This window comes from Proteocatella sphenisci DSM 23131, assembly GCF_000423525.1.
In the GTDB taxonomy this organism is placed as follows: domain Bacteria; phylum Bacillota; class Clostridia; order Peptostreptococcales; family Filifactoraceae; genus Proteocatella; species Proteocatella sphenisci.
In genome coordinates this window covers 57,672-113,852 of the sequence record NZ_AUID01000008.1, presented here as the reverse complement: position 1 = coordinate 113,852, position 56,181 = coordinate 57,672, and the positions used below count along the sequence as shown (strand labels likewise).

The window sequence follows — 56,181 nt, the reverse complement described above, 5'->3', positions numbered from 1 at the left end:
ATACTGCAAATAACATAATAGGGTTATAGCCTTTTCTTCCCTTGTTTGAGTATCTAGCCAGAAGACTAGAGAAATCAAAATCCTCCAATACATTTATTAGGGTATAGACTGGATCGTCAGCAGGTAAACCTATTGTGTAAAAATTAAAATTAATAACCTGTTGTCCTTTTTCAAAAAATTGGTTATAATATTGTTTCATGGGTAGTTATATTATAAAATATAACGGGAAAAGATGGCAATATATTTTGTCATTTTTTTTTGCTTTTTTTTGCATTAAAAAAAGCGAACTAGTCGCTTTTTTCTTTGGGGGCTATTTCCCGACAGCCCCTTTTTTTATGTCTTATTTAGTTGATACGACTTTAACTGTTTCAATGTTTTCTGGAGCTAAAGGCGCTTCAGGCATAGCAGCTTCCATATATTTCTCCATGCTTATTGCATTTTTGATTTCAGGAATCACTATCTCTTGTTTTTCTATTTTCTTAGCTTTTTGTATCATGGTAAGGTTCATATCCATCATATCTCTCAATGTGAATTTCATGCCTATTTCTGATTGGTATGTGCTGTCAGTAAATGTTTCTTTTGTTGTTATTTCAGATCCTTTTATCATTTCTTTCGCTACTGTCATTCCCTGGAAAACCTGGGTCTTGCCGGTCTCATCATATTGCTTTTTAAACTCAGCTATTTCTTCTTTGGTCATTTTGAATTCCGGCCCAAGATCCATTATTTTAAGTATCTGATCTGTATTTGCAAACACCTTATCTATTGACTTGATTGACATATCTATCATCTGATCAGATTTTATATTAATAGTGTATGTTCTTCCTGATTTATTCACCGGGATATTAAATTCTAACAGATCCATTATCTTGCTTGCTTTTACAAGAACTTTTTCTCTTTTTTCAGAAGAAGTCATGCTCTTGATGTATTCATTCATAGCCTGGTACTGAGTATTCGCTGCCATTTCTTCTTCAGTCATTCCAGCAGTATCTAAACTACTATTTAATACAATGTATTCCTGAGTTATCTTTTTAAGTCCTTCAGGGAGTGGTTGTCCTGAAGCCTTTATTATAGCATCAAAGTAATTTTTGCTGATGTATATATTCTGATTATCTACAAATATCTTTATATCTTTTATGTCTATGAGATCTTTATCTGAATTTAGATCCATCTTTACATATGCCTTAGTGGAATTTCCACCATCTTCGCTCAGAGTATATCCCTCTGCAACAATATCAAAATTTATAGTTTCAAATTTCAATTCCTGCGTCTGGTATTCTCCTTCTCTCAATACTGGGGTTATTGGAACCTTCATAACCATATTGCCCGTGATTTCTGATTTAGTAGACTCCCATTTTGCCATCTTTTCTGTTTCATCAAAATATGCCTTCTGTTGCGTACTGCATCCTGTGATACTTGAAAACATAACTAAGATGGACATAAGTACTGCTATTTTCTTTTTCATGCCTGTCTCCTTTACAATAAAAAATAATTATCCAATTGATTCACCTCTTATTTTACCATAAATCCAGCCTTTTATTCATTAAGTTTGTTATATTTTTTACCACCACTTTATAAAAAAACTCTGATAAAGGAAATTACACTTCATCAGAGTTTTTAAATTTTATATTAAATGAATAGATTTACATTGGAATCTTCTGCTTCTCCAAGATAGTATCCTACCCCGCCAAGATTTACTCCATCAATCAATTCTTCTTCTTTAATGCCCATTACATCCATTGACATGGTACATGCTACTATATTTGCACCATTTTCTATTGCCAATTTTATTAGATCTTCAAGTGACTCTACATTTTTATCTTTCATCACCATTCTTATCATTTTTGCTCCCATGCCTGCCATATTCATTTTTGAAAGCTGTAGCTTTTTACTTCCCCTTGGCATCATCATACCAAAAGCTTTCTCTATAAAGTTCTTTGGAACATCAACCTTTTCATTTTTTCTTAGAACATTAAGTCCCCAGAATGTGAAGAACATGGTTACTGGTTTACCCATGGCAAGCGCACCGTTTGCTATTATAAATGATGCTATGGCTTTATCCAAGTCTCCACTGAACACAATTATTGTTTTTCCATCTTTAGGGTTGGCTAATGGTCCTCCATTTACAGGTGTTACAGCACTTTGTGAGGATACAGGTGGTGATTGCAGTCCTTTTCTAACTGTAGCATAGACGAACCCACCTTCTTTATGGGCTTCAACGAGCTCATTGCCTGTTCTTTTTGCAAAAGCTTTGATATCTTCGTAGAATCCTGGATCCGAAGCTTTTATCTTCATTATATCCCCGATTTCTATCTCATCAATAGTCTTTTTTGCCTTCATGAGTGGTCCTGGGCAGCATATTCCACATGCGTCAACTTCTACAGTATTTCCTTCACCAGAGTATTGTGGCTGAAATTCATCAAGTCCAATCTTACAATCCAGACACTCTTCCCCCATTTCATCATCATTAAGTCGTCTGGCCTGGTACTTTCCCATGTCATACATCTTAGTTCCTCCAACAAGATTTCTTACTTTATATCCTTTTTGTATAAGCATTCTGGCTGCTATATAACCCCTTAATCCTACTGCACAAAATACTATTATTTCTTTATTTTTATCAAGCTCAGCAAATCTTGACCTAAGGAAGTCCAAAGGAATATTTATTGCTCCTGGAACAGAACCACCTTCAATTTCTATCTCATCTCTTACATCAAGACGTATTTGAGTCTCAGGGTCAAAGTTTTCAAATTCTTTTGGCGTAATTAGTTGGCATTTGCCATTAAGATCATTATCTGCTACAAAACCGGCCATGTTGGCAGGAGATTTTGCAGAAAGATATGGCGGCGCATATGCAAGTTCAAGTTCTTCAAGATCTTCTATTGTTGCTCCAAACTTCATAGATGTGGCAATTACGTCTATAAATTTATCCACTCCGTCATAACCTATTGCCTGAGCTCCAAGCACTTTACCCTCTGGGGAGTATATTACCTTTATAGTGAGCTGCATTGCCCCAGGATAATAGCTTGCATGAGACATTGGGTGAATGTAGAGAATTTTATATTCCTTGCCCATTCTCTGCAGATTACGCTCATTATTACCAGTTGATGCTGCTGCCATGTCAAATATTTTGAGAATTGAAGTTCCAAGACTGCCTTTGTAAATTCTTCCAAGGCCCGCTATATTGTCTGCCGCTATTCTTCCCTGCCTGTTAGCAGGACCAGCCAGTGGTATTGCAACATCAGTCTTGTGAAGATAGTCTTTAACCATTATCGCATCACCTACGGCATAAACACCCTCTACACTTGTCTGCATTGAGTCATTAACGAGTATGTGACCTCTCTCACCAAGATTGATTCCAGATTCTTTCAAAAATCCAGTATCTGGCAATACACCTATAGAAAGTATAACCATATCAGTTTCAAGATTTTGTCCGTCATTTAGTTCTACACTTATCTTGTTTTCTGTTTCAACGAATCCTTTTACACCATTTCCAAGAATCAATGACACTCCATTATCATTTAGTTCTTTTTCAGCTATAACTGCCATCTCTGTATCAAATGGAGCAAGTATATGAGGAGCTGCTTCTACAAGGGTTACTTTTACTCCTCTTTCTCTAAGATTTTCGGCCGTCTCTATGCCTATAAATCCACCACCTATAACAACTGCACTCGATACCTTTTTACTGTCTACAACAGCCTTAATTTGGTCAGTATCTGGTACGTTTCTCAGTTTATATATTCTGCTGCTGTCAATTCCCTTTATAGGTGGTGCTATAGGTTTTGCTCCTGGAGACAGGATTACATAATCGTAAGACTCCTCGTAGGTCCCTCTTTCAGATGAATTAACTTTTAAGGTTTTCTTCTCTGTATCAATTCCTATTACATCACTGTTTACTCTAACATCGATATTGAATTTAGAATTCATAGCTTCAGGGGTCTGAACCAAAAGCGCTTCTCTTTCTTTTATAGTTTCACCTATATAATAAGGAAGACCACAGTTTGCAAACGAAATGTACTCTCCTCTTTCAAACATAATAATCTCTGCACTCTCATCAAGTCTTCTCATTCTTGCTGCTGCAGTGGCCCCGCCGGCAACTCCGCCTACAATTAATATTTTCTTGCTCATCATAACCTCCAAAGTTTAATATAAATAAGATCCTCTTAAATATTACATCGATTCAATAATAGCCTTAATAAGTTTTTTTGCTCTCTCATTTTTTACTTGGTAATTAATTTCCAGCCCTGATCTGTCTCCTTCGATTATTCCTGCCGCCTTCAATTTTTGAATATGCTGCGATACTGTAGACTGGGGTATATCAAGGCATGTCTGCATATGCGAAACATTGCATCTTCCATTTTCCATAAGACCCTTGGCTATACATAGTCTGACCGGATGAGCCAGCACTTTAAGCAAGTCTGACATTTCTTCAAGTTCTTTATAATTCATTTCCATAAATTCGCCTCTTTATCTCAAACTAACTTTAACACTTAATACAATGTGAATCACTATATTGTAATATTACAATATAGTGATTCACATTGTCAAGTATAAATTGATATTTTTTTAATTTAATACAATAGACTGGCCATGAATACTTTGTATCAATATTGGCTATACATATGTATAGGGCTTTTCCTTAACACTGGAGGTGATATTTTGGATTTAATAATTGTAAGACACGGCAGGGCTGAAGATATTTCACAAAAACCCGAGGGCGGTGATTTTAGCCGGGCTTTGACAGATGAAGGTGTAATTCAGGTAAGGACAATGGCTATAATCCTTAATGACATTTTAAAATACCAAAACTACAAACTCATAAGCATTGTTGCCAGTTCAAGTGAAAGAACAATGCAAACTGCATACAATATTGCCGACATATTAAAGACAGATGAGGTTATTTCTTACGACAATCTTTATCATGGAGATTATTTCAACTTAATACCAGATATTGTTTCAAGCAACTCCGACTCTGACTGCATAATTCTGGTAGGTCACAATCCTAATGTATATTTTCTTACATCCAGCCTTTGTGATACAAATCTTGAATTCAAAAAAGGGAGTCTTGCATGTATAAGACTCAACGAAGACTGTACTTCAGGTACACTTAAATATTTTATCAGTTCTGACATGATAGACAAGAAAATAAAGTTAGAAGGCAACATTTCAGACTTTAAAAGAAAAGCAAACCCGGGCATTGATATCTCCGACATAAAATTTGAAATAGATGAATTTGCAGACAATTTTTATGAATCATGTGAAGACTTTAAAACGGATCCATCAGAGCCCGAAAATATTCATAAGATGAGATTGAGTATAAGAAAAATCCTTACACTTGTTGATTTTTCAAAAAACGATCTCTCTGATTACTCATTTAAGCATGTATGTAAGAGTTTACGTTCACTCAATTCCGAGCTATCTATCATACGAGATCTGGACCAATTTATATTCTATGTACATCAAATTGCTAATAGCAGTCATTTTGAAAAAATGGCTATATCTCAGAGAAAAGAACACGAAAACGATATACTTTATAAACTCAATACAAGCACATTTCACGATGTATATGATATCTTGTCTTCACTGGTATGGATAAACAAAAATGAAACATTAAAAGATGTAAATGCATATATTTTCAATCTGATGTGTAAAATTAAAAAACGAAGAAAAAAACTGTGCCTGGATAATTTTGAAAAGCTCCATAACACAAGATTAATGGGGAAAAAAATTAAAAATATGATTGAAATATTTCCTGATGGTGTAAAAGACAGGACACTTTTAATTGAAAAAGATATTAAAAAAATTGTTAACATCCTGGGAAATATAAATGATCATAATAATTCCTTGAAAATTCTCGAAATATTAAAAAAACTAAGTACTGAACCAGATTTGAAAATCAACGAAGAGATTTCCATTGAATATCAGTTATTAGAATCTCATTTTAAAAAACTCAGGAAAGATGAGTTCCGAAAAAATAAAAAAACATAACAAAAAAAAGGCAGAATAATATTCTGCCTTTAAATTTTTTGATAATTATGCTCTAACTACGTTTTCTGCCTGAGCTCCACGTGGTCCTTTAGTTATATCAAATGTAACTCTCTGTCCTTCGTCAAGAGATTTGAATCCCTCTCCTTGGATAGCTGAGAAATGTACAAATACATCTTCTCCATCTTCTCTTTGAATAAATCCGAATCCTTTTTCTGCGTTAAACCATTTTACTGTACCTGTCATGTTTAGGTACCTCCTGTTTTCTTTTATTTTTTTTTATAATTGTTACGAAATAAAAAGTTCACATATTATTACAAACCACTAGATGCAATGATTTCTAATAACATGTGAAATCTATACGCTAACTACTATATTCTTATAATACACTACCTTTAAGAAAAAGTAAAGCTTTTTTTATAATTTAAGATAATTTAATGCTTAAAGGTAAAAAGAGAAAAGCATTATGCTTCTCTCACAGCACTTTCAATAAATTTAATTATATAACTTAAAGTATGGAAGTCTCTGTCAGCCCCATCGGAAATAAGCTTTAGTCCTTGTATTATCTCCTGCTCAGAATAAATTTCCAAAAGAAGCATTATACTGATTGTATTTATCCCACCGTCTCGGGTGTCTAAAACTCTTGATTTCTTTATATACTCATTGCTCATTGCATTTATTATTGCAACTGTAAATTCTTCACTTATTTCAATTTGAGGCATATCTTCAAAAATCTTTACTCCACTGTTTTCAAGATCTATATCTTTAACATTGTTCATTTCCGTATTAAAGAAAATTGTATTTTTAAATGTTGCTCCTTTAAAACTTACTCCATCGAGTTTGGATGAATTAAAAACCGTATTCTCAAATTTTGCAGATTTCATTGAGCTGTTTTTGAGGTTTGCACCTGTAAATTCTGCCCATTTGAAACTACACCCATTAAAACTGCTGGATTTAAAATGAGCACCTCTAAAACTCGCAAAATCGAAGTTAGATTCTCCAAAATCACACTTGTAGCAATCGCTTTTTTCAAGGTCAGCATACATGAAATTTTTACCACGTTTTTCTGCATTATTATAATTCATGCCTTTTTTTTCTACCTTCTTACCAGGTCTTGCCGGTTTTTTAGGTTTGTTATCGGACTTTGGTGCCTTATCAATTTTAATCATGGTCGCCTCCGTTCAATTTTCTTCTAGGTATCTTAAACTTAATACTTTCCTCTATAGCCTTTAGTTGTTTTAAATCCTTTGGGTCTGTAAATAAGCAAGTATAGCCTTCTTCTCCTGCTCTTCCAGTCCTTCCTATGCGATGTATATAGCTTTCTGCACTTTCAGGTATGTCATAATTATAAATATGACTGACTCCCCCTATATCAAGTCCTCTGGATGCCACATCAGTTGCTATAAGATACTGAAAATCTCCATTTCTAAAAGATTTCATTATTCTTTCTCTTTTAGCCTGCACTACGTCACTGTGTAGCTTCTGGCAATCGTAACCTCTCTTGTGAAGCACAACTTCAAGGTCATCTGCTCTTCTTTTAGTTCTGCAAAATATTATTGCCATGAAGGGGTTGTCTTCATCAAGCACCCTGCAAAGATCTCCTGATTTGTTCCTATCTGTAGATTCAACTACATTTTGCCTTATGCTCTTTAAAGTTATCTCTTTTGCATTTACAGTTACAGTTATTGGATTATCCATATATCTGTAAGCCATTCGTTTTACATGAGAGTCAAGTGTGGCCGAAAAACAAAGGATTTGCCTGCTTTTTGGAATCTTTGTCAGTATATCTTCTATTTCGTTTCTGAAACCCATGAGAAGCATCTGATCTGCCTCATCAAGTACAAATGTTTTCACACTTCCAAGATCAACTGTTTTTCTCAGTATATGGTCTATTAGTCTTCCTGGCGTGGCTATTACCATGTGTACGCTTTTTTTCAGTTTTTTAAGCTGAGCTCCAATATCTTTTCCGCCATAAGCTGCCAGAATTTTAACATCTTTATATTCTCTGAGTTTTTCTGCCTCATTGGTTATTTGTATTGCCAGTTCTCTTGTAGGTGTCATTATAAGCACCTGAACCTGATCTTTGGTTGTATCTATATCTTCAAACAAGGGAAGCAAAAACGCAAGTGTTTTTCCTGTTCCAGTCTGCGCCTGGGCCATTAGATCTCGTCCAGAGCTTATATAACCTATACTCTGCTGCTGAACTGGTGTTGGCGTAACTATCCCATTCCTCTTAAGAAGCTTTGTCAAATCTTCACTGATGCCTAATTCTTTAAAATCCACTATCATATACTCCTCTGTAATCTGTTTTTAATAACACTTTGTATATTATAAGCTTTATTCATTCAAAATGCCACAATTTATTTAAAAAACTCTGTTTATAGCATTTATTAGTATCTACCCATTTTGAAGGTAAAATAATTCATTTTCTTCTCCTATTATCTCAAATCCCAATTTTGTATACATATTTTGTGGAGTATCATCTTTATCAGCTATAAGATATATATTTTTTATTCCCTGTTTTAATGCATCTTCAATCATGGATTTTAACATAGTCGTACCTATTCCCTGCCTTTGATATTTACTAAGAACATCAAAATCTTCAATTTTCGCATAATCATTATGGATAAACAGCTCGCATTTCCCTGCCGGACATCCGTCAAAGTATGATACGTAAGCTTCTAGATTATTCTCTTTTGACTCATACATAGCTCTTTTTCTGATTGATTTTTCTATTGCGAAATCTTGTGGAATTCCAGATTCAGTGCTTGATTCTATATCCAGCTCTGATATATTTTTAAATTCTTTATCTGAATCAGCTATTTTAACTGTGCATCTATCATTTACTTTGAACACTGCATCATTTTCAACATTAAACCTCATATAAAGATTGGTCCTTATTTCAAAACCTTTACTTGCAATTTCTGATTTCAGTTCTTCTTTTATATTTATTCCAGGATGAATTAATACTTTTAAAAAATTTTTCTTTCTTATTTTCAATCCATAAATTTCATTTTGTAAAAGTTCAGTAATACTGGATTTACAAGAAGGCTTGATCATAATGCAGTTAAAAGCATACATCCCTGGTAACTCATCATCAAAAAACCTTACATAATCCCCATATTCTTCCTTTAGTGAAAAATTTTGAATATATCTATTTTCTATTTCACGATAATCGTTTATCACTTCAGCTCTCCTTGTTTTTCAATAAAATAATATCTGCCTCGGTTTCTCGTACTTGATCCATACTGGATTGCTTTTTGAGGGCATCTGTTTATGCACGCAAGACACATCACGCATTTACTTCCCCACACGGGCTTACCATCTATTAAAGTGATATTATCTGTTGGACATATCTTTTCACACAGGCCGCATGAGATACATGTGTCATCTACAGAAAAAGGCTTTGTGTTTTTTGCAAACTTGTTAAACAGAAAAGACACCAGATTGGATTTCAAAAATGCATTCGAACCAATTGAAACATCCCATTCGTCTTTTCTTTCTCTCACTTTATTGCTTATTATTTCTATTTTTTGCTTTCCCCTATAAATTTTTTTTGCTATTTCTTCTTCTGTATCTACATCGTATCCTATTATGTAGTTATTGGGCATAACTATTGAATATGCACAGTTGAGCTTTATTTCCTTAGAAAGTTTTTTCATAGATAGCCCTGCCTCGTCCCCGCACGTGCATACCGCGAAACTAAATGCACCCTCTTCTATATTAATATTTTTTATAAAATCCATCAAAAATTCAGGAACAGACCATGCGTAGACAGGGAATACAATACCTATTACTTCTCCCGCACTTATATTTATAGAAATATCTTTTTTGTTGATGTAGTCTGCTATGTTTAGCGTCTGTTCTCCCGTGTTTTTTGCTATATTCTCTGCAACCCATTTTGAATTTCCTGTGCCTGAAAAATAATAAATCATATTTACCTCCATTATTTTTAATATATGTTTAAGTCTTGAATATATAGGGTAAAAAATTAACAAATGTACTTGCACTATAACTGAGAGGAGTATTTATGAGAGTGATAATGGGTATTCAAATAGAAGACCGCGATTCCGATGCCATAAGTGTTCAAGAACTACTAACCAAACATGGCTGCATAATTAAAACCAGACTGGGCCTACATGAAGCTGCCGGAACCATGTGTAGTAGCAAAGGCCTACTTATTCTTGAATTTATCAGTGGCTCTGAAAATGAAGTTTCCCAACTCGAAACAGAGCTTTTGAAACTTAAAAATGTACTTGTTCGAAAAATGGAATTCTAATATCGATTTGCCTTCTTTCCGTTCCTTTTATGTTTACAACGCACATCTTTGTAATCATGAAAGGAATTTTTTTATTATTTTTTAAATAAAGGCTCTGCTATCACAACAGTTTTTTCATCAAAATCGACTTCCGCCTCAAGCCCGTAAGGAATTATGCATCTGGGATAGGCATGTCCAAAGTTCAAATTATACATTACAGGCAAGTTTATATTATCGATTACTTCCCTTATTACATCCTTATATTCTTCATAGTAAGTTTCATCTGCTGGTTTTCCCACCAAAACTGCGCTTATTACTTCAAATATACCGGTGTCTTTGAGTGCAATCAGCTCTTTTTCAAAAACCTCTGGAGATGGTTTTTCTTCACTGGTTTCGAAAAAAAGTATTTTACCTCTCCACTGCTCTAAATCTGGAAAAATCTCGTATTTTTCACAGAGATGTTTTTGATCTTGGTATCTGTTTTTTGTAAGTATATCATAAAAACTCTCCAGGCAGCCCCCAAGCAGCCTTCCATTTACTTTTCCCGATCCTTGTATTATTTCATGGCCTCTTTTTTCAAGATGAGCATGCCTTTTTATTCCTATAGATTTTCCCGAAAAGTCCGTACGTTCTTCATACCAGATATCACTGGATTCTATACTGTATTTTTCTTCATCAGTAAAGTACTTAGAAAAAAAACTTTTTGTATAAGGAAGCATTTCTTCATCAAGTTCTGCAAGATCGCACACAAAGTTTGGCCCATAATACGTAGTTATTCCCATTTTATAAAACATAAGGTGGTTGATCGTCGTATCAGAAAAACCTGTAAAAAGTTTAGGATTTTTCTTTGCATAAGAAATAAACTCAGCATCTTCCATAATATATGGCAAAAGCTTGAAAGTATCATCTCCTCCAATCGCACATATTATACCCTTAATTCGTTCATCATAATAAGCAGCTTTGAGATCTTCGGCCCTTAATTCAGGATGTTCTTTGAGGTACTTCATGCCTTTCAAGGCGTTTGGCATTACTACTGGCTCAAGCCCAAACTCTCTTATCCTTTTGAGCCCAATCTCCAGCTCATGTTTTGCAAACTCTTCTCCAAGCATTCCACTTGAAAGACTTACTATAGCGACAAAATCTCCTTTTTTCAGTGCAGACGGTTTAATCATTAGTTTCCTCCTCGGAATATTCTTCTAAATACTTTGCTTCTTGCTATGATATATACATGTGCGAAGTATTACTAATTAATATAACATATTTATTTGGATAATTATGTTCTGGGTATAATATATATGAGGTGATAGAAATGAAAATAATCGAAAGAGATGAACTGCTCTCTATTATAAGAGCTCCACGAAGCAAAGAAGACCATGCGGCTCTAAGTTTGAGTGATTATTGCATCGAAAATATGCTCCTTGAGGAAATGGATCTTTCTAATATAGATTTTTCGTGGTCAGATATAAAAAATGTCAGTTTTGCAAATTCTACACTTAGAAACTGTAAATTTGACAACGTTCTATTTATTAATACCGATTTTTCCTATTCAGACCTTAGAGGCACTAGCTTTTCGGGTGCAAATCTTCGAAAATGCAGTCTTTATTCATCAGATGCAAGGGGTGTCAACTTTTTTACATCACTTTTAGAGGGTGCAGACCTAAAAGATATAATAACTGATGAAAGTACTCGTTATTTTAGACTTAGATGCCCTGAATCAGGATATTTTATTGGATACAAAAAGTGTTTTAATCAAAGAATGGTAACTCTTCTTATTCCAAAAGACGCAAAACGTTCATCAGCTACTTCTGATACGTGCAGATGCAGTGAAGCCAAAGTTCTAGAAATATCCAATTTGGACAAAACTCAATTTTATAAAGAGGCCTATTCCTACGTGGAAACTGATTTTGTATACAGGCTTGGTGAAATCTCGACAGCAAATAACTACAATGATGACAGATGGTCTGATTCAACTGGTGGGATCCACTTTTATATGACTTGGGAAGAAGCCGCCGGATACATGTAAAGAAATTTTTATTTTTTGTATATCAAAAAAGAATATATAACTGGGATTAGAGATATTACTGTAATAATAATCAATAAAATCCAGGTAGACTGAAAATACGTATTTATAAGGACACATACTCCACCTGCAACCCATAGTTTCCCAGAAAACTTGCTGGTCTTGTCCCAATTTTCTTCACTGTTTAGAGTCCACGGAAGTTTTATACCCACAGTATAATTTTGCTTAATCGACGGCAGATAAATACCTATTATTATAAACAACACTCCTACAAGAACGTTTATCATAAGGCCTATATTTATGTTCAAACCAAGTGCTATTGCGTAAACCGAAAGACACGTTATGATAGATGTTACAGGTATTACAAAGAACACCATAGTCAGCATTTTACTTCCTATGTTTTTCTTTTTGGGATCGTTGAGTGTAACAAATACTGTAAAAATATGAATAGCAAAAAGCATCAGTGGAATTCCAAAAACAGCAAATGCCTTGCTGCTCCAGCCATTAGCGATATTGTTAAATCCCCAGTGCGTTGCGACCTGATCAGGCATTTTATCCCACATAATGATTCCTGCAATCATAGGAATGAGCGCGAGTATACTTGTAATTATTATTATCTTTTTATGTTGTTTCATTCGCCGCCCCTCATCATCAATATAAACAAGCGATAATGAATTGATTATTCTTTATCGCTTGTTCATATAAGTTTTTCGTAAAGTTTAAACCATTTCAAATTATAGGTTTCACCAATTCCAAGGTCAACTGTACCCACATAACGAAAACCATTTTTTTCATAAAGATTTATAGCAGGTATATTACTTTCATATACATCTAGCCTTATAGCTTTCATGTTTTTTTTAATCGCCAAATTATTGATATAGTCCAGTAATCCTTTTCCTAAACCTTGTTTAAAATATTGCGGATGTACTACAAAAGTTTTCAAAACAAATACTTTTTCATAATCAATCTCTATTCCCCACCTGGCTTCTGCATAAGCAGCTTCAGGCTTATGATTTAATATGACCGAACCAACAATTCTGCCTTCTTTTCTTGCCACATAAAGATTTTCTTCAAGTATAGCACTAACAGCCGTTTGGCGTACAGGATAAACCCCCTTCTTCCAGCCCGGATAATTGGTATTATCTGCAAGGTAATCATTTAATTCATCATACATCTTTTCAATTTCATCTATATCTTCTTTTCTGCCTTTTTCTATTTTCACTTTTTCCTCCAAAAAACCTTAAATCAAACCCCTTACTTTTTGCTTATAGCATTAAAAATCCAAAGGAGTGCACAAGCTCCTATAACTGCAACTCCAAAGCTGCGAAGATTAAACCCCGTAACCCCCGGTGCTCCAAGAAAACTCATAATAAAACCGCCGACCCAACTTCCCACTATACCGACTATGATATTTTTCATCATACCCATGTTTTCGTTTTTCTTGCTTATTATGCTTGCAATCCATCCAGCCAGACCACCAAATATAATCCACGATAACCAGTTCATATAATCTCCTTTCTCTTTATATAGCATCATGAAGTAAGTAAATGCTTGTAATATGTCTCTTTCCCTATTACATTATACCCAAAATTTCAATTATTATTGCAAGCTGAATAAAAGATAAAAATAGAAAAACCGTACAACTCCGTTTTATAATGGTCTGTACGGTTTTTCTATTTCTATTCTTCATCTAACTAATCATTTTATCCTAAAGCGACATCTAAAATCATCATTACAGCAAAACCTATCATAGCTCCAATTGTAGCGATATCTGTTTTCGATCCACCTTCTTCTCTTTGAGCTTCTGGAATAAGTTCTTCTATTACTACATATATCATAGCTCCTGCAGCAAAAGAAAGGGCATATGGAAGTATATTTTGCATAGATATGACAGCATAAGCTCCAATAACTCCGGCTATCGGTTCTACAAGCCCCGAAGCCTGGCCATATATAAACGACTTGGTTCGGCTCATTCCCTCTCTTCTAAGAGGAATAGATACAGCAGCACCTTCTGGAAAGTTTTGCAAACCAATACCTATTGTAAGCGCTATTGCTCCAGCGAGCGTTGCCCCGCTCATGCTTCCCGTTGCTGCTGCTCCAAAAGCAACTCCTACAGCCAAACCTTCTGGTATGTTGTGTAGTGTTATGGCTAAAACTAAAAGTACGCTTCTTTGCCATGAAGTTTTGATACCTTCTGCCTGACTAGTATCCAGACCCATGTGGAGATGAGGCAAAAGTTTATCTATCAAATATAAAAATCCACCACCTGCCAAGAAACCCAAACTCGCACTGATCCAAGGGGTTTGTCCAAGCTCTTCTGCCATGGCTATACCTGGCGCAAGAAGAGACCAAAAACTTGCAGCAATCATTACTCCGGCCGCAAAACCAAGCATTCCGTTTAGTACAGTTTTCTTTATACTTTTAAAGAAAAATACCAGTCCTGCACCTAGTGCAGTAACTCCATAAGTGAATAAAGTTCCCATAAGTGCTTGTTGTACTGGCGAAAATTGTGAAAAGAAATTAATCATATGTTTTGTCTCCTTCTTCATTTTATTCTTAATTATATAATACCGCATTATAAATCAAATTGATATATTTTATTCACATAAAAATATGCCCCCTGTTTAGTAAGCAGTTTGATTGTTTAACTGTATACTATAGAGGGAAGCATATTATTGACAATTTTATTTATCTTTCTTATTGTCTTCCTTTTCATCAATGACGTCGTTTATCTTTTTAGCGATTTTTTCTTTGGCATCATCAACTTTTTCCTTTACATCATCAATTTTTTCCTTGACATCCGATTTAGAAGATTGAATTTTACCCTTCAATTCCAGCTCCTCATTATCTGTAACTTTCCCTAATGCTTCTTTAGCTTCACCAACGACCTTATCTTTAGCATTTTCAAGTTTTTCTTTGGCATTTTTTAACATGTCTTTTGAATCTTTCATGATTGCTCCTCCATTCTAATAATATAAAGATTAAACAACCCATACTTATATTATAAGAGCCACGGATCATCTTCGGGTTCTATATAATCACTTTTATTCGTATCTATTTCCACACCAGGGTTTACTGGTTGGGTCGGTGTGTTTAATTCTGGATGCAGATTATTAGCTATCTTCAGATTTTCATGCGAATCTTTTTTAGGCAAATTTAAGTCTACATCGTCAATTGAAATTTTCATTGAATTTGCTACACCTTTACCATATTCAGGATCTGCCTGGTAACAATTATATATATGTCTGTGTTTTATTTGAAGAGTCGAATCTCCCATATTTCTTGCAGTATTATCAAATAAAACTTGCTTTTGATCATCTGTCATAGCCCTAAAAAGAAGCCCTGGTTGTGTATAGTAATCAGAATCATCTTCTCTAAAGTCATATCTATAAACGTCTCCACCTTTTTCTGGCGGGGGATTATTTTCTGGATTGTCTTTCCAGTTTCCATAGCTATTAGGTTCATAATGTATTTCGCTCCCCAAGTTTCCATCTACACGCATTTGACCATCACGATGGAAGCTATGAGGGTTTTCAACTCCCTTAGGCATATTAACGGGTATTTGGCCATGATTGACCCCTAAACGATACCTTTGTGCATCCCCATAAGAAAACAACCGACCTTGCAGCATACGGTCAGGAGAAAAGCTAATCCCAGGAACCACATTTGCAGGGTTAAACGCAGCTTGCTCAATTTGTGCAAAATAATTGTCTGGGTTTTTATTTAATTCAAATTCTCCAACTGGCATAAGAGGAAAATCTTTTTTGAACCACATTTTAGTCAGGTCAAAAGGGTTGTTTTTCATGGCATCTGCTTGCTCTTGAGTCATAACTTGTATATACATCTTCCATTTTGGACACATTTCTTGTTCAATAGCTTGGTAAAGATCCCTTTGGTGAGATTCTCTATCCATACCGACTACCTTTTCCGCTTCTTGATCAGTCAGGTTTTGTATACCCTGCTGAGATCTAAAGTGAAATTTTACCCACACTCGTTCATTTTCACTGCTAATGAGGCTGTAGGCATGAGAACTGAATCCATGCATATGTCTATAAGAAGATGGAATGCCCCTGTCTCCCATTATGATGGTCACTTGTAAAAGTGCCTCTGGTAAAGAAGTCCAAAAATCCCAATTAGTATTTGGGCTCCTCATATTAGTGCGGGGATCTCTCTTAACTGCGTGATTTAAATCTATAAATTTCATAGGATCCCTAAAGAAAAATACAGGTGTATTGTTACCTACCAGATCCCAATTGCCTTCTTCAGTATAAAACTTTAAAGCAAATCCGCGGATATCTCTTTCCGCATCTGCCGCTCCTCTTTCACCAGCAACTGTTGAAAAACGAGCTAACATTTCCGTTTTTTTACCAATTTCAGAAAATATATTAGCTTTCGTGTATTTTGTAATATCATGAGTCACTGTAAAAGTTCCAAATGCTCCTGAACCCTTAGCGTGCATTCTACGCTCTGGTATAACTTCACGATCAAAATGAGCCATCTTTTCCAAAAACCACACGTCTTGTAAGGAAACAGGTCCTCGTTTTCCAGCCGTCATAGTATCTTGATTATCTGTCACTGGGGCTCCTGCTGCTGTCTTTATCTCAGGAGTGTCACCAATATTTTGATTTCTGCTGGGAATAGAATCCCCCAATCCATTTTTTGCCATAGGGTTTTTATTATGACTTTCTTCATGTTGATTTTTCTTTTTATCCATCTTTATTCCTCCATTTAGATTCCTGTAAAAAGATTAAAACAATTCATCAACTTTTTATCATCATACACTAACTATATACCCCTATTTGCTGATTTAATAGATACAGTATTTATTTTTTCCAGTATGTAAAAAAGCGCCATCGTATTTACGATAAGCACTTTAAAATTATAATTTCAATCCTATCGACCCAAACTACTACAAGCTTGTTCATCTACTATAATGGTTAAATCTTTGTGCAATTTCAATATTGATACTGGAAATTCTGTAGTTATAGTCTTTTCACTTAGAAATTTTTCTACAACCTTACTTTTGCCCTTCCCATTTGCAATCCAAATTATTTTTTCAGCTTGCATTATAGTCCCCATCCCCATTGTAATAGCTTTTTTGGGTACATCCTCTATTGAGTCAAAAAATCTCGAGTTTATTTCAATAGTATTTTCGGCTAATTCTACTATTGTTGTTCCAAAACTCAATTGATTTGCAGGTTCATTAAATGCTATATGTCCATTTTGTCCAACTCCTACTATTTGCAAATCAATACCACCAGAATCTTCAATCATCTTATCATAATTTCTACAAAATTCTTCGATATTTTTTCCATCACAATTTGGTATATGAATATTCTTTTTATCTATATTTATATGGTCGAATAACTTGTCATTCATAAAATAGTTAAACGAATTTATATTCTCTTTTGATAACCCTATATATTCATCCAAATTAAAAGTCTTAACCTGTGAAAAATCAATCTCTCCATTTTTATAATATTTTATTAACTCCTTATATACCCCTTCCGGAGTGCTTCCTGTGGCCAAACCCAATGTAGTATCTTTCTTGTGATCCAGCTGTTCTTTAATGGTCTTAGCTGCCTCGGCGCACATTTCCTCATAATCTTTTTTTATAATTAATTTCATTTAACTATTCTCCCCTGTCTATTTCAAAAACATTTTGTAAGGCCTTATTTTTACAATTATACAGTAGCAAAGATGCATCGTCAAATGAATAAAATTCCCTAAAATATGAAGCCAGCAATTAAAGTCACAATCACGATTAATGGTGCTGGAATTTTCTTTGTTAACAATATTATAACCGTAAAAAATGTAATCAAAATATTATCTATTGAAAGCCCACTCTTTTGCATCAAAATTATTGAAGCTACCGCTATTAATCCGCTGGCCACTGCAGTAATTCCTTTTAAAGAAACCCTTATCCCTTTTATTTCCCTTAACCGTTCCCATATTGGATATACAAAGTAAATTAAAAGAAGCCCTGGCAAAAATATTCCAATACCACTTACCATAGCGCCTAAAACTTGAATCAGGGGGCCGCCCTGACGAGCTGCCATTCCACCTGCATAGGCGCTAAAGCTAAACATAGGTCCTGGCAGTCCTTGTACAAGTCCGAATCCAGTCAAAAACTCTTGATTTGTCATGTAGTGATTTACTTCTACTAATTCACTATACATAAGTGGCACTACTACTTGCCCTCCCCCAATAACTAAGTAGCCATAACGATAAAAGCTCTCAAATAGATTAAGAATTCGATTGTCCCATATAAAACTCATGAGTAGGCTAGCTATTGCAAGTACTGAAAATACAATCAAATATATCCAGGGAGGATTTATTTTTATGCTATGCCATAAATTATTTTCCTTAGAGGTTTTAACACTGACTATTCCACCGGTAAGCAGCACTAATGGATAAATCCAAGGCGCCCTGATAAAGTAAGTGATTATTCCTCCAAAAAGGAATAATGCCAAAGCAATTTTACCAGTTACTACTTTTTTTCCTATACGATATGCTGCTACAATAATAAATCCTACTGCCATCGGCCCAATGTAACGGAGCCCATCTTGGGATATGTTCATTTCAACTAAAAATCCACTTAAAAATGAAAGAAGGGTCATCAATATGAGCACAGGTATAGCCCACACTAACATAGTAAGAAATGCTAAAGCTGGTCCTCCAATTTTATACCCAATGGATACAATTGTCTGTGTACTACTTGGTCCAGGCAAAATGGAAGTCAAAGCAATAAGTTCTACAAGATCTTCTTCAGTTAAATATTTTTTCTTTATAACCATTTGATCCGTAAAGACACCGTAGTGAGCTTCTGGTCCCCCATAAGCTCCCAAAGAACAAATAAATACATCTTTTAAAAAAGTTATCCACCCAGCTCTATCCTGATTTTCTAACTTGTTTTTTATTTTCATCATGAAATATCCTTTCTGTTAATTATCTGTTGAAATGAAATATATTTAATGATATACTACTAATTGAAACCGATATCGAGTTTCGTTATGTAGATTGTATATGAGGAGTGATTTAAATGCAAGACAAAATTTTAAGAAAATTATTCTTAGGTTTTATACAAATTCATATTCTCCATCATGCAAAACAAGAACCTTTCTATGGTGCATGGATAATAGAAGAACTTAGCGAACATGGATATGATATGAGTCCAGGAACACTATATCCTATTCTTCATAATATGGAGTCTAGTAAACTTTTGGAAAGTACAGAAAAAACTGTTGAAGGAAGAGTTAGAAAGTATTATTCTATAACAATACCTGGTATTGAGATTTTAAATAAAGCTAGAGAAAAGGCTTATGAGCTATTCAAAGAAATTAAAGACTAATTGTAGTATGAACGCTTGAAATATTAGGCGGTAGACCTTTAACTATAATTCTTTTTATATGGTATGGAGTGTGAAAAATGTGGATGAATATCGATGTAATACTGTTAAAATTATTTTTAGCTCTGGTTTTTTCGGGTCTGATCGGATATGAAAGAGAAATAAATGAAAGTAACGCGGGCCTTAAGACACATATTCTTGTTGCTATTGGTGCAACTTTAGTAGCTTTAATGCAAGTAGAAATCACAGACTATGTAAGAGATCTTGCTTTAGCCAATCCCTCGCGGCCTATTGGTGTTACTTCTGATGCTTCCAGGCTAATAGCTCAGGTTGTCAGTGGTATTGGTTTCTTAGGTGCTGGAACTATAATTGTTACTAAAAGCACTATATCTGGCCTTACTACCGCCGCATCCATTTGGACTGTTGCAAATATTGGACTAGCTATAGGTATGGGGTTTTATTCTATTGGGATACTTGGATTTCTATTTGTAATCTCAACTTTATTTATATTTAAGCGTTTTTTCAATGTTCACAGATCTTATAGTCTTGTCATTAAGTATACAGGAGGATCTTCTACTCTGACCGAAATAACAAATACTTTAAAAGAGTTTTCTTTTAAATATGAAATTTCATCTTATCATAGTGTTTTTTTTGCTGATCATATAATTCAAGAAAATGTCTTTAGAATAAAAAATACTGATAACGACTTTCAAGGTATCCTTTTGAAATTATCAACTACAGAAAATATTGTTAGCGTAGAAAAAAATAACGTGCATAAGTAATTTAAGTTATAATATTATTCTTATTATTGCCACGCTATAATGCAAGTTGCTAATAAGTTTCTATTCCCCTTTCCATGCTTTGAAATATAAGACAAGAAAGACATTGCCATAATTAGTAAGTTTTCTATGTTACAGTATATTCAACTTACTAACTACATTGTACAAGGAGGTAGTAAGTTGAGTTTTATAGACATTACGATAGATAATATAGAAAAAGAGCATATTTGTTGTGCAATTGCTGATAAAAAACATCAGGCTGGTGTAGATGTGAAAAAAGAATGGCTTAAAGAGCGGATTATCCAAGGGCATGTTTTTAGAAAACTAGATGCAAGAGGTAAGGTATTTATTGAATATTCTCCTCTTGAAACAGCTTGGACACCAGTATCAGGAGTTAATTATATGTACATTTATTGTCTATGGGTTTCAGGTAATTTTAAGAAAAATGGACATGGCAAAGAACTTTTAGAATACTGTATAAATGATGCTAAAAGACAAAATAAGTCAGGAATCTGTGTAATAAGCTCCAAGAAAAAGAAACCATTTCTCAGCGATAAGAAATTTATGATTAAACAAGGTTTTAAAACAGTAGATACTATTAATGAAGAATATGAGCTCTTAGCAATGTCCTTTGATGGCACTCATCCTCATTTTACTGATTCCGCAAAAAATCAAAAGATAGAAAACAAAGACCTAACAATATATTATGGATTACAATGTCCTTATATCCCAAACTGTATCAAAGAAATTGAAACATATTGCAAAGCTAATGAAGTCAAACTCAATTTAGTAAAAGTAGATACATTGGAAAAGGCAAAAACTATGCCCTGTGTTTTTAATAATTGGGCGGTATTCTATGATGGAAAGTTTGAAACTGTACATTTATTGAATGTGGGATATCTTAAAAAAATATTGGGTATGGTACAATAAAAAAAGGATTCATGGCTCTATAGGTTATATGATAATAGTTCTAACAAGTTTTGAAAGGAGGGTGTTTATGGATCAAATAGAACGTATAAAACTTATGGAAAGAAATTTAAATGATTCTATTAAAGCTGTCCGTGATCTTCAAGATGCTTTAAATCATTATATTGGTACTTCAGAACAAATAGAAGAAGTATCAGCTTACTATGGAAGCAAAGAGTGGTTTCAAGATTTTGAGGATGACAGAAAACACAAAATACCCAAAGATTTAAATCGTGGCGTCTTATCTGAAGATGGAATTCATACCATGTTAATCGATAATTTTGAATTAAAACAAAAAATCAGGTCTATGCAAATTAAAGATAAAATGGATGAATAATAATTGTTGTTGGTATAACATTTAAAAGTTTATAGAAAGGGGCTGTCGGGAAATAGCTCCATTTCTATATAGTATGTCAAATTATTCTTACTATTCCCACTCGATAAAGTTACTTTTTTTATAATTTGTAACTCAGTTATATCAATGGTTTCATTTTACTGAAAATCATATTTTTTAGTGATTATTTGCATTATATAAGATTTTTAATATCATGGTAATATCACGCTATTCTATTATGCTTTCCAATTTATTTTCAAGTTCTTCAATGCTTGGTAAGGTTCCAACCATGTCTTCAGGTATATCTTCGCACAATTTATATTCACTTACCCCGATAGGTTTGCTGATATCTTTTAATGCGTATTCTGCAACTATCTTGTTCTTCTCTTTGCATAGTATTATCCCTATTGTTGGATTGTCCTCATCGCTTTTTATCAAATCATCTACAGCTGAAAGATAGAAATTTAGTTTTCCGGCATATTCTGGCTTAAATTTTCCAGTCTTAAGTTCAACGACAACGTAGCATCTAAGTTTTAAATTGTAAAATAACAAATCCAGATAATAATCATCTCCACCTACATTCAAATGATACTGGTTCCCTAGAAATGCAAATCCCGATCCCATTTCTAACAAAAGCTGAGTAACCCGCTTTACAAGTTCGGCTTCTATGTCTCTTTCATTCATTTCTTCACGCATTGTTATAAAATCAAATACATATGGATCTTTTAATGTCTCTAATGCCAATTTATTTTGAGGAACAGGAAGTTGGCTCATAAAGTTTGTTGTCTTTTCAACAGTAACCTGCCTGCTGTATAAATCACTTTCTATCTGATGAACCAGAGTATTTCTCGACCAGCCATTTTCGATTGTTTTCAATACATACCATTGTCGCTGCTCATATGATTTGATTTTTTCAATTAAAACCAAGTTATGACCCCATGGTATTTGTGCAACAACCTGTTGCACAAATAGAAAATCTCTATATGTTTCAGCAAAATTCCTCATATATTTTAAATTTCTTGATGAAAAACCTGTCAGATCCGGAAATTCATTTTTTAGTTCTTTTGAAAGTGTTTCAATTATCTTAGCTCCCCAACCTTCTTTATCTTGAGCTTCCAATATCTTACTTCCTATATTCCAATAGAGTAAAATCAGTTCTTTATTTACTGCAAGCAGTGCTCTTTGTTGAGAAGATTTGATCTGAGTTTTTATCTCTATCAGAAATTTATTATAACTTTTATTATTCTCTAGCATATATTTCCCCTCTTATAACCTAAATTTATATTAATTATAACATAATCGGAAATATATTCATTAAAATAATGATATGATATTTTGAACTTGCTTCTCAACATGTTACTTTTGTGCTTACATTCCAGTATTTTGTAAGCACAAACGCAATGAGTTTTTTGTGATATTATAAGTCTATCTGTTTTAGCCTGAAAATCGTAAAATATGTATAATACATAAAACAGCAGATAATCCGTAGACTACCTGCTATTTCTATATAATATATAAATTTTTAACTTATTCCCACTCGACAAAGTTACATTTTTAATAATTTGTAACTCAATTATATCAATGGTTTCATTTTATTAAAAATCATATTTTTTAGTGATTATTTGTATCATACAGGTTTTTTAATATCATGGTAATATCACAAGACAATATAAATACTATTTTACTCTGAAATTTCATCAAAGATTTTTCTTTTGTCTGGAACCCATATAGTACCATCAAGGCCTCCATATCCAATAGTTCTTCTATTCATATAATCAACACCCGTCAAAGCACAAAACGATGAATCAATAATGTCTTCATATTCTTTCAACTGCCATCCTGTATACTTCTTATTAAGGTCAAGTAAGGGTAAAAATTCATCAATATTGATAAGCCTAGTTTTTAAATATATAATCAATTTGTTTAATTGCGTTTTTAATAAATCATCTCTTACTTCTGGTTTTAGATCTTTCCACTCATTATACTTATTTTTCTTACTAACTTTGTACATATATCTATAATCTAAATCTAGATATTCAATAATTGATGCGTGTGGATATACTTCAATTAAAGATTTACCATAACTTTCTTCTCCCACCAGAGACAAAGTATATCCCAATTCCCTTGCTTCTATTACTATATCCAAAGCAAGTTTCCCTGGTCGAATACTATTAGGGCTATGTGTTGCTGCACCTTTTGCTCCATAATATTTAGAAATTTTGCCTTCACTACTCCTTCTACCTGTTATTAGCTCATTAGATAATGGCATGTCAATAGCTATACAATCGAATTCAAAAGATTTTAACGCACCAATAATTTCACCAATTACAAGTTTTGAACCTACCGGCTTTACCTCGACATTATTACAATTTGATATAAACGAACTATATGAACTTGATGCTCGAATAACTTCACATGAATTATCTTCAATTGTTCTTATCAAACATACTCCAGATGGATGATTTTCTGTCCATGCGGCGTCTATTCCTAATACTACCATTCTCTTCTCCATTCAAACTAATTAGTGATTTATTCAACCCTTACATCATATTTCATTCTGCAACATATACGTTTACTGTACATAATCCAATGAAGTTCAGATATCTATAATATTATTGTAATATCATGCTATTCTATTATGCTTTCCAATTTATCTTCAAGTTCTTCAATACTTGGTAAAGTTCCAACCATATCTTCAGGTATATCTTCACACAATTTATATTCACTTACCCCGATAGGTTTGCTGATATCTTTTAATGAGTATTCTGCAACTATCATGTTCTTCTCTTTGCATAGTATTATCCCTATTGTTGAATTGTCCTCATCGTTCTTTATCAAATCATCTACAGCTGAAAGATAGAAATTTAGTTTTCCGGCATATTCTAGCTTAAATTTTCCAGTTTTAAGTTCAATGACAACGTAACATCTAAGTTTTGAATTATAAAATAACAAATCCAGATAATAATCATCTCCACCTACATTCAAATGATACTAATTTCCTAAAAATGCAAATCCCGATCCCATTTCTAATAAAAGCTGAGTAACCCGCTTTACAAGTTCGGCTTCTATGTCTCTTTCATTCATTTCTTCACGCATTGTTATAAAATCAAATACATAATAATTCTTTTTTTTCATCGCTAAACATATGGTCAAAAGCTATTTAACGTTTTTAATGTTTATTAGAATATTGATACTTGTAATTTCCACATGCTTCCTCTGTATTAGACACTCTAAATCTATCACATTTTATAATATTTAACATTTTCTATTAAAAATCTCGGTTCATTTCTAAGTTTGGTAAAGCTGTTAAACAGCTTCTCTTCTGAATATAACCCCAATCATTTTTTTCAATGTTTGCAAATAGATATGCATCTTTTTTAGCCCTTGTTATAGCCACATAGAATATGCTTAATTGTTCCTCAAACTTTGACTTTAAATGACTTGGAAAAGTAAATTCACAATGATAAGCTCCTTGAATTCCACAACCATCTTCCTTACACAATTTACATAATGAATTATTAGTATAAACAGGGAACTGTCCTTGTCTTATTTGTGGAATATAAATATAATCCCATTCAAGGCCTTTTGAACCATGTATGGTTGTGATTACAATATTTTCATTAATTTCATTCATCAATCGCTTAAGGCCGTTATTCGATAAAACAAACATTATTTTACTGTACTTTTCCTCTCTACTAATTGCCAATTTTTTAACACTTTCAAATAGTGCCTTTAACAACCTTAATAACGAATTAAATAATATATTATCATTAGTAATTAATATTTTTTTCATTTCAATATCTGAAATAACTTTATTAACAACACGTTTTGCAATTGATTTACTAGCACCACTTTCAGCAACAAAGCTCTCTAATGCTATTTTATGAAAGCTTAGGTATTCATTATCAGTATCGCTAAATAAACCATTAAAATATTGAGTTCCTTCGGTTTCAAATCGATCAATAATATTTTTAGCACTACTTTTTTTATTAACTAATACAGCAACATCATATCCAAGCATTACCTTATCGCTAATATCCTTATAAATCTTGTCTACCTCTTTTTTCTCGCTAGTATAAAAACCAATATTTATTCTTGCTTTCTCATGAAAACTATCTATGTCGTCATATTGCCTAAAAATCTGTCGTAGGTAATTATCTAATTCAAGCATCTGAGAATTTTCCTTAAATCTATAATTAGTGCTAAACTCCATAGGTATCATTGAGAAATCCTCTTTCATTTTCTGAAACAAATTCGGCATTGCACCTAGAAAATTGTATATCTTCTGAATGTCATCACCCATTAAGTAGACTTTATTATCATCAGATATCAGCGAAGTAATAATATTATAAGATAAACAATTGGTGTCTTGAAATTCGTCTACAATAATGATTGGATAATACTGAATATAAAAATCTCTGATTTTAGGATTTTTAAGTAATTCATATCCTAAAACTAATAATCCATTATATGTAATGACGCTATTTGGAATTAACTTATTCAGCATAATATTTTTATAGTCTTTAAATAATCTTTCAACAGTTTCCAGATCTATTTCATTTACAGCTCTTGAAAAATCAGATATCAATGCTATTTCATTAGTAATTAAATATTCATTTATTAAATTTGCATCTTCGGGAACTATTCTAAAATTTTCAATATTTTTAAGGTTTTCATTTAGTGAATATCCATGTTTAAACAATAGTTTTGTTGAAAAACTATGATAATTTGAAACATCCAATTTTTTATCTAAATTGAAGTTATACACTCCAAGTACATTAGGTAGTGCACTAGCTGTATCCTCCCTAATTTTAGTAGAAGCATTAATACTAAATGTTAATGCTAATATCTTCTTAAAATTCAGATTTAGTGTTGTTGTCATCTCATATGCAATTTTGCTTATCATCGTTTTGGTTTTACCACAACCAGCACTCGCTGTTATTAAAATCCTCTTTTCATCAGACGTAATAAAACTGAGTTGTTCTTCATCATTACCATGCATCTCTTTTAGTTTATCTATCAGTTCTTCTCTATTTATCATAAAGTCCACATATAGCATAATTAATAACGTCCTCAAACGACTGAGGAACAATATCTACATATTTAGCTAATAACGCTCCATTTATAGCATTCTTTAAATTTCTGAGTTCATTAATCTCTCTATCCCTAATTTCCATCATTACATTCACACCTGTCTCCTCAGTAATATTGTATTTTGTCGGATTTTTCATAAAATCGCTTGCTTGAAACCCCTCAATTTTACTTTTTAATATACTTACTAAAAACGAACATTTCCTCACACTAACTAAGTATCTGATATATTTTTTAAAAGTATAATTATCAAACAACTCCTCCTCAAAATCTTCCCCTGAGGTGAACTTAATTTTAGGGTTTCCTGTATAATCAGATTCTTTGTCTTTGTCAAGAATAGCAACTGCATCTATTTTATAAGCATCAAATAGTTTCAAGTATTTTAAAACACCATCAGCCCCATCTAATTTAACAACTCCTACATTTTTTTCATCAAGGTCGTATTTAAGTCTATCAGCAAAAATGGGAATTGCCCCATATTCTGTATCTCCCTCTACAAGAATTACCGACCTTGCAAACATTGCTTCCTTGAAATATACAAAACTCCTCATTAAATGCTTATGAATATCCGGTTCGAATATTAATGAATTACCAGATGTAGCTCCAATATTAGCACCACTTTTATATATACGAGTTATTTGTCTGTAATCATTTAAAATAATGTTTGGTGAATGTGTAGAAATAAATACTTGTCCGTAGAATCCATCAATGTCAAAAAGCTCCTGGATAATCTCAGTAAACGCTTCATTGTGTCCATCAAGTATACTTTGTATACTCTTGATTAAAGCTCTTTGACGAAACGGATGTTGATGAACTTCGGGTTCATCTAATCCAAGTATAATTGGCAGATATCTATATCCCTCATCACATTTAATTAAAAGGCTTTCAAAATCTTCATCCTTCTTTGTCGTCTTCAAATTAACTAATAATTCTAAAATATTTAAAAATATATTGAAAGAATATTGTAAGCCATCTCCTAGTTCTGAAATATTTCTACCGTTACTATCTCCAATCTCCAATAAGCGGTTTATAATGCTTTCATTATCATTAGATAAAAACGCTTCAATCTTTTCACTTGACAAACCATTCAGCTTATCAAATTTACTGTTAACTTCTAATATGACTTCATTTACATCATCTTGTTTTAACAAATCCATTTGCTCAATGTCTTTACTCTCTAAGCTCTTTTTCATTATGTATTTTAATACTTTCCCAGTTCCAATATTATTAGAAAAACTAAGTTCTTTATTAGGTGAGCGTAATGATGAATAATATATGAAATTCAACATCTTGATGTTCTTTAGATTTATATTGCTCCCTGATGCTGTATGACAATACTCAATTCTATCGTCAATATTTTCTTGTCGAGCTGTAATTGTAATAGCATATGTATCATCGATATCAAAAGTATTTTCAAAAAAACCTATTTCTTCAATACTATATCCAATTTTAAAAGTAACTTCAATTGGCTCTCTAATATCAGTAAAATCATTTTCCTCAAACTTTCCAACCTTTATCAATTTTGACATCAACTCAATTAAGTTAGTTTTTCCTATGTTGTTTTCGCCAACCACAAAATTTATTTTTTTATCAAAACTGAAATCTACATTTGATAAATTTCTATAATTACTAATTCCTTTGATTTCTGATATATACATACAACCTCCAATTAGTTTGATAAAAACATCTTTTCCATAAGCTAAATATATCATCATTATAATTAAATATATGGTCAAACCTAATAATTTTTGTTCAATAAATGCTTTCTATGACTTGGAATATTATGAATTATACTTTAAAAAATACCTCGCATCTCTTCAGGAACATACTCACACAATTTATATTCACTTCCCCAAATAGGTTTACTTATATCTTATAATGTATATTCTGCAACTATCTTATTATTTTCTTTAACCTTTGATTTATCGTTCCAAAATACACTTTTGTTATCAATAAATATTTCCTTTTCTCTATTTAATTTTCCATACCTGATTTAATGCTTTAATATCAATACTTTTACATCATCTCTAGCATTTTCAATATCTCTTCTAAATTCCACTTCATCCCTTATAACGCCTAAGTCATATACAACAAACATCTGCCTTTCATAATTCTTACTATAAGCTGTTATATCAGCATTAATCTCTTCTATGATGCGCGATTTTTTTCCATCTCTAAGAAGTTTTACTTCAATACATAAATTTAATTTCGGTACAATAAAATCAGGAATATATTCTTTTCCCGAAAATACAAACTTTCCACACTCTCTATCATAATCAATTCCTTTAATCCAACTTCTTCCTACAAATAAATTTTCAATTGCATTCTGTACCTGTATTTCCCTATCCGGTTTATCAAAAATCACTGCTCTCAATTTTGTTTTTAAAAAATTATCAAGATTTGCAAATGAATCATCTGCAAAATCTGTTTCAACTTCTAAATATGACAAAATAAAACCTATATTTAATAATACAGATTCCACAATTTGACGTTGAATCGGCCATACACTATCTCCCCAACCTGGCATTTGCTCAATATCAAATTTTACAAATGTACTTGAATCAATCTCCAATACATCGGTAGCATTTTTAGCTAACAGATTATATTGAACTGCGTACATTTTAAATGATGAAAATCTTCCAGATTCCATTGTCGAAGTATCATTCAATGTTCTTTCAACAGAATTCTTAAATGTTTTACATTGAAAAATTAGCATTTTAATATGATTATTTTTTTCTATATTCATTTATAGCCTCACTCCTTCTTTTTTCTCTCCATAAGCCACTGCTATTTATTACATACTATTACCACATTTCGATTCTATCATAAAAAAACTATTACATCCCGCTACTCCCCTAACTCAACTTCTTAATTTCTGATCAGCAGCAGAAAACAAGCCCTAATTTTTAACTACATATTTCTTTGGTTTTTCCATCATATAGAATTCTTCCATCAATAAATGCATATCCAGGTGCACTTGTTTCTTTATATCTAATCCCGAATCTATAATAGCATGTGTTATGTATCTGTCTTTGATATCCTCCTCAGATAAGTTCCGCTTCCCCATTAGCCTCATCCTTTCGAACCTGATATATATATTTTATGTATTATTTTTATTATATCATTCCGGTCTGTAAATTTAAAGGTTTACTGACAAATCTTCATTTGAATAAAACATTATAAAAAGCCTGTAATAAGAATTCTCTTGGTTACAGGCTTTCATATCGTTATCTTCTTTTTTGCTTATCCATTAATCTTTTTCTTAAACGCAATATTTCAAGATTCATTTTTATTCCTTTGCAGTCCGCTAATTCATGATCTAGCGCTGACTCTACATATTCTAAGTTCAAATTGCCTTCAATATATTTTAATGCATTCTCAGATTTTAATAATTCTACATTTAGAGCTGCGACGTATCTTTTGAATCGCTCTAATTCATTATCTATATTATTTAAATATAAGTTTATTTCCTGTGAAGTTTTAATACCATACTTACTTATTAATTGATTTTCAATTATATCTATTCTTTCAAACTCCTCCATCAATGATATTTTGTACTTCTTTTTTTCTGCACATTGATAGAATCTCAGCTTTTTATTTACTTCCAAATTTTTATTTATAGAGTCATTGTGTTGTCTAATTTTGCAATTAGCCGATTCCAAAAATATTCTTTCATTCTGAAATTCTCGTATTTCCGATTCCAGATTTTGTTTTTTTTCTTTTATTTCTTCGATTTTCTTTTTTAGATCTAAGTAGGCTTCAATTGACACTTTCTCCATAAATTTCTCCTCTTTTATTCTTTTAGCAAAATATATTATTGACTAAAATAAATATATGCACAGTATACACAAAGCAGTGGAGTTATTGTCAAATTTAAATATACAAGATAATCTACTATTTTGCCTCTTTTCATATAGCTTTTTTGTCTAAGGCTCATTACTTCTTTTTCTGATTTCAGATCAGAAATATATCTTGCGGTAACAGCTTGTAACTCGCTATTTTTATAAAAATACATATTTTCAATATCATTTTGAAACTCATCCAACGATTTCTTTAGATTTATATTTAGTACATCATTACCTTTCAATATCTTCTCTACCGATTTTTTTACGTCTTCTACTGATTCCTTGTTCATCTCCAGTTGTTTTGAAAACTCCGTTTTGAATATCTCGTATTTTTTGTTGTATTCCTCCAGTGACTGTAACACCAGACTGTTCTGGTAACTTATTCCCATAATTTCTGGAACATTCCCTATATCCTTCATTTTCTGCGTATCCTGTGTTGATTCGAGTTCCTCTTTTCTCGCTTGACTGTGATTTTCGTCCTTCAAGCTCAAACTTTCTAAATTCATTTTCTATGTTCTCCTTCCTAAATTTAGGTTCTCTAAATGTCTTTTCCAGATTTGAAAGTCTCACTTTATTATCATCTTCATCTATAAAAGTTACATTCTTCCGATTTTCCTGCCATATTACCTTGTATCCTTGATGTTTTAAATTATCTATAAAATCAGTTTTTCCTTTTGATTCTGCTAACGCTCTCTGAACAGCTAACGCTGTATCTAATACATAACTTTTTATTTTCTCTCCGCTTTCAATTCTTTTAAATAGCATGTATTTCCCTTGGTTAAAGCTCCTGACTTCTTTATTTTTCGTATTCTTTTCAGGCACAGAAAGATCATTATCTATACAAATTCCATCATTTATTGCTTTCATATTATCTAAATCTTTATTTGATAGATGCAGCTTGCTTCCATTTGAAAAATTAACGCTATTTACAATAAAATGATTGTGTATGTGATGTCTGTCATCATGAGTCGCTACATACACCTCAAATCCCTCAAATACTTTATTTGCCCATATCAGTCCTATTTCATGTGCTTGTTTTGGATCAATCTCGTCATGTGCAAAACTCTGTATATAGTGCTTGTATTGTCTTCCATCTTTTTTATCGAATAAATCCTTTGTATTCATCATTTCTTTGAATGCAAATTTTCTGTCATCCGAGCAATCCTTGCCACTTGATAAACATGACTTCTTTTCTACATATTCCAATGCTCGTATTAAGCTCTTCCCTCCTTTAGTGACTTTAATAACACCCATATATTATTCACCTCTATTCTGAGTTTTTCAAATTCCTGAGATTCCACTCTTAATCTCCCCTGATTTACAGCTCTTGCCAGTTGGTTTATATTATTGCCTACAGCTTTGTACTGTATAATGAGTTTTTCAAAATTATCATTAAATTTTCTAAGTTCTTCCGGATCTGACCTTATTATGCCCTGTCTCAAAAATTCACTTTTATTTTTTCCAAATATCTTAGATTTTTCTTCTAAAAGTTCTGTTTCTTTATCATTTAAATAGATCTTTATTTGATTTTGCCGCTTTCGATTTTCTACCATCTTAAGCTCCTTTTGTTTATCTCTTTTATTTTTTTGTAGGGGTTGAGGGGGATTTATCCCCCCACAAGCTTTAAAGATACACTCAAACTTTAGTTTGTGTGTACTCTTTAAGGGGAGCTTGCATATACAACCTTAGCCCATACATACACATTTTTAAAAATCAAATTCAAGGTTGCAAGATTGCAAGTACCTAGATACCCTGCAATGTTGCAATGTTGGATTTTACATATTCAATTTCCAATACCAGGACTTACCTTTCTTTACTGAAACTACTTCTAATGATTTTTTTGCTTCGTCTAAAACCCTTTTTGAAACCCCAATTAAATTTGATTTTTCCAGTATTTCTATTTGAGATTTTTCTCCATCTTTCAACATATCTTTTAAAAGATCCTCTGCTAATTTCATTTTGCTTTCTGTTCCTGTTCCAGATAAAATATCCTCCATTGAGATATCATATTCACCAATCCATTTAAAGCCTTCTTCATCAATTTCAAATGCCATAGGCTTTCCTTCCTGTGCAAGACTGCTTTTATCATGACCGATAATTCTAATAGATGGCTTGTCTCTAAGTCTTCCTACAATTAAAACACTCCTGGCTGTAGCTTGAAAATCAATTGAACCTAATCCTCTGTAGGTTGACTTTGAATTACTGGATTTGTTCATGTGTCCTATCAATACGATTGCACAATTATGTCTTTCTGCTACATTCCCCAATTGTTTCAATACTGGCCTTATTTCATTTGCTCTATTCAAATCTACATTTGATCCCACATATGCCTGTATCGGGTCTAATATAACTAATCTTGCCCCCGTTCTGTCTATGGCTTCTTCGAGCCTTTCATCATTCATAGTTAATTCAGCTTCGCTTTCATCTATTACTAGTATCCGACTACAGTCTGCCCCAGATTTCAAAAGCCTCGGTTTTATTGTATCTTCAAGTCCATCTTCTGCTGTTTGATATATTATATTTATAGGCGTTGATTCTTCATTTAGCAGAGGTAGTGCTTCACCTTTTGAAAGCCACGCTGCCAATTGCAACATCAGGGTTGTTTTTCCAGTACCCGGGTCACTTTGAAGAATTGTTATTTTTCCATATGGAATATATGGATACCATAACCATTCTACCGCCTTTACCTCTACATCTTCCATATTTATAAGCTTTAACTCTTTTGTCATTTTGACCTCTTCCGTATTGTTATATACAGATGTCTTTGATATACTGTATTTGCGGATACTAATCAATGACATCTGTCATTTTTAGTATGAAAAAGTCTTTATCTTATTAAAGGCTTTTTTCATATAAAACTGTAATTTATTAATAAATGATATTTTTTTGTAAAAATTTTTTATAATATTCACCTCATTATTGTTTATTAATCTCTCTCATTATCTCCAATATTGTTTTTAAGCTTTCAAATTTAACTTCATCAAAATCGTTTATTGAGGCTATTCTCTTTAACTCTTTTTCTATAGAATTTAATTGTTCTCTAAATTCATTTAAAACCTTCCTGTCTCCTACTACAAGAAGTCTTTGCATTAAAGCGCTTTTTATGAGATATTCCTGCTTTGTATATCCACAAATCCTTACTTTGTTATCCAGGATGTCTCGTTCTTCCTTAGAAATTCTAAATCCTACTACAATATCCCTCTTTCTATTTTCAATCTTCGCTGTCTTCATTTTCATTTTCCTTTCTACGCTCAAAATCAAGTTTTTCCGCCATTACTTTTTGTTTACTTGGATACAAATGTGCATAGTCATAAGTTATGGTAATAGCTTCGTGTCCTGTTCGTTGAGCCACCTGAAGAACATCAAACCCCAAGTAAATTAAATAAGCTACGCTGCTATGTCTCAGATCATGAAGCCTTATTCTTTTTACTCCTGAAAGTTTTGATCCTCTATCCATCTCTTTATGCAAATAACTTTTTGTTATGTTAAATATCCTGTCTGTTGACATATATCCATAAAGTGAATCCATATAAGTTTTTAACTCATCACATAAAAATTCAGGCAAGTCGATAATTCTGTTACTCTTTTCTGTTTTGGGATCAGTTATATAATCCTTTCCTTCCAACCTCTGATAAGATTTGTTAATTCTCATTGTCCTTTTTTCTAAATCAATATCTTCTCCTGTTAGTGAAAGTAACTCTCCTATTCTCAATCCTGTATAAAACAGTATCTCATACGCAATATATGACATTGGTTTGTCTGATATGTGTTTTACAAATTCTCTGTACTCATCATGCGTCCAAAATTGCATCTCTTTGCCTTTAGCTTTCCCCATTTTTGCAACTGAATGAGCTGGGTTTTTGCTCAAATTGTGGATCTTTACACAGTAGTTCATAACTGAATTAAATTGATTTTGAACTGTCCTGAGATAGGTTTTTGAATATGGTTTTCCATTATCTTGCTTAAAGACCGTAAGCTCGTTTTGCCACTTTATAATATCAGACGGTTTTATCTGATTCACTTTCTTATTTGCAAAATATGGTAATATTTTTTTATCGATAATATGTTTTTTTGTAAGATAAGTATTATATTTAATTCTAGGCTTAATATCTTCAAGGTAAACTTTGACAAGATTTTCAAAAGTCATTTCTAAATCAAAATTTGTTCTTTGAAGAAATTCACGTTCCCAAGTCAGAGCTTCAGATTTTGTCTTAAATCCTCTTTTGCATTTGGATTTCCTTTGACCTTGCCAATCCTCATAATAAAATCTCAACATCCATGTTCCACGTTCGGTATCTCTGTATGCAGGCAATTGTTATCTCCTTTCAGCAAATTAATTAGCGGTTTTTTCACTCAGACCGTAGCATCTTTCTTCGAAATATTTGCGTGAAACGCGGCCACTGACAACTATAAAGCCTTTTTCCTGTAGTTCATCATTGAGCTTTCTAATAATTTTGTATCCGGTTGCAACCGAAACCTCTAAATCATTTGCTACTTCTTCTGCTTTTACAAATAATTTCTTTTCCATAATTTTTCTCCTCTCGTTTCAGAACTCAAAAGGTTCTGTTTTGTTTATATTATATAATTTGTATTATCATTGTCAAGCTTTAATTTTAAATAATTCTTTATACATATTATATTTTATGTTAAAATTGTCCCTAAAGAGGTGATTTAATGACAATTGGAGATAAAATAAAAAAAATTAGAAAATATAGGAATATGACTCAGAAACAACTTGGAATCTTGTGTGGATTTTCAGAAAATACTGCTGATGTAAGAATTCGACAGTATGAGAATAATTCTAAAATACCTAAAGAAGATATGTTGAAAAATATTGCAAATGCACTAAATATTAATGTGTGTGCATTAAATGAATCCTCACTCTATGCCGCTGAAGATGTTATGTTTAGTTTGTTCGAGCTTGATGATCATTACTCTATTCCATTGTTCAAAATAATTGATGACACGGATTCATCATTTCCCCAAGAAAGAATTGCCATTTCTTTTAAATATAAACTTATAAATGATTTCTTAAAAGAATGGTTAATAAGAAAAGAAGAATTAGCAACTGGAGTTATAACAAAAGAAGAATATTTTGAGTGGAAAATAAATTGGCCAGACACTTGTGATGATTGTGGCAAATTTGAACCTTCAAAAAAATGGAGAACAAATGATAAATCAAAATCTAAATAATGTATATAATTTTAAAAATAGCATACGCTTTTTCATAAATATAGACCAAATGAAATATCCGGATGACATTTCTGAATTCAATATTGGTAAATTATCTTGGTCAAAACCCTTTAAGTTTAGAATAAAAAAAGAACACGATAAATATCGTACTCTTAAAATACCTAATATACTAAATTTTGTAGCATCATACAATTACTACTGTTATAAAATCAATGATTTTGAGGATATCAAAAGTATATCAGATCCTCATAAAAGGCTCTCTGCAAATATACAAACTGGTGATTTTATTTCTGGAGAATATGATAAACAACTTGAAGGAGATTTTTCTAATCTATGTATATATGACAATTTAATAAAGTTAGACATAAAAGAGTATTATGGTAGAATATACACACACTACGTAATACCTAATAACGAAACAACTGATTCATACTTGAGCAATTTAAATTCTGGTGCAACTAATGGTTTATTAATGGGAAACTACATATCATTGTATTTTGCTGAAAAAGAACTTTCTATTATAAGCGATTCGTTAGAAACGCTCATTAGAGAAAACGATATCAATTGTAACTTTTCATATTTTTCCGATGATTTTTATTTTTTTTGCAATAAGGCTGATAACAATACTATCATTAAAATATTTGACCAAGTTCTTGAAAAACATAATCTTGAACGTAATGAGCATAAAAAAGAATTTCTGTCATATGAGTCCTTTAATAAAATCAATCTGGTTGCACGTTATTGGAAAAAACTTATTGCTACTTGTAATCAAAAATATGATGACAAATCAGAATCTAACAAATTAATTTTTATAAACTTACTAATTTATAACATAGATAAACTATCTAATGAGAAACTAAAAACATCATTTTTAATTAATTTCTTTAAAACAAAATATTTTAGAAATCTAAATCTTAATAAATTTATTTTAAAGAGTTATGATTATCATCAATTATGTTTTTTAATGAATTTCGCTCCAGAAATAATGCTATTTTCTATAGATAAGTTTGAAGCTATGACAAGTTTTAATAAAGACAAATTGAAAGAGTTTTTTAGAATAAGGTTCTTTGAATCTTTAAAAAAACAATTTAATGAAGAGCAATTATATTATTATTATTCGATAAAAATTTTTAAATTTGAAGATATCCTTATTTCCCAAAAAGAAAAAGTACTAAAATCAGACAATCAACTTCTTATATCATATTACTTAAAAGATAACATATTTGATGAAAAAGATATTAATGAATTAAGATTTGAAACAAGCGAAGAATACTGGTTTCAAAATTATCATCTTATATTATATTGTGAGGATTTATTATCAGATATTAATAATAGTATAATTAAATATCTTGTTCCTGAAAAATGTAAACCCAAAACGCTTGATGGTACTTTTAAAAATAATACACAATCTTACATTGATTTCTATAAATCAAATTTAGAATCAAAAATACCTATAATTAATGATATACCAATCGTAAAAGATAAAATTTCTTCTTACTTAGAATTGAAACATGATGAATATGATAAAAATTATGATCCTTCATATTATGATTAACCTATAATAATATCAAAATAATATCACAAACAAAACAAAAACCGTACAAACCTTTTAATTTCAAGGTCTGTACGGTTTTTGTTTACTATTCCCACTCTATCGTAGCTGGTGGTTTGCTCGTTATATCGTATACGATTCTGTTTATATGATCTACTTCATTTACTATTCTGCTTGAGATTTTTTCGAGTATATCATATGGTATTCTTGCCCAGTCTGCTGTCATAAAGTCTGTTGTTGTAACTCCTCTAAGTGCAAGTGTATAGTCATATGTTCTAAAATCTCCCATTACGCCTACGGTTCTTGTTGTTGTGAGGACTGCAAAGTACTGGTGGATGTCTCTGTCTATCCCTGCTTTAGCAATTTCGTCTCTGAATATGAAATCTGCTTCTCTGAGGATATCCAGTTTTTCTTTTGTTATTTCCCCCATTACTCTTATTGCAAGTCCTGGTCCTGGGAAGGGTTGTCTCCATACAAGGTATTCTGGAAGTCCAATTTCTAGTCCAAGTTTTCTAACTTCGTCTTTGAAAAGAAGTCTGAGTGGCTCTATAAGTTCTTTAAAGTCTACAAAGTCAGGAAGTCCTCCAACGTTGTGGTGTGATTTTATTACTGCTGCATCTCCTACTCCGCTTTCGATTACGTCTGGATATATGGTTCCTTGTGCAAGGTAGTCTACTGAACCTATTTTTTTTCCTTCTTCTTCGAATATTCTTATGAATTCTTCGCCTATTATTTTTCTCTTTGTCTCTGGATCAGCTACTCCTGCAAGCCTGTCAAGGAATCTTTTTTCTGCATCTACTCTGATAAAATTCATACCTGAGTTTCCAAATGCTTTTTCTACTTCGTCTCCCTCGTCTTTTCTCATAAGGCCGTGGTCTACAAATATGCATGTAAGCTGTTTTCCTACTGCTTTTGATATAAGCCCTGCAACTACTGATGAGTCTACTCCACCTGAAAGTGCAAGCAGGATTTTTCCATCGCCTACTTGTTTTTTGATTGTGTCTATTGCTATTTTTGCATAGTTTTCCATTGTCCAGTCGCCTGCGCACTCACAAACTTCAAAAAGGAAGTTCTTTATCATGTCTACGCCTTTTTGTGTATGGTTTACTTCTGGATGGTACTGCATTGCATATAGGTTTTTTTCTTTATTCTGCATAGCTGCTACAGGGCAGTCTTTTGTCTGCGCTATTTTTTCAAAACCTGCCGGCATTTGTGTTACGTAGTCTATATGGCTCATCCATACTATTGCTTCTTCTGGAAGGTCTTTGAAGAGTGGTGATGAGGTATCAAATTTTGTTTGAGTCTTTCCAAATTCATTAGCCTGTGCCTGCACTACTTCTCCACCAAGGGTATGGGCCATAAGCTGCATGCCGTAGCAAAGTCCAAGTACTGGTATTCCCAGATCAAATACTGCTTTGTCTATCTGTGGTGAGTTTTCTTCATAGACGCTATTGGGTCCGCCTGTAAAGATTATGCCTTTTGGGTTTATTTCTTTTATTTTGTCGATGCTTATCTTGTATGGGTGTACTTCGCAGTATACGTTGCATTCTCTGACTCTTCTTGCAATCAGCTGATTGTACTGTCCACCAAAATCTATTACCAGAACTATTTCATTTTTCATCTTCTATTCTCCTACCCGAGCGCTATAATTTGGCGCTTCTTTTGTAACTGTGATATCATGGGGATGACTTTCTATTAATCCCGCTGCTGTTATTTTAACAAATTCTGAGTCTTCCATCAATGATTTTATTGTAGAAGTTCCACAATATCCCATTCCTGCTCTGAGTCCACCCACCATCTGGAATATAAGATCTGACACTTCGCCTTTGTATGCTACCATGCCTTCTACGCCTTCTGGAACGAGTTTTTTTGAATTTTTTTGGAAATATCTGTCTTTTGAACCTTTTTCCATTGCTGCGAGTGATCCCATTCCTCTATATGATTTGAATGATCTTCCTTTATATATTATCATTTCTCCTGGAGATTCTTTTGTTCCTGCAAGAAGTGATCCAAGCATTACTGCTGATCCTCCTGCTGCTATGGCTTTTACTACATCTCCTGAATACTTTATCCCTCCGTCTGCTATAATTGGAGTTCCTGTTTTCTTTGCTTCTTCGTAGCAGTCCATTACTGCTGTTATTTGTGGAACACCTACTCCTGCGACTACTCTTGTTGTACAGATAGAACCTGGCCCTATTCCTATTTTTACACAGTCCGCTCCTGCTTCTATAAGTGCTCTGGTTGCTTGTTTTGTTGCTACGTTTCCTGCAATTATCTGAAGGTCTGGATATGTGTCTTTTGCTTTTTTAACTGCGTCTATTACTCCTTTTGAATGTCCATGAGCTGTATCTATCACTATTACGTCTATTTTTTTTTCAACTAATGCATCTATTCTCTCATGCATGTCTTCTGTAACTCCTACTGCCGCTCCACACAAAAGTCTTCCATTTTCATCTGTTGCTGAATCTGGGAACATTATTTTCTTTTCTATGTCTTTTATTGTTATCAGTCCTTTGAGCTTGTTATTCTCGTCAACTATAGGCAGTTTTTCGATTTTATGTTTTCTCAAGATTTCTTTTGCTTCACTTAATGCAATACCTTCTCTTGCTGTTATAAGGTTTTCAGATGTCATTGATTCTTCTATTTTTTTGCTGAAGTCTTGCTCAAATCTGATATCTCTGTTTGTTATTATACCAATTAGTGTGTGACTGTCATCTACTATTGGGACTCCTGATATCCTGAATCTTGCCATAAGTGCATCTGCTTCTTCTATTGTATTGTCTTTTTGAAGATAAAATGGATCTGTTATTATTCCATGCTCGGAACGTTTTACTTTGTCTACTTCTTCTGCCTGGCATTGGATAGACATATTCTTATGGATTATTCCTATTCCACCTTGTCTTGCTATAGCTATGGCCATTTCATGTTCTGTTACAGTGTCCATACCGGCACTCATTACAGGTATATTCAATTTGATTTTTTTAGTAAGAAATGTCTCCAGGTTTACATCATTTGGTAATACATTCGATTCTTGAGGCACCAAAAGTACATCGTCAAATGTTAACGCTTCTTTTAATAACTTTGCCATTTTTTACTCCTTTTGTAAAATATAAATTTAATAAAAATGTATAAAAAAACTCACACTGCTACACTCGGGTGCATGTGTGAGAGGTACTCAAACAAAGCACTCATAGTCAAAAATACGGTTTTTGGTAGATACACTGACCCATTTTGTCAGCCTATATGAGCGTTAAATTTTATTATACAATTTATTTGATAGTATTACTACATTTTTTTGATAATTTTAGCTGTTTTTTATAAAAAATCTGTGTTTCCGTTGTTTTTGTATACTAACAATAACAGAATTGAACAATATTGTCAATATTTGCCGTACACATTGATATTAATCCGTACATTTTCACTGATTTCTTTATAAACATTTTGTATTTTGGTTTAAAATTTTGTATGTTTTTGAAAATATTTTGTACTTTCCATCACTAAAAGCGGGATTAGTGGGAGTATGAACAGGTATTTTACCAGGTCTGCAGAAAGACTTGTTACTTCAAAAACTTCTGATATAAATGGTATTGTCAGCACCATTACGGTGAGTGCTATTCCTACTACAACTGCCCCTATCATATATTTGTTGGTAAGAATACCAACTTGAAGTATTGGCCTGTTGCTCCTTACATAGAATCCATATGCCAGCCTTGAAAGACATAGCGTTGAAAAAGCCAGTGTCTGAGCTGTTTTTACATCTGCAGTTTTAAGTCCGATTACAAATGCAATAGTAGTAACTATCGAGAGAAGGAAACCTTGCATTGCTATTTTCCAGATTAGTCCTCCTGCAAATATACTCTCATTTTTCTTTCTTGGTCTTAAATCCATAAGACTTTCATCTGATGGTTCAAATGCAAGCGCTATAGCTGGCAAAGAGTCTGTAACCAGGTTTATAAAAAGAAGGTGAAGGGCTGAAAATGGGTTTGGCAGTGCAAAAAGCGCCGCATAAAGCACTGTCAGGATTCCTCCAAGGTTTCCTGAAAGCAGGAACTGTATTGCTCTTTTTATATTTTCATAAACTGTTCTACCTTCTGATACCGCTTCTACTATTGTTGCAAAGTTATCATCTGCAAGGACCATCGCCGCTGCATCTTTGGAAACGTCTGTTCCTGTTATTCCCATGGCAACTCCAATGTCAGCCTGTTTTAGTGCGGGTGCATCATTTACTCCGTCTCCTGTCATAGCTACTATCTTGCCAAGGTCTTGCCATGCTTGTACTATTCTGATTTTATTCTCTGGTGAGACTCTTGCATATACGCTTATTTTTTCAAGTTTGTCTGCATATTCTTCTTGTGACATATTTTCAAATTCTATTGAATCGACGGCTATGTCTCCTTCTTCCATTATACCCAGAGTTTTTGCAATTGAAGATGCGGTCACCTTATGGTCCCCCGTGATCATTATCGTCCTTATTCCTGCTTTTTTTGCCCTTGCAATGGCATCTTTTACTTCTTCTCTTGGTGGATCTACCATAGCCATAATACCTATAAAGATATAATCTTTTTCGTCTTCCAGATCAAGTACATCATCTTTATGTTCAGTCATTGCAAACGCAAGCACGCGAAGGCCCTGTGAAGAATAGTTGTGGTTTTGTCTTATAAATATATCTTTTTCTTCTTCAGTCATATCATATATTTCATTTTCACGAAGTATTCTCGTACTCCTTCTAAGCAGGATATCAGGTGCTCCTTTTGTGAATAGATGATCTTTGTCCTTGAAGTTGTGCAGGGTCGACATGAGTTTTCTGTCTGAGTCAAAAGGTATGTCCGCAAGCCTCTGGTATCTTTTGTTGACTCTTTCGAGATCCATTTTATTCTTGATCGCAAAATTGAGAAGTGCTGTCTCTGTAGGGTCTCCTATTTCTTTACCGTCGCTTCCTATGCTGGAGTCATTGGCAAGCACTGATACCCCAACCATTGTTTCTGCGTTTGTTTTTCTTTCTATGGCCATATCTTCACCATCTATAGTGAATGTGTGGACTACTGTCATCTTGTTTTGTGTAAGAGTTCCTGTCTTGTCTGAACAGATTATTGATGCTCCTCCAAGCGTTTCAACAGCTGGAAGTTTTTTCACTATTGCATTTTTTGCTGCCATCTTGCTTGTACCTACAGCCATTACTATCGTAACAATCGAAGCCAGTGCTTCTGGTATAGCTGCTACTGCAAGTGCCACTGCAAACATGAATGCGTCTATAAATTCTGCGCCTCTTATCATGTTAAGCGCAAATATTCCTATTGATATAAAAGTTATTCCTATTCCAAGTTTTTTACTGAAATCATCGAGCCTCTCCTGAAGTGGTGTCTTTCTTTCTTTTGCACTTTGAATCAGGGTAGCTATCTTACCAATCTGGGTATCCATGCCTGTATGAGTAACCACAAATCTTGCTCTTCCATAAGTTACAAGGCCTGATGAAAACACCATGTTTATCATGTCTCCAAGTGCTACTCCTTCTTTTTCTATGGATTGGGAAATTTTGTCAACTGCAGTGGATTCTCCTGTCAGAGAACTTTCTATGACCTGAAGGCTGCTTGATTCTATTATTCTTCCGTCCGCTGGTATATAGTCTCCTGCGTCGAGCATTACAATGTCTCCACTCACCAGTTCTCTTGCTGGTATAGACAGGGCTTGTCCATCTCTTATAACTTTTGCTGATGGGGCTGAGAGTTTTTTAAGGCTGTTTAGCGAACTGTCTGCTTTTTTTTGCTGAACGACTCCAAGTATGGCATTTAGAATAAGGACTACCCCGATTGTTATAGCACTTTTTTCTTCTCCAAAGGCAAATGATACTCCTGCCGCTATTATAAGAATAATAATTAAAAAGTCCTTAAATTGATCCGCAAACATTGCAAGGGTTGTTTTTTTCTTCCCCTCTTTTAATTCATTATATCCGCTTTCTTCTATCCTGCTCTTTACTTGCTCGCTACTTAAACCACTTACCGTAGTCTTAAGCTCTTTCATAACTTGCGATGGATCTTGATTAAAATAATTCACGTCTTATTCCTTTCTCCAATTAAGTGCAATCATAACTTAATTATAACCAATTTTACAAAAAAAACTCAGAGACAGAATAATCCTGTCCCTGAGTCTGGTTATTTAATATGATGCCAGATTTTTCAATCATGATGTTGACATTCACAACAATTATTTCTATTTAGAAACGAATTGCTAACTACTCCCTCAAAGGGTAATAACATTATATTCTTTTTTTTAATTTTTGTAAACACTTTTTTATCTAAACAAGCTTAATCTGATGGAAAGTTTTCTTACCTTTTTTGATCATTATTATTCCATCTTTTGCAAGTTCTGCGTGTATATTAAAAGCTAAATCTGTGATTTTTTCATCATTCACCTGTACTCCGCCTTGGGTTACCAGTCTTCTGGCTTCGCTGTTTGAAGGAACCAGTCCTGTGACTTTGAGGGCATCTACTATAGTCATCCCTTTTTCAAGCTCTAATAAAGCTATTTCAGTTGTAGGGGCATTTTCGCTCGCTCCGTTTTTATTTGCAAACAACTCTCTGGCTGCGTTTTGAGCTTCTATAGCATCTTTTTCTCCATGAACAAGCTTTGTAACTTCAAATGCAAGCACTTCTTTAGCCTTGTTGATTTCTGAGCCTTCAAGTGATCCCAATTCTCTTACTTGGTCCATAGGAAGGAATGTCAAAAGTGCAAGGCATTTTTCTACCGATGCATCTTCAACGTTTCTCCAGTACTGATAAAATTCGTATGGAGATGTCTTTTCTCTGTCAAGCCAAAGTGCTCCAGCCATGGTCTTACCCATTTTTTTGCCATCCGAAGTAGTAAGGAGATTAAATGTCATTCCATATACCTGTTTGCCTTCTTTTCTCCTTACAAGGTCTGTTCCAGCTATTATGTTGGACCACTGGTCATCTCCCCCAAGCTGCATCTTACAGCCAAATGTCTCATTGAGCTTAAGGAAGTCATAAGCCTGCATTATCATATAGTTGAACTCCAAAAACGTAAGTCCGCCTTCTTTTTCCATTCTTGACTTAAATGCCTCTGCCTGAAGCATTCTGTTTACTGTGAAATGAGCACCTATTTCTCTTAGAAAAGGAATATATTCTAATTTTAGCAGCCAGTCTGCATTGTTTGCCATAAGTGATTTTTCATCTGAAAAATCTATGAAACGGGAAAGCTGCTCCTTGAATTTTTCTCCATTTTCTGCAATCTGGTCCTGAGTAAGCATCTGCCTCATATCCGCTCTTCCTGAAGGATCTCCTACCATAGTAGTCCCTCCTCCGATAAGAACTATGGGTCTGTGTCCAGCCATCTGAAGATGCCTCATTGCAACTGCCTGTAGAAAATGTCCTACGTGAAGACTGTCTGCAGTAGGATCGTATCCTGTATAAAACGTTACACTTTCATTGCCTAAAAGTTCTCTTATCTCATCTTCGTGAGTCGCCTGCGCTATAAATCCTCTTTCTTTTAAGATATCAAATACATTTACTTTTTCCATTCTGTCCTCCCGATTTTTATAATTATGTGCTAACTCATTTCTATAAGTTTTATTTCCAGAAGCTCTTTTATTTCTTCCATGGCAGCTGCTTCATCTGGTCCGTCTGCTTCGACTTCTATTTTATCCCCATACGCAACTCCAAGAGCCAGTATCCCTATTATTGACTTTGCATTTACTGCACGATTATTGAATATCAGATTTATTTCAGATTTATATTTGTTACACGCCTGAACAAATGTTGCTGCTGGTCTTGCGTGAAGTCCCAGTCTGTTCTTTATTTCGAATGCAACTTTTATCATTTTTCTATTTTCTCCTTTAATTCTTCGGCCATCTTTTCTATTTTTTTCAGCCTGTGATTGACTCCCGATTTCCCAAGAGGTTTTTCCATGATTTCGCCAAGTTCTTTGAGGCTCATATCCAGGTTTTCTACTCTGAGTTTTGCTATCTCGTGCAGATTTTCGGGAAGATAATCAAGCCCCCTTTTTTCTATAATGTAGTTTATACAGTCTATTTGCCGCATTGATGTGTCTACAGTCTTGTTAAGATTGGCTGTTTCGCAGTTTACAATCCGGTTTACATCATTTCTCATCTGTTTTTTAATCTTAACGTCTTCAAGATACATCAGTGCATTGTAGGCTCCCATAAGATTAAGCAGGTCAGTTATGTGCTCGCTCTCTTTTATGTAGACCACGTTATTGTTTTTTCTTGTGACTATTTTTGCATTCAGTTGATAGCTGTTTATTAGTTTCTTTAGATTATGACTTATTTCTATATTTACTGTTGAAAACTCCAAATGATAAGTCTTTGAAGGATCAGAAACTGATCCACTGCCAAGAAAGGCTCCTCTCAGGTAGGCTCTTTTTCCATCTTGTCTGGAAACCATACGTTTTGGTATGGTGCTCACCCAGCTTAGCTTTTCATTTTCTTTTTCAATTATACCCACTTTTTCAAGAATATCATTTGCTCCTTGATCATAAGAAACGCTTAGTGCATAAATGTAATTTTTTTTAAGATTACTGAGCCTGTTAACCTTTATTTCAGGAGCTATCCCAAAACAGTTTTTTATGAGTTTAAATACCTTTCTTGCAATTGCTGGATTTTCTGTATTTATTACGAATGAAAGTTTGTTAAAACCCATAAGTTTTAGTGTGCCGCTCATCCTTATAATTGCCGACAATTCCGAAAGTTGAACTCGTGGATTATCCGAAATCACCCTTGCAAGTTCATTTTTTACCTGTACTGAAAATGACATTATTTTTCACCCTTTTTAAAATAGTTAACAGCAACTTTAATAATTTCTCTTTCATCATCGTATTTTACGATATCGACAGCTCTCTCCATCTGAATATATCTGGCTTCAATAAATCCCTCTTCTTTTTGAGGCACGGTTTCGAGGCTTTTGGACCTCATCATGAACCAGTGCACAGTCTTATGAATCCGGTTTGTTTCGTCCCAGTTTTCTTTGTAGGTATAGTGTATTTCTCCCAGGTATTGTATAACTTCGGCTTGCGTTCCAGTTTCTTCTCTTACTTCTCTTAGAGCAGCTTCTTTCATATTTTCATCTTTTTCAATCCTGCCTTTAGGAAGGACCCAGTCACCATTGTATTTTCTAAGCAGAAGAATGGCATTATCGTAAATAACCACCCCGCCCGCGCTCTTTTCTATTCTCACGCCGTCTCCTTCCCGCTATAGTATATCTAACAGTATTTTTGCCACCTTTTCACTGTCATGAACTATCTGACCCGTTCCCGAAACTTTCAAAAGATTATCTTCTATTATTTGAACTCCAAGCTCTTGTATTTTTACCCTCTGTTCATCGTCTGCGTAGACTGGATGTTTATTTTCTTTATCGTATCTTTCAAGTATAACATTATCTATCATTTTATTGTTAATAAGCATGTAATCTATTTTTATGGTTTTTACGTGATCTATTATCTTTTCAAGATGTCCATAGCTGTCCAGACGGTCTGTCTCTCCTTCTTCACTCATTATATTACATATAAAGACTTTTTTCGCTTTACTTTTTATTATAGCTTCTGATATTTCCGGTATTATCAAATTTGCTATTATGCTTGTATAGAGACTTCCCGGCCCTATTACTATTATCTCTGCTTCTGATATTTTTTCTATAGCTTTTTTGCTGGCTCCTGGTTTTGATGGAATTAGCTCAAGCTTTTTTATAAAAGTTTTTTCTGTTATACATGTAGGTGCAATATTTGATTCACCAATGGCCACACTTCCGTTATCAAGCTTTGCAACGAGTCTTATCTGCTCGTTTGTGGATGGGATTACACAGCCATTTACTCCTATCATACCTGAAATATGGTCAACAGCTTTTTCAAAATCACCAAATATTTCATAGAGTGCCAATAAAAAAAGATTCCCAAAGCTCTGATTTTTAAGGCTTCCACTTTCAAACCTGTGATCCATAAGTTTTTCCATAATAGGGTCCATATCAGAAAGCGATACCAGGCAATTTCTGATATCCCCTGGTGGAAGCATCCTGTTTTCAGCTCTTATGAGCCCTGAGCCTCCTCCGTCATCAGCTACAGTAACTATGGCGCTGAGTGATTTTGTATGTTTTTTCAATCCTCTGAGAAGGTTCCCCTGACCTGTTCCTCCACCCAAAACTACTATATTTAGATCTTTATTGTCCATATTAATTTCCCATCTTTATATTTTTTAGTGTAATGTTATATCTCTGTGTTTTTTAAATATCTTATATTGAGAATCGGCAAATTTCTTATATATGAGATTTGCAAACGTTACGGAGCGGTGCCTTCCCCCCGTACACCCTATGGCAATTACAAGGTGTGTCTTGCCTTCTTTTTCATAATGTGGCAAAAGAAAGCCTATCATATCATACAGCTTTTCAAGAAATTCTCTGCTCGCTTCTGAATCCATAACATAATTTCTAACTATTTCATCGTCTCCAGTCTTTTCTTTGAGTTCTGGTATATAGTATGGGTTTGGAAGAAACCTCACATCAAAAACCAGATCTGCATCCATGGGTATTCCATGTTTAAATCCAAACGAAGTTATTGATACAGTAAGATTGTTTTTTTTGTTTCCGGTATGAAATGCATCCATTATACTTTTTCTGAGGTCTTTTACTGTCATATTTGTAGTATCTATGGTCTTTTTAGCTTTCCTTTTTATTGGAAGCAGGATGTCTCTCTCTTTTTGTATACCGTTAATTATGTTGTCTTCATTAGATAGCGGGTGTCTTCTTCTTGTCATTTTATATCTTCTTACAAGGACTTCATTGCTACAGTCCAAAAACAGTATCTCGCTGTTATTAGTCTGACTTTCTATAAAGTCCAGACTTGCCTGGAGACTTTGAACAAATTTGTATCCTCTTATATCTATCCCTATCGCTACTTTTTCAAGTGTTCCTTGTGATTGCAATCCAAGTTCATATATCTTAGATATCAGCTCTGGCGGAAGATTGTCTATGCAATAATATCCCAAGTCTTCAAAAATACTCATTACTTCACTTTTTCCTGAGCCTGACATACCTGTAACTATCACAAATTTCATAATATTCCTCCTTTGGTCAAAATCAAATTACATTAATTATTCTGCTGCTGGCAAGACCTGCACTGACAGCCCTCTTTATTGCTTTTTCTGTCATACCTATGTGAGTATGATGGTGAGCATCTGAACCTATTGAAAATTTTATATCCAAATGCTTTATCTTTAATATCTGTTCTTTGGAAAGGTATTCATGGTGAGCGCTGATTTCCATCACAGTTTTTGTTTTTTCTGCCATTTTTGCTACTTCTTCTATATATACATCTCCCTTGTCTCCAGGGTGTGTGAGTATGAATATCTGATTATCTCTCATTGCATTTACAAGCGCTCTTGTATTATAATCAATTTCTTTTGATTTAAGTGGCTTTATAAAATTTCTTATGTGATTTGTTAGCCCTCTCATATTTGGAGGCATTGATCCGAAATGATATCCTGCCATAACATAGTCTACATAATTTCTTACATAGTCATCTACGTCTATATTCCCCTTATCATCGAGTATGTTTGCCTCGACTCCGAGGAATATTTTTATGTCCTGATATTTTTCTCTTAGCATCTCAACTTCAGCCTTCATTTTGGGATAATCTTTATACTTTACGCCAAAACCCTTATGCATATATCCATGGTCTGATATGCCTATCTTTTTGAGTCCGATTTTTCTGGCAGAGATAACATTTTCTTCCATAGTAGATTTTCCGTCGCTGTACTTTGTGTGAGTATGATATTCAGCTATACACTTCATCTTTCACCTATTATCCTTACCTCTTCTTCGAGCATTATTCCAGTATTTTCGAATACTTTCTTTTTTATTTCTTCTATAAACATAATCATTTCTTCAAATGTAGTATTTCCTTTGTTAATAACAAAACCACAGTGTTTTTCTGAAACTTTTGCTTCTCCTCTGGTATATCCTCTAAGCCCCGTATCTTCTATAAGCTTTCCTGCAAAATTTCCAGGTGGCCTTTTGAATGTGGATCCGGCACTAAACTCTGATATGGGCTGTTTTGTAACTCTCTTTTGCGTAAAACTATCTATTTTGGCTTTTATTTTTTCTTTGATTTCTTTTTTAAGCTCCAGACATACACAAAGAACTATATATTCATTTTCCATAGCTCTGCTTTTTCTATATCCAAATTCCATATCCTGGTTTTCCAGTTCAAATATTTTTCCCATTTTATCTATAAGACGTACGCTTTTCACTATATTCTTCATTTCAGAATCATATGCACCAGCGTTCATGTATACTCCTCCTCCAATGGTTCCTGGAATTCCACTGGCAAACTCAAACCCGGTGAGTTCGGCATCAAGAATTTGTCTGGAAAGCGCTGTAAGCCTGATACCTGATTGGGCATGCACAAAATTATCTTCAATTGAAAATTTTGAAAAATTATCAGCTATCTTTATTACTATGCCTCTTATTCCCTTGTCTGATACCAATATATTGGATCCATTCCCAAGTATAGTAAATGGAATTTTATTTTCATTTGCAAATTCTATGATTTTGATTATCTGGTTTTCGTCTTCAGGTAGTAACATTATATCAGCAGGACCGCCTATCCTGAAGGTAGTATGATACTTCAAAGGTTCATCTTTCATTATCTGATTTTCTCTTAGTATCAATTTCAGTTTATCTATAGTATTCAATTTTTTCTCCTCACAATAAGATTCATTCTAACTATTAATTCTACTATATGCCTTGCCTTTTTGCAATTTATTTTAGACATTTATTCACTTGTAAAAAAGCCATCCGGATTATCATTGAATAAGATAAACTCAGAAGGCTTTTGTGTGAAATATGTTTCAGTTCTGTAATTTCTTAATTGTAGTTATATTTAACTATGATTTTCCCGTCCGATATAGTCATTATATTGATTGGCAGATCTTCAAATATATCTACTACTATTATGTCCGCTTCTTTTCCTGGCGCTATTTCACCTTTTTCGTACATACCAAGGGCCATGGCTGGATTATAACTTGCAAGTCTGACTGCTTTTGGTAGTCCTATATTTCCTTCGAGATTAAATACATATTCAAGTATATCTCTTGATCTTTTTGAGGCTGAAAGTATGTTTATGTTATCTTCTGCCATCTCATCCACAAAGTCTATGCTGCTGTTCTCTGCTACAAGACATTCTACATCTATCGAAGCGCTGAGATTGTTACAGCTTATATATTCCATGGATTTAGGATTTCTAGGGTCTACGAGAAGGTCTATGCCAATCTTATAAGTTTCCCTGAGTTTTTCTACAAGTTCGCATTTTGAAACTGCAAATGGTATCTTTCTGGATTTTGCGAATTTGATTTTATATGAGAGCTCATCAAGCGCTGATTCTTCTCTTAGTTCTTTAAGTCTTTCTGAAATTCGACCTGCAAGCTCTTCATCTATTTCAAACCTGTCCTGAAGATACTGAGAATAGTACTGTTCTTGATATTCTTCTATTATATCTGAATTATACCCAGTACACGTAACAAAGTCTACACATTCGGCGTCAAAAAGAGCTTTTAGCCTCTTGTTGAGGTTTACATCTCCAAGTTTAAACTTAAGATGAACTTTGTGATCAATCAGAAATTTTCTTTTTCTATAACTTTTAACGTATGTCAGTTTTTCAATCACCTCTTCGAGGTCTCTGTCTTCACTAAATTTATCCAGTGTAAAAGTATGAAAAACCGTAGTTATTCCTGACTCTGCAAGCAGTTTTTCTACCTGGTAAAAAGCCTTTTCTTCTGTAAAAAATTTAATGTACTTTGAACTTATTTCTTTTACGAAGTCCAGCGAATGAATGTTGATAAGTCCAGGCAGTACATATTTGCCGCTCATGTCGATGTAATCGCCTTCGGGTTTTTCACCTAAAACCACATCTGTTATACGGTTGCCTTCTATATCAATATATCCTTTATCCATACTATCTCGTAATACAATCTTATTACTATATATTCGTAGCAAAATAAACACCACCTTTTTATCAGATAATTTTATTATACTACATTTATAATTTTATGTCTTGCATTTATTATCATTTTACTTATCTTTTTATCTCATACATATATATTCTTCCCGATGTTGGCACAATGGTTATCTTATAAAGCCTTTTGCTGTCTATAGATTCTATAAGAAGTGTTCCATCACCATTTGCTGCATTATCTGTAAAGGATGCTTCAAAAAAAATATAATTAATATCCTTATTAATTTTACTGTATCCTGCTTCATTTATTATTGAGTCGTAATTTTCATCAGCTAACATTTTTTTCTGAATAATTATGCTCTTATCAAATTTTATCTTTAAATAGGTTTTTACCGGGGAAGTTTTGCTCTGCACACAATAATACAGCCTGCCTTTTTCTGCAACTATTGTAAATCTTTGAGATAACTCGCCATTTGTATTCAATTGCCTTGCATATCTCAAAGCAGAAACCACGCTGTTTGCCTCGCTTTTTAAAGCAGTTGTTCCAATTCCAATCTTTAAACTTACCATCAACAACATAACTGCTAAAAGTGCTGACACCACGAGCAATTCTATCAAGGTATACCCATTTTTATCATAGATTTTCATAATACACCTCAGATGATATCATATCTTCTTTATGATTGAATTTGTGTGTCCCTTTCCATGTTTCACTTGTTCCTCCACCATAAAAAGTCTTAATTTCTTTTATCAGTTCGTCACTGTATTTTGGCATAATAAAGAAATAATCTTTACCATAAACATAAATTTGATTATCTACCTTTACTTTGATATGTATTTTTAATGCAAAATCATCTGACGTGGATACTTTCTCAAGATTCAGATTGCTGTTAATCTTGAATTGTTTTATACCTGCACCATTATCATAGGTGTATACGGTTCTGCTTATTTCTTTACATTCAATACCCATGTTTTTTAGCATCTGACATTGTTTCATACTTTTACCTATATTGGTAATTTCTGTGTTAGCCATTTCACCAAGTGCATATCTCAATATTTTATTTTTAATTTCATCATTGGTCTGATTTGATGTGATTGTATATTTTTGAGGGTTATTATAAGTCTTATTCATGCTCTGCACTAAATAAAGATCAACTACCTGGAATATGCTCTCTCCATAGAGCCTTTCTTGTATTGCAGCCTCTCTTCTTGATATGGTGGCCAGGGTAAGTTTGGATGATAAGATTAGTTGAGTTGATATTATAAGGCAGGAGCATAAAATTATTATAACCTGAACGGAGCAGATTCCTTTTTTATTCAGAGATAAGAATTTCATAACGTCTTTTGATTCCGCTCCTTTCTTGTGATATATCTATATTTAATTGATAAAAATCACTACCATCAATACTTCCTGCATATTTTTTAGAATAAAGTATCTCCCAGTCTTTGCTACTTTTATCTTTGTATTGTTTTTTCGCAAGAATAATTGTTATCTCATCATTTATTTCAGCCACAATTTCATCATTATTTTTTATGCTGTCAAGGGTTTTCATGTTGAAAAATACGGTATTATAGACTACAATTGCAGTCATAGTCATAATAAACATAGCTGCCATAACATCAAGAAACACACTTCCTCTTGTATTATTCATCTTTTTCATATTCACCGCCTATAACCGAAAGACTCAAGTTTGCATTGATTTTATTAATGTCTTTTGTTACTGAAAATTCATTTATCTTAATACCTTTTATTTTTGAAATCATATCTGTAAATTTTATTATATTATGATTTTCTCCCTCAAGTGACAGTATGATTATATGTGCCTGTAAGTTTTCCTGGTTCTCTCTGTTGTACTCATAGCTTGTTTTTTTTAGTCCTGACTCTGTGATTATCATGTCTACTGTAGATATTAATTCAATATCCGATATTTTTGATATTGAATCTTGAGATATAATCTGAATTACATTTTCACTATTGAGCTGGCTTTTAACATTCTGATTCTCTTCAAATTGAGGCAGTATAACAAAAATCGAATTCAATATGCTGTAAATAAGAGCTATCAGGATTAGTCTGCTATCCATTTTGATTTACCTCCATTGTTACATAATCCAGGTCTCCTTCTGAGTGAAGAGATTCAATTTTGGCTGAGAATCCACTTTTTTTAAGATAATCTATTGATTTTTCCAGCGTTTCGGAAGAAGAATGTTCTATATCTACGTATATATTGCTTTTAACAAACCTTATCTGTTTATAATTAAGGTATGCAAGTTTCTCCAGATTATCTGAAACTTCTGTTGCATCCAGATCATTATATTTTTCTCTGTATTGATTATATTCTATATGATTTCCGCTGCCGCTGACATCGCTTAGATTAGCCTGATATGACTGCTGCAATTCTAACGCAAGCTGGTTGCCTTCAACAAATAATATAATGTCTGATGTTATACTAACTGCAAAAATTGATAAAGCTGATATTATTATTAAGATTTTTTTTATGATATGTTTTTTTATGTGTGAATTTATATTATATTCTCCCATTGTTTTACCTCATTCACAATTATTATCTAATTATAACCATATGCTCTTTTGTATACTCCCATAGTTTCATTTCTGGTATTTCATAGACATTTTCTATGGTTAAGACCCTATTGCTTGCAAGTGTCCTGTATATTCTCCCTGTCTTTATTACTACTTTTTTCCCTGTTGATTTTTCTGTATTGATCAAAAAACCATCTATATTGTATATTGGATTTTTCATTAATATCATTTTCATAAATCCAATTCGCTTTGTCATCTCGCCGATTATATCTTTGCTTATTTTGAGTTGTCTATCATTTTCGCCAAATATTATTTCAAGTGGATATTCTTTTTTATTATATTTGTCTGTTTTTTTTGTTAAATCGATTTCGCTGAACAAAATTTCTCTTAATGTCTGTTTTGTTTTGATTTTTTCTCTTTTGTGAGAAAATTCCTGATCTATTATAATAGTACGATTTTTTAAATTGAATCTATCTAGAACTTCCAGTTCCTGATTATCAAGATCATAAACATATATCATAATCTCCCCCCTCTCATTTTGTACCTTTATGACCGGTTTTAATGGTTCTACATTCCGCTGTATATGCTGCTCACGTCAAGAAGTGGCATCAAGACCGCCAATATTCCTGACAAAAAAATCCCTATGATTATCATTACCACTGGATGCACCATCTTGTTGAAATTATCAGTAGAATTTTCAATTTTTCTTTTTGTATATTTATGAATATATTTTATATTTTCTATTAACTGCCCTGATTCTTCTCCTGTTTTTGCATATGTTATCACTGATGCACCAAATACCTCTGGTCTTTTTGCCAGAGCATCGCTAAGTTTTGCGCCTTTCTTAAGTCCACATATTATGTCCTTTATAACCATGCCCATATATTTGTCGCTTATACTTTTGTTTATTATAACAAGGGATTCTACTATGTCCTTACCCGCTTCCATCAAGGTATACAGCTGCCATGATATTTCATTTACATAATATGTTGAATATATAATGCGTATCCATTTTATCCTTAGCAACCTTGTGTATATTATTCTTATAGCCTTGGTTTTGTCTGGCCACAGGAGTATTCCAAAGAGTAGGGTCAAAACTATCATTTTAACTATAGTTGCATTATCCCATATAAATTCATTGATATTCATAATCCAGTTCATCACTAATGGTATTTCTGTATCCATACTGGTATACACTTTATAAATCTGCGGTATGGCAAATGAAGATATAAAAAAAAGCAAAAAAAACATCATAAGGAATAAAAGAATTGGATAAAAAACCAGTTTTCCAAGATCATTTCTTGATTTGCTTTTTTCTTCCAGGTATCCGTATGATGTCTTGTATGCCATTTTATAATTTTCGGTTTTTTCTCCGATTTCAAGGGTAGCTCTTATGAATTCATCTGTGAGTCCCGCCTCAGTAAAGATCTTTACCAGGGATTCTCCATTTTTCAGTTTTTGTAACATGGTCGCTACATCGAGATTTTTAATATCTTCTTGTATAAGCTTAAGAGAAGTTATTATATCCAGCTTACTTTCTGAGTAAAATCCGATCATATTGTAAAAATCTCGTTTTGTATGGAGTTTGAGTTTAGTTTTCACAACTGTGTAATTTCATCTCCTTTCTTTGAATCAATACCATAAATATTTTAATGCTTCTTTAAGCTCTATTTCGCCTTTTGACAACATCAGCGCAATTTTTTCTTTTATCTTATGGTTTTTGATTTTTGGTATTTCACCTCTGAGTATACATTCTCTGGTTGTATCTGTAAAAACCACTATATCCATGATTGGTACATTTTTATAATATCCACTGTAATTACATTTTTCACATCCAAGAGGTTCCCATATTTTTTGTCCATTAGTAAGATTTAATTCTTTTATGTCTTCTCCTTCATATATCCTCTCTTGCTTACACTCATCACATAAGACTCCGGCAAGTCTTTGATTTATTATTAGATTTATTGATGATACCAGGCTTGCTGAATCAATACCTAAATTCACTATTCTCTCTATTGCCGAAACCGAAGATCTGGTATGTAAGGTCGAAAACACAAGGTGCCCAGTAAGACTGGCTTTTGTAGCTATATCGGCACTTTCATAATCTCTTATTTCTCCTATGTATATAACGTCTGGATCTTGCCTGACTATAGATTTCAAGGATTCTTTAAAAGAGCCTTCTTTGGTTTCATCTATCTGTATCTGGGTTATTCCGCTCATTGTATATTCTATTGGATCTTCTATAGAAATAATATGTCTTAGTCCATCATTTATCTCATTGAGAAGACACCTCAGTGTTGTTGATT

At 33.3% G+C, this 56,181-nt stretch carries 61 protein-coding genes, 1 pseudogene and 1 riboswitch (1 of these 63 cut by a window edge); of the genes and pseudogenes, 9 read left to right on the top strand and 53 right to left on the bottom strand.

Features of this window, described 5'->3' with window-relative positions; translation table 11 throughout:
- From G558_RS14160 to G558_RS0104310, 4 genes are all read right to left on the bottom strand, one after another.
- On the bottom strand, nt 1-199 hold a 199-nt coding region (locus G558_RS14160; RefSeq protein ID WP_330363793.1), incomplete at its 3' end, for a hypothetical protein.
- Nucleotides 200-340: 141 nt separating this feature from the next.
- Nucleotides 341-1,462, bottom strand: coding sequence for a hypothetical protein (locus G558_RS0104320; RefSeq protein ID WP_028829077.1), 1,122 nt, complete (start codon nt 1,460-1,462; stop codon nt 341-343).
- Between the two features lie 164 nt (nt 1,463-1,626).
- A complete protein-coding gene (locus tag G558_RS0104315) occupies nt 1,627-4,122 on the bottom strand; it encodes a DsrE/DsrF/DrsH-like family protein (RefSeq protein WP_028829076.1) in 2,496 nt (831 codons plus the stop codon).
- A 42-nt stretch (nt 4,123-4,164) separates the two neighbouring features.
- Nucleotides 4,165-4,449: an ArsR/SmtB family transcription factor gene (locus G558_RS0104310; protein ID WP_028829075.1), complete on the bottom strand. Its 285-nt coding sequence runs from the start codon at nt 4,447-4,449 to the stop codon at nt 4,165-4,167.
- 204 nt (nt 4,450-4,653) lie between these two features.
- Here G558_RS0104310 and G558_RS13325 point away from each other — a divergent pair, with 204 nt between their 5' ends.
- On the top strand, nt 4,654-5,982 hold the full coding sequence (locus tag G558_RS13325) for a CHAD domain-containing protein (RefSeq protein WP_028829074.1): 1,329 nt from the start codon (nt 4,654-4,656) through the stop codon (nt 5,980-5,982).
- A gap of 45 nt (nt 5,983-6,027) precedes the next feature.
- Here G558_RS13325 and G558_RS0104300 read toward each other — a convergent pair whose 3' ends face one another.
- The 5 genes from G558_RS0104300 to G558_RS0104280 all read right to left on the bottom strand — a co-directional run bounded on the left by G558_RS0104300 (nt 6,028) and on the right by G558_RS0104280 (nt 9,914).
- Complete coding sequence (locus G558_RS0104300) at nt 6,028-6,225, bottom strand: cold shock domain-containing protein (RefSeq protein ID WP_028829073.1); 198 nt, start codon at nt 6,223-6,225, stop codon at nt 6,028-6,030.
- Between the two features lie 218 nt (nt 6,226-6,443).
- Nucleotides 6,444-7,148: a pentapeptide repeat-containing protein gene (locus G558_RS0104295; protein WP_084502812.1), complete on the bottom strand. Its 705-nt coding sequence runs from the start codon at nt 7,146-7,148 to the stop codon at nt 6,444-6,446.
- Complete coding sequence (locus G558_RS0104290) at nt 7,141-8,262, bottom strand: DEAD/DEAH box helicase (RefSeq protein ID WP_028829071.1); 1,122 nt, start codon at nt 8,260-8,262, stop codon at nt 7,141-7,143. Before G558_RS0104290 ends, G558_RS0104295 begins: the two co-directional genes overlap by 8 nt.
- Nucleotides 8,263-8,376: 114 nt before the next feature.
- Complete coding sequence (locus G558_RS0104285; protein WP_028829070.1) at nt 8,377-9,165, bottom strand: GNAT family N-acetyltransferase; 789 nt, start codon at nt 9,163-9,165, stop codon at nt 8,377-8,379.
- Nucleotides 9,162-9,914 (bottom strand): EFR1 family ferrodoxin, encoded by a 753-nt coding sequence (locus G558_RS0104280; protein ID WP_028829069.1) that lies wholly within the window; start codon nt 9,912-9,914, stop codon nt 9,162-9,164. Before G558_RS0104280 ends, G558_RS0104285 begins: the two co-directional genes overlap by 4 nt.
- A gap of 95 nt (nt 9,915-10,009) precedes the next feature.
- On the opposite strand from G558_RS0104280, the gene G558_RS0104275 reads away from it, so the two are divergent.
- A complete protein-coding gene (locus G558_RS0104275) occupies nt 10,010-10,258 on the top strand; it encodes a hypothetical protein (RefSeq protein ID WP_028829068.1) in 249 nt (82 codons plus the stop codon).
- A gap of 74 nt (nt 10,259-10,332) precedes the next feature.
- Here the strand turns inward: G558_RS0104275 and G558_RS0104270 are convergent, their stop codons facing one another.
- Entirely contained in the window at nt 10,333-11,409 is a 1,077-nt protein-coding gene (locus G558_RS0104270; RefSeq protein WP_028829067.1) for a S66 family peptidase, read from the bottom strand.
- A 137-nt stretch (nt 11,410-11,546) separates the two neighbouring features.
- Here G558_RS0104270 and G558_RS0104265 point away from each other — a divergent pair, with 137 nt between their 5' ends.
- Entirely contained in the window at nt 11,547-12,260 is a 714-nt protein-coding gene (locus G558_RS0104265; RefSeq protein ID WP_028829066.1) for a pentapeptide repeat-containing protein, read from the top strand.
- 8 nt (nt 12,261-12,268) lie between these two features.
- Here the strand turns inward: G558_RS0104265 and G558_RS0104260 are convergent, their stop codons facing one another.
- From G558_RS0104260 to chrA, 8 genes are all read right to left on the bottom strand, one after another.
- Entirely contained in the window at nt 12,269-12,892 is a 624-nt protein-coding gene (locus G558_RS0104260) for an SdpI family protein (protein WP_028829065.1), read from the bottom strand.
- A 62-nt stretch (nt 12,893-12,954) separates the two neighbouring features.
- Nucleotides 12,955-13,479: a GNAT family N-acetyltransferase gene (locus G558_RS0104255; RefSeq protein ID WP_036931569.1), complete on the bottom strand. Its 525-nt coding sequence runs from the start codon at nt 13,477-13,479 to the stop codon at nt 12,955-12,957.
- A gap of 32 nt (nt 13,480-13,511) precedes the next feature.
- Nucleotides 13,512-13,763 (bottom strand): GlsB/YeaQ/YmgE family stress response membrane protein, encoded by a 252-nt coding sequence (locus G558_RS0104250; protein WP_028829063.1) that lies wholly within the window; start codon nt 13,761-13,763, stop codon nt 13,512-13,514.
- Nucleotides 13,764-13,960: 197 nt separating this feature from the next.
- Entirely contained in the window at nt 13,961-14,785 is an 825-nt protein-coding gene (locus G558_RS0104245; protein ID WP_156888504.1) for a ZIP family metal transporter, read from the bottom strand.
- A gap of 156 nt (nt 14,786-14,941) precedes the next feature.
- Nucleotides 14,942-15,208: a CsbD family protein gene (locus G558_RS0104240; RefSeq protein WP_051188458.1), complete on the bottom strand. Its 267-nt coding sequence runs from the start codon at nt 15,206-15,208 to the stop codon at nt 14,942-14,944.
- A 50-nt stretch (nt 15,209-15,258) separates the two neighbouring features.
- Nucleotides 15,259-16,971 (bottom strand): catalase, encoded by a 1,713-nt coding sequence (locus G558_RS0104235; RefSeq protein WP_051188457.1) that lies wholly within the window; start codon nt 16,969-16,971, stop codon nt 15,259-15,261.
- Between the two features lie 179 nt (nt 16,972-17,150).
- The gene (gene nagB / locus G558_RS0104230; protein ID WP_028829059.1) at nt 17,151-17,885 is read right to left on the bottom strand and encodes a glucosamine-6-phosphate deaminase; all 735 of its coding nucleotides are present in this window, start codon (nt 17,883-17,885) and stop codon (nt 17,151-17,153) included.
- Nucleotides 17,886-17,983: 98 nt separating this feature from the next.
- Entirely contained in the window at nt 17,984-19,186 is a 1,203-nt protein-coding gene (gene chrA, locus G558_RS0104225) for a chromate efflux transporter (RefSeq protein ID WP_028829058.1), read from the bottom strand.
- 113 nt (nt 19,187-19,299) lie between these two features.
- Here chrA and G558_RS0104220 point away from each other — a divergent pair, with 113 nt between their 5' ends.
- From G558_RS0104220 to G558_RS12350, 4 genes are all read left to right on the top strand, one after another.
- Nucleotides 19,300-19,608 carry a PadR family transcriptional regulator gene (locus G558_RS0104220; RefSeq protein WP_028829057.1) on the top strand — a complete coding sequence of 103 codons (309 nt, stop codon included), beginning with the start codon at nt 19,300-19,302 and terminating at the stop codon, nt 19,606-19,608.
- 77 nt (nt 19,609-19,685) lie between these two features.
- Nucleotides 19,686-20,387: an MgtC/SapB family protein gene (locus G558_RS0104215; protein ID WP_028829056.1), complete on the top strand. Its 702-nt coding sequence runs from the start codon at nt 19,686-19,688 to the stop codon at nt 20,385-20,387.
- Nucleotides 20,388-20,564: 177 nt separating this feature from the next.
- The gene (locus G558_RS0104210; protein ID WP_028829055.1) at nt 20,565-21,314 is read left to right on the top strand and encodes an N-acetyltransferase; all 750 of its coding nucleotides are present in this window, start codon (nt 20,565-20,567) and stop codon (nt 21,312-21,314) included.
- A 67-nt stretch (nt 21,315-21,381) separates the two neighbouring features.
- Complete coding sequence (locus G558_RS12350) at nt 21,382-21,687, top strand: DUF4298 domain-containing protein (RefSeq protein WP_051188455.1); 306 nt, start codon at nt 21,382-21,384, stop codon at nt 21,685-21,687.
- 225 nt (nt 21,688-21,912) lie between these two features.
- Here G558_RS12350 and G558_RS0104200 read toward each other — a convergent pair whose 3' ends face one another.
- The 15 genes and pseudogenes from G558_RS0104200 to G558_RS0104125 form a co-directional block, all read right to left on the bottom strand.
- Nucleotides 21,913-22,938, bottom strand: coding sequence for a PDDEXK nuclease domain-containing protein (locus G558_RS0104200; protein WP_028829054.1), 1,026 nt, complete (start codon nt 22,936-22,938; stop codon nt 21,913-21,915).
- Nucleotides 22,939-23,365: 427 nt separating this feature from the next.
- Nucleotides 23,366-24,184, bottom strand: coding sequence for a DUF429 domain-containing protein (locus tag G558_RS0104195; RefSeq protein ID WP_028829053.1), 819 nt, complete (start codon nt 24,182-24,184; stop codon nt 23,366-23,368).
- A gap of 128 nt (nt 24,185-24,312) precedes the next feature.
- A pseudogene (locus G558_RS12345) lies at nt 24,313-24,819 on the bottom strand (PDDEXK nuclease domain-containing protein).
- Between the two features lie 133 nt (nt 24,820-24,952).
- A complete protein-coding gene (locus G558_RS0104180; protein WP_071604450.1) occupies nt 24,953-26,725 on the bottom strand; it encodes a UvrD-helicase domain-containing protein in 1,773 nt (590 codons plus the stop codon).
- Nucleotides 26,715-28,433 (bottom strand): ATP-dependent nuclease, encoded by a 1,719-nt coding sequence (locus G558_RS0104175; protein ID WP_028829050.1) that lies wholly within the window; start codon nt 28,431-28,433, stop codon nt 26,715-26,717. Before G558_RS0104175 ends, G558_RS0104180 begins: the two co-directional genes overlap by 11 nt.
- A gap of 335 nt (nt 28,434-28,768) precedes the next feature.
- Complete coding sequence (locus G558_RS0104170) at nt 28,769-29,521, bottom strand: PD-(D/E)XK nuclease domain-containing protein (RefSeq protein WP_028829049.1); 753 nt, start codon at nt 29,519-29,521, stop codon at nt 28,769-28,771.
- 153 nt (nt 29,522-29,674) lie between these two features.
- A complete protein-coding gene (locus G558_RS14155) occupies nt 29,675-29,842 on the bottom strand; it encodes a hypothetical protein (protein ID WP_207636195.1) in 168 nt (55 codons plus the stop codon).
- A gap of 160 nt (nt 29,843-30,002) precedes the next feature.
- Nucleotides 30,003-30,554, bottom strand: coding sequence for a hypothetical protein (locus tag G558_RS0104160; RefSeq protein WP_028829048.1), 552 nt, complete (start codon nt 30,552-30,554; stop codon nt 30,003-30,005).
- Nucleotides 30,555-30,589: 35 nt separating this feature from the next.
- The gene (locus G558_RS0104155) at nt 30,590-30,862 is read right to left on the bottom strand and encodes a hypothetical protein (RefSeq protein ID WP_028829047.1); all 273 of its coding nucleotides are present in this window, start codon (nt 30,860-30,862) and stop codon (nt 30,590-30,592) included.
- Nucleotides 30,852-31,874: a relaxase/mobilization nuclease domain-containing protein gene (locus G558_RS0104150; protein WP_071604449.1), complete on the bottom strand. Its 1,023-nt coding sequence runs from the start codon at nt 31,872-31,874 to the stop codon at nt 30,852-30,854. Before G558_RS0104150 ends, G558_RS0104155 begins: the two co-directional genes overlap by 11 nt.
- Complete coding sequence (locus G558_RS0104145) at nt 31,835-32,173, bottom strand: plasmid mobilization protein (protein ID WP_028829045.1); 339 nt, start codon at nt 32,171-32,173, stop codon at nt 31,835-31,837. Before G558_RS0104145 ends, G558_RS0104150 begins: the two co-directional genes overlap by 40 nt.
- Nucleotides 32,174-32,395: 222 nt before the next feature.
- Nucleotides 32,396-33,349, bottom strand: a complete 954-nt coding sequence (locus G558_RS0104140; protein WP_028829044.1) for an AAA family ATPase — start codon at nt 33,347-33,349, stop codon at nt 32,396-32,398.
- A gap of 187 nt (nt 33,350-33,536) precedes the next feature.
- Nucleotides 33,537-33,851: a plasmid mobilization protein gene (locus G558_RS12340; RefSeq protein ID WP_051188453.1), complete on the bottom strand. Its 315-nt coding sequence runs from the start codon at nt 33,849-33,851 to the stop codon at nt 33,537-33,539.
- Nucleotides 33,832-34,932, bottom strand: coding sequence for a site-specific integrase (locus tag G558_RS0104130; protein WP_028829043.1), 1,101 nt, complete (start codon nt 34,930-34,932; stop codon nt 33,832-33,834). Before G558_RS0104130 ends, G558_RS12340 begins: the two co-directional genes overlap by 20 nt.
- Nucleotides 34,933-34,953: 21 nt before the next feature.
- Nucleotides 34,954-35,148, bottom strand: a complete 195-nt coding sequence (locus tag G558_RS0104125) for a helix-turn-helix domain-containing protein (protein ID WP_028829042.1) — start codon at nt 35,146-35,148, stop codon at nt 34,954-34,956.
- A gap of 146 nt (nt 35,149-35,294) precedes the next feature.
- Here G558_RS0104125 and G558_RS0104120 point away from each other — a divergent pair, with 146 nt between their 5' ends.
- Both G558_RS0104120 and G558_RS0104115 read left to right on the top strand, forming a co-directional pair.
- Complete coding sequence (locus G558_RS0104120) at nt 35,295-35,813, top strand: helix-turn-helix domain-containing protein (protein WP_028829041.1); 519 nt, start codon at nt 35,295-35,297, stop codon at nt 35,811-35,813.
- On the top strand, nt 35,791-37,368 hold the full coding sequence (locus tag G558_RS0104115) for an RNA-dependent RNA polymerase family protein (protein WP_028829040.1): 1,578 nt from the start codon (nt 35,791-35,793) through the stop codon (nt 37,366-37,368). Before G558_RS0104120 ends, G558_RS0104115 begins: the two co-directional genes overlap by 23 nt.
- Nucleotides 37,369-37,453: 85 nt before the next feature.
- Here G558_RS0104115 and guaA read toward each other — a convergent pair whose 3' ends face one another.
- From guaA to G558_RS12335, 20 genes are all read right to left on the bottom strand, one after another.
- Nucleotides 37,454-38,986, bottom strand: a complete 1,533-nt coding sequence (gene guaA, locus G558_RS0104110) for a glutamine-hydrolyzing GMP synthase (protein ID WP_028829039.1) — start codon at nt 38,984-38,986, stop codon at nt 37,454-37,456.
- Between the two features lie 3 nt (nt 38,987-38,989).
- Nucleotides 38,990-40,453, bottom strand: coding sequence for an IMP dehydrogenase (guaB, locus tag G558_RS0104105; RefSeq protein ID WP_028829038.1), 1,464 nt, complete (start codon nt 40,451-40,453; stop codon nt 38,990-38,992).
- Nucleotides 40,454-40,536: 83 nt separating this feature from the next.
- Nucleotides 40,537-40,632, bottom strand: a riboswitch (purine riboswitch).
- A gap of 186 nt (nt 40,633-40,818) precedes the next feature.
- Entirely contained in the window at nt 40,819-43,416 is a 2,598-nt protein-coding gene (locus tag G558_RS0104100; protein WP_028829037.1) for a cation-translocating P-type ATPase, read from the bottom strand.
- A gap of 241 nt (nt 43,417-43,657) precedes the next feature.
- Nucleotides 43,658-44,899, bottom strand: a complete 1,242-nt coding sequence (tyrS, locus tag G558_RS0104095) for a tyrosine--tRNA ligase (protein WP_028829036.1) — start codon at nt 44,897-44,899, stop codon at nt 43,658-43,660.
- A gap of 29 nt (nt 44,900-44,928) precedes the next feature.
- Entirely contained in the window at nt 44,929-45,198 is a 270-nt protein-coding gene (locus tag G558_RS0104090) for an HPr family phosphocarrier protein (RefSeq protein WP_028829035.1), read from the bottom strand.
- Nucleotides 45,195-46,151 (bottom strand): DNA-binding protein WhiA, encoded by a 957-nt coding sequence (gene whiA / locus G558_RS0104085; protein WP_028829034.1) that lies wholly within the window; start codon nt 46,149-46,151, stop codon nt 45,195-45,197. Before whiA ends, G558_RS0104090 begins: the two co-directional genes overlap by 4 nt.
- Nucleotides 46,151-46,570 carry an NUDIX hydrolase gene (locus G558_RS0104080; RefSeq protein WP_028829033.1) on the bottom strand — a complete coding sequence of 140 codons (420 nt, stop codon included), beginning with the start codon at nt 46,568-46,570 and terminating at the stop codon, nt 46,151-46,153. Before G558_RS0104080 ends, whiA begins: the two co-directional genes overlap by 1 nt.
- A gap of 15 nt (nt 46,571-46,585) precedes the next feature.
- Complete coding sequence (locus G558_RS0104075) at nt 46,586-47,557, bottom strand: gluconeogenesis factor YvcK family protein (protein ID WP_036931564.1); 972 nt, start codon at nt 47,555-47,557, stop codon at nt 46,586-46,588.
- Nucleotides 47,558-47,581: 24 nt separating this feature from the next.
- Nucleotides 47,582-48,439, bottom strand: coding sequence for an RNase adapter RapZ (rapZ, locus tag G558_RS0104070; RefSeq protein ID WP_028829031.1), 858 nt, complete (start codon nt 48,437-48,439; stop codon nt 47,582-47,584).
- A 22-nt stretch (nt 48,440-48,461) separates the two neighbouring features.
- Nucleotides 48,462-49,175: a PHP domain-containing protein gene (locus G558_RS0104065; RefSeq protein ID WP_028829030.1), complete on the bottom strand. Its 714-nt coding sequence runs from the start codon at nt 49,173-49,175 to the stop codon at nt 48,462-48,464.
- Nucleotides 49,172-50,077, bottom strand: coding sequence for a UDP-N-acetylmuramate dehydrogenase (gene murB, locus G558_RS0104060; RefSeq protein ID WP_242825204.1), 906 nt, complete (start codon nt 50,075-50,077; stop codon nt 49,172-49,174). Before murB ends, G558_RS0104065 begins: the two co-directional genes overlap by 4 nt.
- Before the next feature lie 172 nt (nt 50,078-50,249).
- A complete protein-coding gene (locus tag G558_RS0104055; protein ID WP_028829028.1) occupies nt 50,250-51,335 on the bottom strand; it encodes an amidohydrolase family protein in 1,086 nt (361 codons plus the stop codon).
- Nucleotides 51,336-51,456: 121 nt separating this feature from the next.
- Entirely contained in the window at nt 51,457-51,984 is a 528-nt protein-coding gene (locus G558_RS0104050; RefSeq protein WP_028829027.1) for a pilus assembly FimT family protein, read from the bottom strand.
- A complete protein-coding gene (locus tag G558_RS0104045) occupies nt 51,971-52,672 on the bottom strand; it encodes a hypothetical protein (RefSeq protein WP_028829026.1) in 702 nt (233 codons plus the stop codon). The genes G558_RS0104050 and G558_RS0104045 overlap by 14 nt, the downstream gene beginning before the upstream one ends.
- Entirely contained in the window at nt 52,650-52,997 is a 348-nt protein-coding gene (locus G558_RS0104040; RefSeq protein WP_028829025.1) for a hypothetical protein, read from the bottom strand. The genes G558_RS0104045 and G558_RS0104040 overlap by 23 nt, the downstream gene beginning before the upstream one ends.
- On the bottom strand, nt 52,981-53,418 hold the full coding sequence (locus G558_RS0104035) for a hypothetical protein (RefSeq protein ID WP_028829024.1): 438 nt from the start codon (nt 53,416-53,418) through the stop codon (nt 52,981-52,983). Before G558_RS0104035 ends, G558_RS0104040 begins: the two co-directional genes overlap by 17 nt.
- The gene (locus G558_RS0104030; RefSeq protein ID WP_028829023.1) at nt 53,411-53,875 is read right to left on the bottom strand and encodes a hypothetical protein; all 465 of its coding nucleotides are present in this window, start codon (nt 53,873-53,875) and stop codon (nt 53,411-53,413) included. The genes G558_RS0104035 and G558_RS0104030 overlap by 8 nt, the downstream gene beginning before the upstream one ends.
- Before the next feature lie 22 nt (nt 53,876-53,897).
- Nucleotides 53,898-54,395, bottom strand: coding sequence for a hypothetical protein (locus G558_RS0104025; RefSeq protein ID WP_028829022.1), 498 nt, complete (start codon nt 54,393-54,395; stop codon nt 53,898-53,900).
- 47 nt (nt 54,396-54,442) lie between these two features.
- Complete coding sequence (locus G558_RS0104020) at nt 54,443-55,432, bottom strand: type II secretion system F family protein (RefSeq protein WP_028829021.1); 990 nt, start codon at nt 55,430-55,432, stop codon at nt 54,443-54,445.
- 75 nt (nt 55,433-55,507) lie between these two features.
- A protein-coding gene (locus tag G558_RS12335) for a GspE/PulE family protein (protein WP_051188452.1) crosses the window boundary here: on the bottom strand, nt 55,508-56,181 show its 3' portion. 742 nt of this gene lie beyond the right edge of the window; 674 of the gene's 1,416 nt are visible here — the last part of the coding sequence; the start codon falls outside the window, past its right edge — the gene reads right to left on this strand; it ends in the stop codon at nt 55,508-55,510.

Bases quoted from the DNA above. Each gene is read 5' to 3' on its own strand.
- G558_RS0104320 (WP_028829077.1), bottom strand. From the start codon at position 1,462: ATGAAAAAGAAAATAGCAGTACTTATGTCCATCTTAGTTATGTTTTCA.
- G558_RS0104315 (WP_028829076.1), bottom strand. From the start codon at position 4,122: ATGAGCAAGAAAATATTAATTGTAGGCGGAGTTGCCGGCGGGGCCACT.
- G558_RS0104310 (WP_028829075.1), bottom strand. From the start codon at position 4,449: ATGGAAATGAATTATAAAGAACTTGAAGAAATGTCAGACTTGCTTAAA.
- G558_RS0104300 (WP_028829073.1), bottom strand. From the start codon at position 6,225: ATGACAGGTACAGTAAAATGGTTTAACGCAGAAAAAGGATTCGGATTT.
- G558_RS0104295 (WP_084502812.1), bottom strand. From the start codon at position 7,148: ATGATTAAAATTGATAAGGCACCAAAGTCCGATAACAAACCTAAAAAA.
- G558_RS0104280 (WP_028829069.1), bottom strand. From the start codon at position 9,914: ATGATTTATTATTTTTCAGGCACAGGAAATTCAAAATGGGTTGCAGAG.
- G558_RS0104275 (WP_028829068.1), top strand. From the start codon at position 10,010: ATGAGAGTGATAATGGGTATTCAAATAGAAGACCGCGATTCCGATGCC.
- G558_RS0104270 (WP_028829067.1), bottom strand. From the start codon at position 11,409: ATGATTAAACCGTCTGCACTGAAAAAAGGAGATTTTGTCGCTATAGTA.
- G558_RS0104265 (WP_028829066.1), top strand. From the start codon at position 11,547: ATGAAAATAATCGAAAGAGATGAACTGCTCTCTATTATAAGAGCTCCA.
- G558_RS0104260 (WP_028829065.1), bottom strand. From the start codon at position 12,892: ATGAAACAACATAAAAAGATAATAATAATTACAAGTATACTCGCGCTC.
- G558_RS0104250 (WP_028829063.1), bottom strand. From the start codon at position 13,763: ATGAACTGGTTATCGTGGATTATATTTGGTGGTCTGGCTGGATGGATT.
- G558_RS0104245 (WP_156888504.1), bottom strand. From the start codon at position 14,785: ATGATTAATTTCTTTTCACAATTTTCGCCAGTACAACAAGCACTTATG.
- G558_RS0104240 (WP_051188458.1), bottom strand. From the start codon at position 15,208: ATGAAAGATTCAAAAGACATGTTAAAAAATGCCAAAGAAAAACTTGAA.
- G558_RS0104235 (WP_051188457.1), bottom strand. From the start codon at position 16,971: ATGGATAAAAAGAAAAATCAACATGAAGAAAGTCATAATAAAAACCCT.
- nagB (WP_028829059.1), bottom strand. From the start codon at position 17,885: ATGAAATTAATTATAAAAAAAGATTATGAGGAAATGTGCGCCGAGGCA.
- chrA (WP_028829058.1), bottom strand. From the start codon at position 19,186: ATGATGAAAATAAAAAACAAGTTAGAAAATCAGGATAGAGCTGGGTGG.
- G558_RS0104220 (WP_028829057.1), top strand. From the start codon at position 19,300: ATGCAAGACAAAATTTTAAGAAAATTATTCTTAGGTTTTATACAAATT.
- G558_RS0104215 (WP_028829056.1), top strand. From the start codon at position 19,686: ATGTGGATGAATATCGATGTAATACTGTTAAAATTATTTTTAGCTCTG.
- G558_RS12350 (WP_051188455.1), top strand. From the start codon at position 21,382: ATGGATCAAATAGAACGTATAAAACTTATGGAAAGAAATTTAAATGAT.
- G558_RS0104200 (WP_028829054.1), bottom strand. From the start codon at position 22,938: ATGCTAGAGAATAATAAAAGTTATAATAAATTTCTGATAGAGATAAAA.
- G558_RS0104195 (WP_028829053.1), bottom strand. From the start codon at position 24,184: ATGGTAGTATTAGGAATAGACGCCGCATGGACAGAAAATCATCCATCT.
- G558_RS0104180 (WP_071604450.1), bottom strand. From the start codon at position 26,725: ATGATAAATAGAGAAGAACTGATAGATAAACTAAAAGAGATGCATGGT.
- G558_RS0104175 (WP_028829050.1), bottom strand. From the start codon at position 28,433: ATGTATATATCAGAAATCAAAGGAATTAGTAATTATAGAAATTTATCA.
- G558_RS0104170 (WP_028829049.1), bottom strand. From the start codon at position 29,521: ATGAATATAGAAAAAAATAATCATATTAAAATGCTAATTTTTCAATGT.
- G558_RS14155 (WP_207636195.1), bottom strand. From the start codon at position 29,842: ATGGGGAAGCGGAACTTATCTGAGGAGGATATCAAAGACAGATACATA.
- G558_RS0104160 (WP_028829048.1), bottom strand. From the start codon at position 30,554: ATGGAGAAAGTGTCAATTGAAGCCTACTTAGATCTAAAAAAGAAAATC.
- G558_RS0104150 (WP_071604449.1), bottom strand. From the start codon at position 31,874: ATGGGTGTTATTAAAGTCACTAAAGGAGGGAAGAGCTTAATACGAGCA.
- G558_RS0104145 (WP_028829045.1), bottom strand. From the start codon at position 32,173: ATGGTAGAAAATCGAAAGCGGCAAAATCAAATAAAGATCTATTTAAAT.
- G558_RS0104140 (WP_028829044.1), bottom strand. From the start codon at position 33,349: ATGACAAAAGAGTTAAAGCTTATAAATATGGAAGATGTAGAGGTAAAG.
- G558_RS12340 (WP_051188453.1), bottom strand. From the start codon at position 33,851: ATGAAGACAGCGAAGATTGAAAATAGAAAGAGGGATATTGTAGTAGGA.
- G558_RS0104125 (WP_028829042.1), bottom strand. From the start codon at position 35,148: ATGGAAAAGAAATTATTTGTAAAAGCAGAAGAAGTAGCAAATGATTTA.
- G558_RS0104120 (WP_028829041.1), top strand. From the start codon at position 35,295: ATGACAATTGGAGATAAAATAAAAAAAATTAGAAAATATAGGAATATG.
- G558_RS0104115 (WP_028829040.1), top strand. From the start codon at position 35,791: ATGATAAATCAAAATCTAAATAATGTATATAATTTTAAAAATAGCATA.
- guaA (WP_028829039.1), bottom strand. From the start codon at position 38,986: ATGAAAAATGAAATAGTTCTGGTAATAGATTTTGGTGGACAGTACAAT.
- guaB (WP_028829038.1), bottom strand. From the start codon at position 40,453: ATGGCAAAGTTATTAAAAGAAGCGTTAACATTTGACGATGTACTTTTG.
- tyrS (WP_028829036.1), bottom strand. From the start codon at position 44,899: ATGGAAAAAGTAAATGTATTTGATATCTTAAAAGAAAGAGGATTTATA.
- G558_RS0104090 (WP_028829035.1), bottom strand. From the start codon at position 45,198: ATGATAAAAGTTGCATTCGAAATAAAGAACAGACTGGGACTTCACGCA.
- whiA (WP_028829034.1), bottom strand. From the start codon at position 46,151: ATGTCATTTTCAGTACAGGTAAAAAATGAACTTGCAAGGGTGATTTCG.
- G558_RS0104075 (WP_036931564.1), bottom strand. From the start codon at position 47,557: ATGGACAATAAAGATCTAAATATAGTAGTTTTGGGTGGAGGAACAGGT.
- rapZ (WP_028829031.1), bottom strand. From the start codon at position 48,439: ATGAAATTTGTGATAGTTACAGGTATGTCAGGCTCAGGAAAAAGTGAA.
- G558_RS0104065 (WP_028829030.1), bottom strand. From the start codon at position 49,175: ATGAAGTGTATAGCTGAATATCATACTCACACAAAGTACAGCGACGGA.
- G558_RS0104055 (WP_028829028.1), bottom strand. From the start codon at position 51,335: ATGGATAAAGGATATATTGATATAGAAGGCAACCGTATAACAGATGTG.
- G558_RS0104050 (WP_028829027.1), bottom strand. From the start codon at position 51,984: ATGAAAATCTATGATAAAAATGGGTATACCTTGATAGAATTGCTCGTG.
- G558_RS0104045 (WP_028829026.1), bottom strand. From the start codon at position 52,672: ATGAAATTCTTATCTCTGAATAAAAAAGGAATCTGCTCCGTTCAGGTT.
- G558_RS0104040 (WP_028829025.1), bottom strand. From the start codon at position 52,997: ATGAAAAAGATGAATAATACAAGAGGAAGTGTGTTTCTTGATGTTATG.
- G558_RS0104035 (WP_028829024.1), bottom strand. From the start codon at position 53,418: ATGGATAGCAGACTAATCCTGATAGCTCTTATTTACAGCATATTGAAT.
- G558_RS0104030 (WP_028829023.1), bottom strand. From the start codon at position 53,875: ATGGGAGAATATAATATAAATTCACACATAAAAAAACATATCATAAAA.
- G558_RS0104025 (WP_028829022.1), bottom strand. From the start codon at position 54,395: ATGATATATGTTTATGATCTTGATAATCAGGAACTGGAAGTTCTAGAT.
- G558_RS0104020 (WP_028829021.1), bottom strand. From the start codon at position 55,432: ATGATCGGATTTTACTCAGAAAGTAAGCTGGATATAATAACTTCTCTT.